The 57,671-nt window shown below is 72.0% G+C and carries 47 protein-coding genes and 3 pseudogenes (1 of these 50 running past the window's edge); 28 read left to right on the plus strand and 22 right to left on the minus strand.

Features of this window, described 5'->3' with window-relative positions:
* A protein-coding gene (locus STBA_RS29565) for a hypothetical protein (RefSeq protein WP_077062115.1) crosses the window boundary here: on the minus strand, positions 1–64 show its 5' end (the start). The gene continues 173 nt to the left of window position 1, outside the view; only the first 64 of its 237 coding nucleotides appear in the window; it begins with the start codon at positions 62–64; the stop codon falls past the left edge of the window.
* Between the two features lie 141 nt (positions 65–205).
* On the opposite strand from STBA_RS29565, the gene STBA_RS29570 reads away from it, so the two are divergent.
* From STBA_RS29570 to STBA_RS29585, 4 genes are read left to right on the plus strand one after another with little or no spacing between them, the layout of a single operon-like run.
* Positions 206–529, plus strand: coding sequence for a multidrug efflux SMR transporter (locus STBA_RS29570; protein ID WP_077062116.1), 324 nt, complete (start codon positions 206–208; stop codon positions 527–529).
* Positions 529–1,101, plus strand: a complete 573-nt coding sequence (locus STBA_RS29575) for a TetR family transcriptional regulator (protein WP_077062117.1) — start codon at positions 529–531, stop codon at positions 1,099–1,101. The genes STBA_RS29570 and STBA_RS29575 overlap by 1 nt, the downstream gene beginning before the upstream one ends.
* A gap of 10 nt (positions 1,102–1,111) precedes the next feature.
* Entirely contained in the window at positions 1,112–2,098 is a 987-nt protein-coding gene (gene dapD, locus STBA_RS29580; protein WP_077062118.1) for a 2,3,4,5-tetrahydropyridine-2,6-dicarboxylate N-succinyltransferase, read from the plus strand.
* A 42-nt stretch (positions 2,099–2,140) separates the two neighbouring features.
* Entirely contained in the window at positions 2,141–2,896 is a 756-nt protein-coding gene (locus STBA_RS29585) for an EI24 domain-containing protein (RefSeq protein WP_077062119.1), read from the plus strand.
* Positions 2,897–2,914: 18 nt separating this feature from the next.
* On the opposite strand, the gene STBA_RS29590 is transcribed toward STBA_RS29585, so the two are convergent.
* From STBA_RS29590 to STBA_RS29615, 6 genes are all read right to left on the minus strand, one after another.
* On the minus strand, positions 2,915–4,447 hold the full coding sequence (locus tag STBA_RS29590) for a serine/threonine-protein kinase (RefSeq protein ID WP_077062120.1): 1,533 nt from the start codon (positions 4,445–4,447) through the stop codon (positions 2,915–2,917).
* Between the two features lie 68 nt (positions 4,448–4,515).
* Entirely contained in the window at positions 4,516–5,454 is a 939-nt protein-coding gene (gene dapA, locus STBA_RS29595; protein WP_077062121.1) for a 4-hydroxy-tetrahydrodipicolinate synthase, read from the minus strand.
* Between the two features lie 41 nt (positions 5,455–5,495).
* A complete protein-coding gene (locus STBA_RS29600; protein ID WP_253195087.1) occupies positions 5,496–6,698 on the minus strand; it encodes an ABC transporter substrate-binding protein in 1,203 nt (400 codons plus the stop codon).
* A 60-nt stretch (positions 6,699–6,758) separates the two neighbouring features.
* Positions 6,759–7,103 carry a hypothetical protein gene (locus STBA_RS29605; RefSeq protein ID WP_253195089.1) on the minus strand — a complete coding sequence of 115 codons (345 nt, stop codon included), beginning with the start codon at positions 7,101–7,103 and terminating at the stop codon, positions 6,759–6,761.
* Between the two features lie 220 nt (positions 7,104–7,323).
* On the minus strand, positions 7,324–9,093 hold the full coding sequence (locus STBA_RS29610) for an endonuclease/exonuclease/phosphatase family protein (RefSeq protein WP_253195297.1): 1,770 nt from the start codon (positions 9,091–9,093) through the stop codon (positions 7,324–7,326).
* 156 nt (positions 9,094–9,249) lie between these two features.
* Positions 9,250–10,260 (minus strand): TetR/AcrR family transcriptional regulator, encoded by a 1,011-nt coding sequence (locus STBA_RS29615; protein ID WP_077062124.1) that lies wholly within the window; start codon positions 10,258–10,260, stop codon positions 9,250–9,252.
* Between the two features lie 255 nt (positions 10,261–10,515).
* Here STBA_RS29615 and STBA_RS29620 point away from each other — a divergent pair, with 255 nt between their 5' ends.
* The 4 genes from STBA_RS29620 to STBA_RS29635 all read left to right on the plus strand — a co-directional run bounded on the left by STBA_RS29620 (position 10,516) and on the right by STBA_RS29635 (position 14,649).
* Entirely contained in the window at positions 10,516–11,709 is a 1,194-nt protein-coding gene (locus STBA_RS29620) for a cytochrome P450 (protein ID WP_077062125.1), read from the plus strand.
* Between the two features lie 15 nt (positions 11,710–11,724).
* Positions 11,725–11,934, plus strand: coding sequence for a ferredoxin (locus STBA_RS29625; RefSeq protein WP_077062126.1), 210 nt, complete (start codon positions 11,725–11,727; stop codon positions 11,932–11,934).
* Positions 11,935–12,111: 177 nt separating this feature from the next.
* Positions 12,112–13,620, plus strand: a complete 1,509-nt coding sequence (locus STBA_RS29630) for a hypothetical protein (protein WP_077063697.1) — start codon at positions 12,112–12,114, stop codon at positions 13,618–13,620.
* 108 nt (positions 13,621–13,728) lie between these two features.
* Positions 13,729–14,649 (plus strand): transglutaminase domain-containing protein, encoded by a 921-nt coding sequence (locus tag STBA_RS29635; RefSeq protein ID WP_077062127.1) that lies wholly within the window; start codon positions 13,729–13,731, stop codon positions 14,647–14,649.
* Positions 14,650–14,971: 322 nt separating this feature from the next.
* Here the strand turns inward: STBA_RS29635 and STBA_RS29640 are convergent, their stop codons facing one another.
* Both STBA_RS29640 and STBA_RS29645 read right to left on the minus strand, forming a co-directional pair.
* Positions 14,972–15,163, minus strand: coding sequence for a DUF397 domain-containing protein (locus STBA_RS29640; RefSeq protein WP_077062128.1), 192 nt, complete (start codon positions 15,161–15,163; stop codon positions 14,972–14,974).
* A complete protein-coding gene (locus tag STBA_RS29645) occupies positions 15,160–16,044 on the minus strand; it encodes a helix-turn-helix transcriptional regulator (protein WP_077062129.1) in 885 nt (294 codons plus the stop codon). Before STBA_RS29645 ends, STBA_RS29640 begins: the two co-directional genes overlap by 4 nt.
* A 193-nt stretch (positions 16,045–16,237) precedes the next feature.
* On the opposite strand from STBA_RS29645, the gene STBA_RS29650 reads away from it, so the two are divergent.
* From STBA_RS29650 to STBA_RS29660, 3 genes and pseudogenes are all read left to right on the plus strand, one after another.
* Positions 16,238–16,849: an ATP-binding protein gene (locus STBA_RS29650; protein ID WP_077062130.1), complete on the plus strand. Its 612-nt coding sequence runs from the start codon at positions 16,238–16,240 to the stop codon at positions 16,847–16,849.
* A 135-nt stretch (positions 16,850–16,984) separates the two neighbouring features.
* A pseudogene (locus STBA_RS29655) lies at positions 16,985–17,228 on the plus strand (type II toxin-antitoxin system Phd/YefM family antitoxin).
* Positions 17,228–17,602 carry a type II toxin-antitoxin system VapC family toxin gene (locus STBA_RS29660; RefSeq protein ID WP_077063698.1) on the plus strand — a complete coding sequence of 125 codons (375 nt, stop codon included), beginning with the start codon at positions 17,228–17,230 and terminating at the stop codon, positions 17,600–17,602. Before STBA_RS29655 ends, STBA_RS29660 begins: the two are co-directional and overlap by 1 nt.
* Positions 17,603–17,659: 57 nt before the next feature.
* Here the strand turns inward: STBA_RS29660 and STBA_RS29665 are convergent, their stop codons facing one another.
* Complete coding sequence (locus STBA_RS29665) at positions 17,660–19,888, minus strand: hypothetical protein (RefSeq protein ID WP_077062131.1); 2,229 nt, start codon at positions 19,886–19,888, stop codon at positions 17,660–17,662.
* Between the two features lie 202 nt (positions 19,889–20,090).
* A complete protein-coding gene (locus tag STBA_RS29670) occupies positions 20,091–20,639 on the minus strand; it encodes a hypothetical protein (RefSeq protein ID WP_077062132.1) in 549 nt (182 codons plus the stop codon).
* A 1,001-nt stretch (positions 20,640–21,640) separates the two neighbouring features.
* On the opposite strand from STBA_RS29670, the gene STBA_RS38090 reads away from it, so the two are divergent.
* The 3 genes from STBA_RS38090 to STBA_RS29680 all read left to right on the plus strand — a co-directional run bounded on the left by STBA_RS38090 (position 21,641) and on the right by STBA_RS29680 (position 30,419).
* Positions 21,641–21,778, plus strand: coding sequence for a hypothetical protein (locus tag STBA_RS38090; RefSeq protein ID WP_171987814.1), 138 nt, complete (start codon positions 21,641–21,643; stop codon positions 21,776–21,778).
* Positions 21,779–22,162: 384 nt separating this feature from the next.
* Complete coding sequence (locus tag STBA_RS29675; protein ID WP_077062133.1) at positions 22,163–25,447, plus strand: AAA domain-containing protein; 3,285 nt, start codon at positions 22,163–22,165, stop codon at positions 25,445–25,447.
* A gap of 112 nt (positions 25,448–25,559) precedes the next feature.
* Entirely contained in the window at positions 25,560–30,419 is a 4,860-nt protein-coding gene (locus STBA_RS29680; protein ID WP_077062134.1) for a DUF3320 domain-containing protein, read from the plus strand.
* A 95-nt stretch (positions 30,420–30,514) separates the two neighbouring features.
* On the opposite strand, the gene STBA_RS29685 is transcribed toward STBA_RS29680, so the two are convergent.
* Positions 30,515–31,108: a TetR family transcriptional regulator gene (locus STBA_RS29685; RefSeq protein WP_077062135.1), complete on the minus strand. Its 594-nt coding sequence runs from the start codon at positions 31,106–31,108 to the stop codon at positions 30,515–30,517.
* 156 nt (positions 31,109–31,264) lie between these two features.
* Between STBA_RS29685 and STBA_RS29690 the strand changes: the two genes are divergently transcribed.
* Positions 31,265–31,951, plus strand: a complete 687-nt coding sequence (locus STBA_RS29690) for a nitroreductase family protein (RefSeq protein ID WP_077063699.1) — start codon at positions 31,265–31,267, stop codon at positions 31,949–31,951.
* A 21-nt stretch (positions 31,952–31,972) separates the two neighbouring features.
* Here the strand turns inward: STBA_RS29690 and STBA_RS36030 are convergent, their stop codons facing one another.
* The 3 genes from STBA_RS36030 to STBA_RS29705 all read right to left on the minus strand — a co-directional run bounded on the left by STBA_RS36030 (position 31,973) and on the right by STBA_RS29705 (position 33,445).
* Positions 31,973–32,542, minus strand: a complete 570-nt coding sequence (locus tag STBA_RS36030) for an IS5 family transposase (RefSeq protein ID WP_253195093.1) — start codon at positions 32,540–32,542, stop codon at positions 31,973–31,975.
* Positions 32,505–32,750 (minus strand): transposase, encoded by a 246-nt coding sequence (locus tag STBA_RS39080; protein WP_253195095.1) that lies wholly within the window; start codon positions 32,748–32,750, stop codon positions 32,505–32,507. Before STBA_RS39080 ends, STBA_RS36030 begins: the two co-directional genes overlap by 38 nt.
* Before the next feature lie 149 nt (positions 32,751–32,899).
* Complete coding sequence (locus STBA_RS29705; RefSeq protein WP_253195097.1) at positions 32,900–33,445, minus strand: TetR/AcrR family transcriptional regulator; 546 nt, start codon at positions 33,443–33,445, stop codon at positions 32,900–32,902.
* A 240-nt stretch (positions 33,446–33,685) separates the two neighbouring features.
* On the opposite strand from STBA_RS29705, the gene STBA_RS29710 reads away from it, so the two are divergent.
* The 6 genes and pseudogenes from STBA_RS29710 to STBA_RS29735 all read left to right on the plus strand — a co-directional run bounded on the left by STBA_RS29710 (position 33,686) and on the right by STBA_RS29735 (position 40,407).
* Positions 33,686–34,807, plus strand: a complete 1,122-nt coding sequence (locus STBA_RS29710) for an FAD-dependent monooxygenase (protein ID WP_077062138.1) — start codon at positions 33,686–33,688, stop codon at positions 34,805–34,807.
* Between the two features lie 110 nt (positions 34,808–34,917).
* Positions 34,918–36,402: an MFS transporter gene (locus STBA_RS29715; RefSeq protein ID WP_253195099.1), complete on the plus strand. Its 1,485-nt coding sequence runs from the start codon at positions 34,918–34,920 to the stop codon at positions 36,400–36,402.
* Between the two features lie 808 nt (positions 36,403–37,210).
* Complete coding sequence (locus tag STBA_RS29720; protein ID WP_077062140.1) at positions 37,211–38,242, plus strand: hypothetical protein; 1,032 nt, start codon at positions 37,211–37,213, stop codon at positions 38,240–38,242.
* Between the two features lie 4 nt (positions 38,243–38,246).
* Positions 38,247–38,447 (plus strand): annotated as a pseudogene (locus STBA_RS39085) (FCD domain-containing protein); the annotation flags it as partial.
* A pseudogene (locus STBA_RS39090) lies at positions 38,438–39,211 on the plus strand (pectate lyase); the annotation flags it as partial. The pseudogenes STBA_RS39085 and STBA_RS39090, both read left to right, overlap by 10 nt.
* 53 nt (positions 39,212–39,264) lie before the next feature.
* The gene (locus STBA_RS29735) at positions 39,265–40,407 is read left to right on the plus strand and encodes a serine hydrolase domain-containing protein (protein ID WP_253195101.1); all 1,143 of its coding nucleotides are present in this window, start codon (positions 39,265–39,267) and stop codon (positions 40,405–40,407) included.
* Between the two features lie 51 nt (positions 40,408–40,458).
* On the opposite strand, the gene STBA_RS29740 is transcribed toward STBA_RS29735, so the two are convergent.
* Positions 40,459–41,283, minus strand: a complete 825-nt coding sequence (locus STBA_RS29740) for an NAD(P)-dependent oxidoreductase (RefSeq protein WP_077062142.1) — start codon at positions 41,281–41,283, stop codon at positions 40,459–40,461.
* Positions 41,284–41,447: 164 nt separating this feature from the next.
* On the opposite strand from STBA_RS29740, the gene STBA_RS29745 reads away from it, so the two are divergent.
* From STBA_RS29745 to STBA_RS29755, 3 genes are all read left to right on the plus strand, one after another.
* A complete protein-coding gene (locus STBA_RS29745; protein ID WP_077062143.1) occupies positions 41,448–42,377 on the plus strand; it encodes a 5-dehydro-4-deoxyglucarate dehydratase in 930 nt (309 codons plus the stop codon).
* Positions 42,377–43,594, plus strand: coding sequence for a hypothetical protein (locus STBA_RS38450; protein ID WP_077062144.1), 1,218 nt, complete (start codon positions 42,377–42,379; stop codon positions 43,592–43,594). Before STBA_RS29745 ends, STBA_RS38450 begins: the two co-directional genes overlap by 1 nt.
* Positions 43,595–43,689: 95 nt before the next feature.
* Positions 43,690–45,123, plus strand: a complete 1,434-nt coding sequence (locus STBA_RS29755; protein WP_077062145.1) for an NCS2 family permease — start codon at positions 43,690–43,692, stop codon at positions 45,121–45,123.
* 41 nt (positions 45,124–45,164) lie between these two features.
* Here the strand turns inward: STBA_RS29755 and pknB are convergent, their stop codons facing one another.
* Positions 45,165–47,117 (minus strand): Stk1 family PASTA domain-containing Ser/Thr kinase, encoded by a 1,953-nt coding sequence (gene pknB, locus STBA_RS29760; protein WP_077062146.1) that lies wholly within the window; start codon positions 47,115–47,117, stop codon positions 45,165–45,167.
* Between the two features lie 270 nt (positions 47,118–47,387).
* Between pknB and STBA_RS29765 the strand changes: the two genes are divergently transcribed.
* Positions 47,388–48,044, plus strand: a complete 657-nt coding sequence (locus tag STBA_RS29765; RefSeq protein ID WP_079252226.1) for a TetR/AcrR family transcriptional regulator — start codon at positions 47,388–47,390, stop codon at positions 48,042–48,044.
* A 22-nt stretch (positions 48,045–48,066) separates the two neighbouring features.
* On the opposite strand, the gene STBA_RS29770 is transcribed toward STBA_RS29765, so the two are convergent.
* The 4 genes from STBA_RS29770 to STBA_RS29785 form a co-directional block, all read right to left on the minus strand.
* Complete coding sequence (locus tag STBA_RS29770) at positions 48,067–48,708, minus strand: response regulator transcription factor (protein WP_077063701.1); 642 nt, start codon at positions 48,706–48,708, stop codon at positions 48,067–48,069.
* Between the two features lie 2 nt (positions 48,709–48,710).
* Positions 48,711–49,871, minus strand: coding sequence for a histidine kinase (locus STBA_RS29775; RefSeq protein ID WP_077063702.1), 1,161 nt, complete (start codon positions 49,869–49,871; stop codon positions 48,711–48,713).
* Positions 49,872–49,939: 68 nt separating this feature from the next.
* The gene (locus STBA_RS29780; protein WP_077062148.1) at positions 49,940–50,998 is read right to left on the minus strand and encodes a hypothetical protein; all 1,059 of its coding nucleotides are present in this window, start codon (positions 50,996–50,998) and stop codon (positions 49,940–49,942) included.
* Positions 50,999–51,080: 82 nt separating this feature from the next.
* The gene (locus STBA_RS29785) at positions 51,081–51,851 is read right to left on the minus strand and encodes an IclR family transcriptional regulator (protein ID WP_077062149.1); all 771 of its coding nucleotides are present in this window, start codon (positions 51,849–51,851) and stop codon (positions 51,081–51,083) included.
* 148 nt (positions 51,852–51,999) lie between these two features.
* On the opposite strand from STBA_RS29785, the gene STBA_RS29790 reads away from it, so the two are divergent.
* Together STBA_RS29790 and STBA_RS29795 are read left to right on the plus strand one after the other, a co-directional pair.
* Positions 52,000–53,517 (plus strand): aldehyde dehydrogenase (NADP(+)), encoded by a 1,518-nt coding sequence (locus STBA_RS29790; protein WP_079252227.1) that lies wholly within the window; start codon positions 52,000–52,002, stop codon positions 53,515–53,517.
* Between the two features lie 154 nt (positions 53,518–53,671).
* Entirely contained in the window at positions 53,672–55,633 is a 1,962-nt protein-coding gene (locus tag STBA_RS29795) for a PhoX family phosphatase (RefSeq protein WP_077062151.1), read from the plus strand.
* Between the two features lie 56 nt (positions 55,634–55,689).
* Here STBA_RS29795 and STBA_RS29800 read toward each other — a convergent pair whose 3' ends face one another.
* A complete protein-coding gene (locus tag STBA_RS29800) occupies positions 55,690–56,865 on the minus strand; it encodes a PP2C family protein-serine/threonine phosphatase (RefSeq protein WP_253195103.1) in 1,176 nt (391 codons plus the stop codon).
* 178 nt (positions 56,866–57,043) lie between these two features.
* On the opposite strand from STBA_RS29800, the gene STBA_RS29805 reads away from it, so the two are divergent.
* Complete coding sequence (locus STBA_RS29805; protein ID WP_253195298.1) at positions 57,044–57,487, plus strand: MarR family transcriptional regulator; 444 nt, start codon at positions 57,044–57,046, stop codon at positions 57,485–57,487.
* The last annotated feature ends 184 nt before the right edge of the window (positions 57,488–57,671 follow it).

Here is a 57,671-nt window from a genome sequence, read left to right on the forward strand (position 1 = left end):
CACCCGCGGCGCGCACTTCGAAGGCCATTCGGTAGTCGTTGCCGCAGACCTCGCACTCGGCCATGGCTGTCTCTCCTTCGGCAGGAACGGCGAATTCGCCGCAAGGATGGCCGGAAGCCGCAGGAAGCCGCCGGAGGCGGCAGCGGACGCGCAGGAGCAGTCACTCCACCGAGGGAGCGGAAAGGCGATGTGTACGATCGTACGCATGGCCTATCTGACGCTGGCCGCCGCGATCGTGGCGGAGATCTTCGGAACGATGATGCTGCGCGCGAGCGACGGCTTCTCGAAGCTGTGGCCGAGCCTCGGCTCCCTCGGCTGTTACGCCGTCGCCTTCGCGCTGCTGGCGCAGACCCTGAAGTCGATGGAGGTCGGCGTGGCCTACGCCATCTGGTCCGGCGCCGGCACGGCCGTCGTCGCGGTCATCGGTGCGCTGTTCCTGGGCGAGGGCGCCTCCCCGGCCAAGGTGTGCGGCGTCGGCCTCGTCATCGGCGGAGTCGTCCTGCTCAACCTCGGCGGGGCGGCCCACTGATGCCCCGCCGTTATGACCCGGACCGCCGCGAGCGCATCGTGGCCGCAGCCGTGACCGTCGTCGGGGAGCGCGGTATCGCCGGGCTCAGCCACCGGGCGGTGGCCGCCGCCGCCGATGTGCCGCTCGGTTCGACCACCTACCACTTCGCGGACCGCGAGGAGCTGCTGACCGCCGCCCTGCAACGCATCAACGACGCGTGGCTCGACCGGTTCGAGGGCTGGCTGGCCGCCGTGGACCCCGCCGCGCGGCCCGCCGAGGAGCTGGCCCGTTACGTCGCAGACTGCCTCGGGCCGCAGCGCCCGGCCACCGAGCTGGCGTACGAGCTGTACTTCGCGGGCCTGCGCCTGCCCGCCGTCCGGCCGCTCGCCGCGGGCTGCCTGGAGCGGATGGCCGACCTGCTGCGCCCCTACGTCGCCGACGACACGACCGCCCGCACGCTGATCGCGGCCGCCGACGGGCTGATCATCCAGCTGCTGCTGACCGGGCGGGAGTGCGACGCGGGGCAGGCCGCGGCCATGTTCGCGCGGCTGCTGCCGGGGACCGGTTCGCCCCCGGACGTTCCCACCGGTTAGCGTCTGATCCATGACCGACACCACCGCCACCGCCACCGGCGCCGTCGCCGCCGGGCTCGCCACGATCACCGCAGAAGGCACCGTCCTCGACACCTGGTACCCAGCGCCCGTGCTGACCGCCGACGCCGGTGCATGCGGCACCGAACGGCTGGGCGCGGGGCGGGCCGTGGAGCTGCTCGGCGAGGACGTCACCGGCGCGACCGGCCGGGACGCCGGGCGCGGCGTCGAGGTGGTGGCGGTGCGCACGGTCATCTCCGACCTCGCGGCCAAGCCGGTCGACGCGCACGACGTCTACCTGCGCCTCCACCTCCTCAGCCACCGGCTGGTGCGCCCGCACGGCCTCAGTCTGGAGGGCATCTTCGGCCTGCTCGCCAATGTGGCCTGGACCAACGCGGGGCCGGTGCCCGTGGAGCGCGTCGAGCAGGCCAGGCTCGCGGTCCGCGCCGCGGGCGGGCACCTCGCGGTCACCAGTGTCGACAAGTTTCCCCGCATGACGGACTACGTCACGCCGCCCGGCGTCCGCATCGGCGACGCCGACCGCGTCCGGCTCGGTGCCCACCTGGCCACCGGCACCACGGTCATGCACGAAGGCTTCGTCAACTTCAACGCCGGGACGCTCGGCGTCTCGATGGTCGAGGGCCGCATCAGCGCGGGCGTCGTGGTCGGGGACGGCTCCGACGTCGGCGGCGGCGCCTCCATCATGGGCACGCTCTCCGGCGGCGGCAAGGAGATCATCGCCCTCGGCCAGCGCTGCCTCCTCGGCGCGCAGGCGGGCATCGGTATCTCCCTCGGAGACGACTGCGTCGTCGAGGCGGGCCTCTACGTCACGGCCGGCACCCGCGTGAGCCTCCCCGACGGCTCGGTGGTCAAGGCGCGCGAGCTGTCCGGCGCGCACAACCTTCTCTTCCGCCGCAACTCCACCACGGGCGTCGTCGAGGCCTTGCAGCGCACCGGCACCTGGGGCGGCCTCAACGAGGCGCTGCACCGGCACAACTGACCGGTGCGAGGCGGCGTTCCCCGAGCCGCTAGCCTGGCCGCCGTGAGAGATTTCGCGGCGGGCATCCGGTACGTGGTGCGGGGTCAGGCATGGGTGTTCACCCACCGGCGGTGGCTCGCGTGGGGTCTGATCCCCGCCCTGATCACCCTGGTCGTCTACGCGGCGGCCCTGGTCGTACTCGCCCTGTACACCGGGGACCTGGCCTCCTGGGCCACCCCGTTCGCCGACGACTGGGGCGACACCTGGCGGACGGTGCTGCGCACCACGTTCGCCTTCCTGCTGTTCGCCTTCGGCCTGCTGCTCGCCGTCCTCACGTTCACAGCCGTGACGCTGCTGGTGGGGGACCCGTTCTACGAGTCGCTTTCCGAACATGTCGAGCGCGGCGAGGGCAACGTGCCGACCGGGCCCGAGCGTTCGCTGCCGGTGGAGTTGTGGATCTCCCTGCGCGACAGCGTGCGGGTGCTGCTGCGGGTCCTGGCGTTCACCGTGCCGCTGTTCGTGCTGGGTTTCGTCCCGGTCCTCGGGCAGACGGTCGTGCCGGCCTTCGGCTTCTGCGTCTCCGGCTTCTTCCTCGCCGTCGAGCTGACGTCGGTGGCCATGGAACGGCGCGGCATCCCGCTGCGGCAGCGGATGCGGCTGCTGCGCGGGCGGCTCGGCGTGGCCGTCGGGTTCGGCCTGCCGCTCATCCTGCTCTTCCTCGTGCCGCTGGCCGCCGTCGTGCTGATGCCGGGCGCGGTCGCCGGAGCGACCCTCCTGGTCAGGGACCTGGCCGGGGGCGCCCCGCCCCCGCGCGATTGACCCGCGCGAAAGACCGGGTCAGCCGAGCGCGTCGCGCCACACGGTGGCGTCCACGGTGAGGTAGTCGCTCGGCTCGTCCGCGGCGGAACGGCCGGTCACCGTCACCAGGGCCAGGTGACCGGCGCCGGTGCGCACGCAGACCTGCGTGCCGGAAGCGACCGTTCCGGCGTCGATCTGCCGCGTGAACCGCGTCTCCGCGGCGCATGTCGCGAACGAGCCCTCCTGGTCCTCGCCGAGCAGCACCAGGCTGTTGCCCTGCCCGGTCCGCAGCTGCGCCGGGTCGCTGTTGGTGAAGTAACGGAAGTCGATCTCCGCCGCGGTGTCGGCGTCGGACAGCGAGGGCGCGGGCGGGTCGTCGCCGAAGAACAGGTGATGATTGCCCGGCAGGTCGATGCCGGTGTACTCGGCCGGCTCCGGCTCCCCATCCGGCTGCGCGGGCCCGCCGTCCGGGCTACGCTCCGGCGCCTCGCCGCCCGCGTCCCCCGTCCGGTCCCCGCCGTCCGCGCCGCCGTCCCACAGGACCGCGGCGGTGACGCCGGTGGCCAGCAGCGCCCCGGCCGCCGCCGCGGCGGCCACGAGCACGCCGCGCCGCGGACCGCCCCGCCCGCCGAGCCCGTCCGTACCGCGCGTTGCCGTCGGTGGTGCGGGCGGCGTCGCGTGCGCCGTCAGCTCCGCGGCCACGCGCGCGGGCAGCCACTGGCCGGGCGCGGGCGGCGCGCCGTGCGGCGCGACCCGGCAGGCGGCCATCACGGCGCTCACGGTGGGCCGGGCATCCGGGTCCTTCGTCAGGCAGTGGGCGATCAGATTCCGCAACGGCTCGGGCAGCCCGGACAGATCGGGGTGCTCGTGCACGATCCGGTAGAGCACCGCGTGCGAGGTGCCCTCGCCGAACGCGGGCGCGCCGGTGAGCGCGTACGCGGCGAGCTGGCCCAGCGCGAAGACGTCGGTGGCCGGCCCGGTCCGCCCGCCCGCGGCCTGCTCGGGGGCCATGAACGACGGGGTGCCGACCACCAGTCCACTGCTGGTCAGCGAGGTCGCGTCGATCGCGTGCGCGATGCCGAAGTCGATGACGCGCGGGCCGTCCGCGGCGAGCAGCACGTTCGACGGCTTGAGGTCGCGGTGCACCAGGCGGGCGTCGTGGATGGCCTGGAGGGCCTCGGCGATCCCCGCGAGCAGCGGCAGCACCGTGGGCACCGGCAGCGGGCCGTGCCGCCCCACGGCCTCGGCCAGCGACGGCCCCGGGATGTAGGCGGTGGCCAGCCAGGGGCGCGTCCCCTCGGTGTCGCTGTCGAGGACCGGCGCCGTGTACAGCCCCTGCACCCGCTGCGCGGCCTGTACTTCGCGCCGGAAGCGGCGCCGGAACTCGGGGTCCGCGCCGAACTCCTCGCGGATCACCTTGACGGCCAGCGCCCGCCCGCCGGGCGTGTGCGACAGGTACACCCGCCCCATGCCGCCCGCCCCGAGCCGTGCGGCGAGCCGGTAACCGCCCACCGTCCGCGGGTCGTCCGGTTCGAGCGGCTCGAAGACCCCGGTCGGCGAAGTACCGTTCATGACTGCGTTCCCCCGAGCCCAGACGTCGCATGTGCCGCTGCACCGGGGCCGGATCGCCCGCCGCCCCGTCAGCCTGGGCCGACACTATAGGAACGCAGCGCGTCCTTGAGCGCGTCGGCGAGCCGCGCGGTCAGCGGCTCGCCGGCCGGCAGCAGCGGGCCGCGGACCGGGCCGCCGGGCAGCCCGGCGACGCGGAACAGCGCCTTGACCGCGACCGTGCCCGGCACTTCGTGCATCAGCGCGTCCACCAGCGGCAGCAGCGCACGGTGCCTGCGGGCCGCGCCCTCGGTGTCGCCCGCGGCGAACGCGTCGAGCACGCCGCGCACCTGCGGCCCTGCGACGTTGGCCAGCGTGCTGACGCAGCCGGCGGCGCCGAGGGCGAGCAGCGGCAGGTTCAGCTCCTCGCTGCCCGCGTAGTAGGCCAGGTCGGTGGCGCCCATCACCAGCCCCGCCTTCAGCAGGTCGAACGAGCAGTCCTTGACCGCCACGATCCGCGGGTGCTCCGCGAGGGCCCGCAGGGAATCCGCCGTCAGTGCCGTTCCCGTGCCCGTCCTGGCCGGGATGTCGTAGAGCATCACCGGGAGTTCGGCGGCGTCCGCCACGTTGCGCAGATGCTGGACGGACGCCTCCTGGGTGGGGCGCGAATAGTACGGCGTCACGACCAGCAGGCCGTCCGCGCCCGCGGCCTGCGCCGCGCGGGCCAGAGCGGCGGAGTGCCGGGTGTCGGCCGTGCCGACCCCGGCCACCACGGTGGCGCGGTCGCCGACGGCCTGCGCGACGGCCCGGACCAGCGCGGTCTTCTCCGCGTCCGTCGTGGTGGGTGACTCGCCCGTGGTGCCGTTGAGGACCAGGGCGTCACAGCCGCCCCGGTCCACCAGATGCGTGGCCAGCCGCCTGGCGCCGTCGAGGTCGAGCGCGCCGCCGTCCTCGGTGAACGGAGTGATCATGGCCGCGGCGCAGCGGCCGAAGGGCCCGGCAGGCGCGGGCGTCGTCGTGGATTCGTGCATGCCACGCAGTCTGGAACCCCGGCGCCCGCCGGTCCACTCTGTTACCGCGACTGCGGCGCTCGCTCCCCTCGGAGAGGTTCACCGGGCGCGGTGGAGTTGGCGACCACGGCCAGCCGGGGACCGCGGGGACCGGGCTGCCACTGCCCGCCCGCCAGGGGCAGCAGGGCGATGTTCGGGGTGGGGCCGGCGGCCCAGTCCAGGACCCCGGCGATGGTCGGCACTCGGCTGCCTGCGACAGCGTCGGCCACGGCCGCACGGTCGGTGGGATCGGCCGCGGTGGACAGCGCGTGCGCGGCGACTTCGACGAGGGCGTGGGCCAGCCCGAGCGGCTGGAGCCAGGGCCCGCCGGTCTCCTCCTCGTAGGCGCGGGCGAGGTCGGCGCACGTCGTGCCGTCGAAGCCGGAACGGTGGGGATGGTCCGGGCTCCAGTAGACCAGCGTGGCCACACGCGCATCGGCGAGCTCCTCGTGGACCTGCCGGGACACGGAGGTCTGCGTATAGGGGTACGTCAGCCAGCGCGAGCAGGTGAGGAGCCGCGGTCGCAGACCGGACTGGCGGGCTTCCCGGAGGAACAGCGCCAGGTCCTCGGCGGTGGCGGCGCTGGTGATGAGTTCGGTGCCGTGTGCGAGCAGCGTGTCCAGGTGCGGGCGGAAACCGGCCGCGGGTTCGCGGTAGGCGCCCGGGTCGACCAGGGAGTGGCCGCGGGCGGCGGCCGCGGACGCGAAGTCGCGGCGCAGCAGGTGACCCTGGAGGTCGTCGTTCCACAGGCAGCCGACCGTGCCGCCGCCCGCGCTTTCCCACAACTCGGCGAACACCGCGGCGATGTCGTCCAGGCCCCACGCGAAGTGATAGGTCCACCGGAACGGGGGCCGGCCCTCCGCGCCGCGCGCGTGGACGTACGCCTGCCAGGGGAACGTCGTCGACACGCAGGGCACGCCCAGTGCCTCGCAGGTCTCGGTGACGGCGGGCAGCACGTGCGTGCCCGCCATAGTGAGCACGATCTGCGCCCGTTCCTCGACGGCGAGTTGCCGGACGGCCAGGCGGGCCGCCGCCGGGTCGGAGCGGCTGTCGCGGACCGCGATACGCACGCGGCGGCGCCCCCCGCCGTGGAGCCGTGCCAGCCGGGGCGCCAGCGCGCGCAGTACGAACGACAGGGGAGTCCCGAGGGGGGCCAACCGACCCGTCAGCGGTACCACCGCACCGATGCACAGTGATGTCGGCGGCGTCTTCTCCCGGTGCATCATCCGCTTCCTTCCTTGTCTTTCCCTGTCGTTCCTTGTCGTGCTTGCGGGGCGCGGTCGCCGTCAGCGGTCGACGGTGACGCAGGTGGTCCTGCTCAGCACGGAAACCGTCTCGTTGCCGCAGTTGTTGCTGTGTCCCGAGGCATTGCGGGCGAAAAGCAGGTTGGAGAGGATGCCCCCGCTGGGGCCGGCGGCGTCACCGGTCGGTCCGCCGCTGCCGTAGGTGAAGCAAGTGCGTTCCTTGAGGATCGACAGCTTTCCGGTGCCGCACAGATTGGCGTGGCCGGACGAGTTCCGTCCTGAAAGGTTCGACAGCAGGCCGCCGGAACCTGCGTCGGCATCGGCGGCCTGGGCTGCGGCCAGGCCGAGCGGGCCGCCGACCACCACGGACACGATCCCGGTCACCATGGCGAAGCGCCGTGCAATACGCATGTCTTCTCAGTCCTTTCACTCGTGCGGGATGCGATCAGCACATCCCCGCCAGTAAGAACGACGCACCAGGCGAAAAGACGACAAAGCTCACCGGTAGGACATGGATGTGACCCGGCGGCACCACACGACACGACACGACCCGCGCCGTGCGGCACGGGTCGTGGGTCGTGGGTCGCGTGTCGTGGGGCGCGTCCGTTCAGGGCCGGAAGCGCAGCACCTGCGGGTCGTGGTCGCTGGCCTGGTCGGCGAACTCCGCGTTGATGTGCACGATGTCGTAGTCGTATCGGCGGATCGCGGGCGAGACGAGCGTCTGGTCGAGCACCTGCGAGTTGCCCTGGAAGACGTACGTGTAGCGCTCCCTCGGCGGCAGCGAGGTGACCGCGCTCTCCAGCGCGCCGCCCGCGGTCAGGGCACGGGTGGTGGGCGAGAACTCGAAGTCGTTGATGTCGCCGAGGACGACCACCTGCGCGTTCCGCTGCACCCGCAGAAGCTCCCGGACGAACGCGTTCACCTCCCGCGCCTGGGCCACGCGCTGCTCCTCGGACACGCGCGCGGGCGGCTGGCTGCGTGCGTACAGCGGCTGGTCGCCGCCCTTCGAGGCGAAGTGGTTGGCGACGACGACGACCGTTTCGCCGCGGAAGGTGAACTCGCCCGCCAGCGGCTTGCGGCTGTCCTGCCACGCCTCGCTCCCGGGGGCGACGCGGCCGGGGGAGAGGCTGAGGGCGGCCCGGCCGTCGCGGCGGACCGCCTCGGTCCCGGTGGTGGCGTCCCCGCCGGGCCGGTCGGTGAACGACACGCGCGCGGGGTCGAAGAGGAAGACGTTGCGGATGTTGCCGCCCGGCTGGCCGCCGTCGTGACCGTCCGCCGGGTCGATGCCGCGCCACTCGTACCGCGGACCGCCCGCGGCGACGATGGCGTCCGTGAAGCGCCGCAGGGTCTCTCCAGCGGTGACCGTGCCGTCGTCCGTGGGTCCGCTGTCGTCCTGGATCTCCTCGAGCGCGAGGATGTCGGGCGAGGCGAGCGAGGTCACCACCCCTTCGGCGAGCCGGTCGAACTTCTCCTGCTCGTCGCCCGGGTGCAGGTTCTCCACGTTGTACGCGGCAACGGCCAGCTCGTCGGCCCGCTGGGGGCGCGTGGTCTCCGGCACCAGGCCGCCGCCGGCGATCTCCCCCAGCTCGCGGGCGGCCAGCGTGTAGCCGCCGAACTCGTCGTAGTCCAGCGGCCCCGTGCTCGGCCCGGCCAGCACGTCGCCGACGTTCGCGGCCGGGAAGGGCTGTTCGGCGACCGGTACGAGCGACTCCACCTTCAGGCGGCCCGGGTTGGGCGCGTGGTAGGAGGCGTAGCGGGTGCCGCCGCCGGCCGTGCGGTTGCGGTGCGGTTCGAGGGTCACCCACAGCTCGTGGTAAGCGGTGCTCGGCCCGACGACGGCCGCGTCCGCGATCGATACGTTCATGCCTTCGAGGGATTCGTAGCGGTCGAGGGCGTACGTGCCGGGGCGCAGCCGCAGGTGCTCGATGCCGCCGCCCGCGGCCGGGTCGCCCCCGGGGGCGTAGCGGCGCGGGAGGGAACGGGCGTCCAGTTCGACAGGCGCGGGCAGTTCGTTGCCCGACGAGCGCACGGTCACCCGCGGCTGCGTCAGCTGCGTGACCGACTGGCCGCCGGACTCCTCACCGCCGTAGTAGTACTCGCCGACCCGGCCGGAGACCAGCACCTCGTCGCCCACGGCGACCTCGGGTGCCGAGCCGGTGAAGACGAAGATGCCCTCGCTGGTGGCGGCGGACCGGTCGGGCCGCGGGTCCTGTATCCAGAAGCCGCGCGAGCCGTAGGTGCGCACGCCCGTGACGATCCCCGGTATGTCCGTCACCTCGTCTCCGGCGTACGGGGAGAGGCGGGTGCTGCCCTGGAGGTCGTGGATACGCAGCCCGCCCGCCTCGTCCGCGGCGGCGGGTGCGGGCTGGGAGAGCAGCGTTCCGCAGAGCCCGGCGACGAGGAGGGCGCCGAGCGCGGCCGTTCGGCGCGTCCTGGCGGGGGAGGCGGCGGTGTGTGCAGCGGTCAAGGGACCCTCCGGGGTCGGTAGGACATGCTCTACGCGCGTCAAAGTCCCGCAGGGCGCCGGGCGCTGTCAACGGCCGCGGGCCGTCGGGTCCGCGACGTTCCGGTGAACGGCCGGGCCGCCGCCACCGGCGCGCGGCTCCTGTGCCGCGGGCCGGGCGGCGCCCTCGTGCGCCGTGCCCGCCGTGCCCCCTGAGTGGTCCGTGTGTTCCGGAAGTCCGTCGAGGAACAGGGCGACACCGTCCAGGATGCGGGCCAGGCCGAACTCGAAGAGCGCGTCGAGGTCCGCGGCGGCCTCGGCGTCCCGCGCCGTGGACGCGAGCCGCGGATACGGAGTGTCCCGGTCGGGCATCAGCACCGCCGGAGCGGTGACGGTGCGCCAGTGCGCCAGCGACGGGCCCGCCCGGCGCGCCGCCTCGATCTCGCTGACCCGCAGCAGGCCGAGGCCCTGCACCTGGCCGAGCACGCTCTGCGTGAGCCGGTGGACCGTCAACGCGTCGACGCCCGTGCCGTCGAGGGCCGCCATCGCGCGCTCGGCCCCGGCGAGGACGCTCGGCGCGAGCGGCGGGCGCACGGTCGCCAGCACCCGGAGCGTCCAGGGGTGAGCGGTGTACAGCGCCCATTCGGCGCGTGCCACGTGCTCCAGCGCGGCCCGCCAGCCGCCAGGTCCCGGCGGCGCGGCGGCGCCGCTGTCGGCGTAGACCTGTCCGACCATCAACTCGATCAGCTCGTCCTTGCCGGTCACGTAGTGGTAGAGGGCCATCGCCCCGGCCCCGAGGCTGTCCGCCACCCGCCGCATCGACAGCGCGTCCAGCCCCTCGGAGTCGGCGATGCGTACGGCGGCCCGCACGATGGCGGGCACGGACAGCGTCCCCGAGGATCTGCCCGGGCCGGCGGCCGGCCGGCCCGTCCGCGGTGGTGCCGCCGCGGTCGGCTGCCCGCGGCGCGCGGGCGGCGCGTTCTGCGGCTCGGCCTTCCTGGCCCGGTAGGCGCGGGCCTGGCAGGCGCGGGAGCAGTACCGGGGCGCACGTCCCCGGGACAGGCGCGTGAACTCGCGCGCGCACTGTGCGCAGATCGGCATGGCCGGCCCTTCATTTCGTCACGGACCAAAGATGCTGCGGCGTCACCGTACCACGCGTGAGGTGTGACGAAATGGCGGCTTCGCTCGTGTGGAAACGAGGGTGCGGCTAGCCAGTCCAGCCGGATATCTGGCCTATTTGTGTGCGCAGCGGCCGGGTAGGGGCCGGAGGCTGCGGGCGGGTGGTGGCTGTCGGGGCCGTGATGTCTTATGGTGTACGAGTCTTCCCGCAGCCCGTTCCGGAAGAGGAATCACGCGATGACCGAAGCCCCCTCTCGGCGGCCCGCACCGCTGCCCACCGAGCGCGCGACGCCGCTCGACCCGCCCACCGGCCTGGCCCCGCTGCGCGAGCACCAGCCGGTCAGCCCGCTCGCCCACCCCGACGGCACCGCCGGCTGGCTGGTGACCTCGAACGCCCTGGTCCGCGAGGTGCTGGCCGACCCCAGGTTCAGCTCCCGCAGCGAGCTCATCCACTCCCCGATGCGCACCGACCCGCCGACCCCGGCGCCCCGCGGCGTATTCATCGGCATGGACGCCCCGGAGCACCCCCGGTACCGGAAGCTGCTGACCGGACAGTTCACCGTGCGCCGCATCCGGCAACTGACCGACCGCATCGAGCAGATCGTCGAGCAGGCCCTGGACGCCACCGAGGCCGCGGGGCAGCCCGCCGACCTGATACAGACCTTCGCGCTGCCCGTACCGTCCCTGCTCATCTGCGAACTGCTCGGCGTGCCCTACGAGTCCCACGAGGACTTCGAGCGCTGGACCAACGTCATGTCCAGCGCCGGCAGCGCCCTGGCGGACGCGCAGGCCGCCGAGGCGGCGCTGACCGCGTTCCTGGCGGGCATCGTGGCCGACAAGCGCGCCCGGCCGACGGACGACGTGCTCAGCGGCGTGATCCACGAGGGCAGCCTCGACGACGAGGAAGCCCTCGGTATCGCCCTGATGCTCCTGGTCGCCGGGCACGAGACCACCTCGGGCATGCTCGGTCTCGGCACCCTCGCCCTGCTCACCCACCCCGGCCAGCTGGCGCTGCTGCGCGAGGACCCGGCGCTGATCGACGGCGCCGTGGAGGAACTGCTGCGCTACGTGACCATCGCCCAGTTCGACGTCGGGGTCCGCGCCGCGCTCGAAGATGTGGAACTCGGCGGCCGGCTGATCAGGGCCGGCGATTCCGTCAGCGTCTCCTTCATCGCCGCCAACCGCGACCCGGACGTCTTCGACGATCCCGACACCCTCGACATCACGCGACCGCCCGGCCGGCACGTGGCCTTCGGGCACGGCGCGCACGCCTGCCTCGGACAGCAACTGGCGCGCATGGAACTGCGCATCGCCTTCCCCGCCCTGCTGCGCCGGTTCCCCGGACTGCGGCTCGCCGTGCCCTTGGCGGAAATCCCTATCCGTTCCGAGATGCCCGTCTACGGCGCCTACCGGCTGCCCGTCGCCTGGTAGGGAGGGGCCACCACCATGACCCGGCTCCGTGTGGAGACCGACCCCGTTCTGTGCGCGGGCAGCGGCATGTGCGCGCTGCTCGCCCCCGAAGTCTTCGACCAGGACGAGAAGGAGGGGACCGTCGTCCTGATCGACGATCGCCCGGCCGAGGAGCGCAGGGCCGCCGTGCTGGCCGCCGCCGAACGCTGCCCGGCCGGTGCCATCCGCGTTGCCGGCGCGGACTGAACAATGCCTCCTCCCGCCGCCGTCGGCCAGGTGCCGAAGCGGCGGGCGGACCGGCCGAGTTGCCCACGGCCGGGCGGCTGCCGTCGCGCATGGGGGGCTCGGCTGATCTAGGCTGGTGACCAGCCCAGCTCGCCGCTTTGAGGAGCGTTCGTGAACCCCGGTGACGACCGTCCCACCATGCCGCCCGTGCGGCTGCCCGCCGAGGTGGAGCTGGCCCGTGCGGCGCTGGCCTCGCCGCTGCTCGCCCGGGCCGTCCGGCTCGCGCAGTGGGCCGCGCCCGGCACGCACGTCGGCGCGGGCGGCGAGCTGCCCGCGGCCGAACTGCGGTCCGCCGTCGCGCACCTCGGCCTCGACGCCGTGGAGGGCGGCGAGGAGTTCGCCGCCGACGCCTGGCATTTCGCCGTCGACACCGGCCTGATCGAGATCGCCGAGGCCCCGGCGGACGACGGGTCCGAGGCGATGGGCACCGCGTCGCCCGGCGAGGACCTCGACCTGATGTCGGAGGACGACCCCGGCGGGGTCCTCGACCTGTGGTCCGCGGGTGTGGACGCGGTGCTCGCCGACGCCGCGACCCCGACCTTCGAGGAGCTGATCGGCGGACTCGGCGGACTCGGCGGCGTGTTCGGCGCCGACGGTGAGATCGACCCGGGCGCCATCGACGTGGACGCGCTGGAGTTCGATCAGGAGGAGGCGGCCGGTCACCTCGATGCCGCGCTGGGCAGCCTCTACCTGTTTGCGGTCACGGACGAGGCCGGGCAGGCCGCGTCGATGGTGCCGTTGCCGATGGTCGCCGCCGCCTCGATCGTTCCCGAGGACATGGACGAGCTGTCCCCCGAGGCGCTGGACGAGCTGTCGGCCGCCGTGCTGAAGCTGGACGGGCAGTTCGGCGCGCTGGCGGGGACCGGGCTGCTGGAGTACCAGCCGGTCGACGACTCCGTGCTCGAGGAGGCGGAGGCCGGTTCCGATGCCGCGGTGCCGGAGCGTGACGAGCACGAGGAGGAGGACGAGGACGAGGAGGACCTGGCCCGCTACGGGCTCGCGCGTCTCACGCCCCTGGGTCTCTACGGCGTGCGCCGCCGGATGCTCGACGCCGGTCTTGATGCCCCCCTCATCGGCGAGCTGGCGGTGCGCGACGCGGCGACGCTGCTCGCCGTACTGCCGTACCGGCCGGAGGCCGCGGCCCGCGAGGAGGCGGAGCTGTGGCTCGCCGGGCGCACCCCGCGGGACGCGGCGCGCGACCTGCTGGCGGCGGCCCGCGGCGGCGATCCGGGCGGCCCGGGGCGCCGCCTCGGCTGCCAGCTGGTGCTCTCCTTCCTCGACGAGCGGGCCGAGCCCGCGCTCCGTGAGGTGCTGGACGACGGTGAGCTGGGCGGCCTGGCCCGCGTCTGGCTGGCCGAACGGGGGGCGGCCGATGTGCCGCCGCCGGGCGAGGCACTGGTCTTCTGGCTGACCATCGACACGCTGGCCGCCCAGCTCGCGACGGTCGCCGTCGAGGACGACGCGGCGGAGCTGCGGGAGCTGGTGTCCGATCTCGCCGGCCGGCACAGCGAGTTCTTCGAGCGGGCCTGGCGCACCGACCATCCCGCGACGGCGGACGTGCTGGAGGCGGTGGGCCGGCTGCACCCCGACAAGCGGCTGGCCAAGCAGGCGAGGAAGGCGGCGTTCAAGTCGAGGTCACTGCGCTGAGGACCGCCGCCGGGCGGCGGATATGTGGACAGGTGTCCGCGGAATTTGGCACGGTGTGAGCACCGGCCCATTTTCGAACGTGCGGCCGATAGCTGCCTGGGGTCCGCCATGCCAACCGACCGTCTCGCGCCCGAAGCCGCCGCCTTCTACCGTGCGCACAGCACTTTCTCCGACCCGGGAGCGCTCGGCGCGCACTACGTGGGCCTGCCCGCGGACCCCGAGCGCCTGGCCGGTGTCGCGCGGGGCTTGGCGATCCACCGGACCGAGGGCGGCATCTACTCCTACGACATCCCCGCCGACCGCCTCCACGACGACGCGGAGACGCGGTACATCGACGACATCCTGCGCATCGTCACCGGGCGGAACGACGCGCCGCTGACCCTGCAACGCGAGCCCGAGGACCGTTTCGTCGGCGTCTGCCGCGACTTCTCGCTGCTGCACTGCTCGTTCCTGCGCCACGCGGGCGTTCCGGCGCGGCTGCGTGTCGGCTTCGCCGACTACTTCCACGACGACGGTTTCCACGTGGACCACGTGGTCACCGAGTACTGGGACGAGGAACGCGGCTGGCTGCTCGCCGACGCACAGCTGACCGATCCGGTGGTCGGCGACGTGTTCAAGCCGGGCTTCGACCCGCTGGACGTGCCGCGCGACCGCTTCCTGGTCGCCGGTGCCGCCTGGCAGGCGATCCGCGCGGGGGAGGCCGACCCCGCGTCGTTCGGCTTCGCGCCCGGCAGCCCGCTGGCGGGGGAGTGGTTCGTCGGGGGGTATGTCCGGCTTGACCTGGCCGCGCTCAACAAGTCGGAAACGTTGCTGTGGGACGTCTGGGGCGCGGGTGCGGACAGCGATGCCGCCGTGACGGACGAGATCCGCGCACTCTACGACGAGGTCGCGGCCCTGACCGCGGGCCCCGACGTCCCCTTCGACGCGGCGCGCACCCTGTTCACCGGCCACGACGGCCTGCGTACCCCGCACACGGTGCGGTCCCTCGCCCCGTTCAACGGCCCACGGGAGGTCACACTGCGGGGGTAGGGCGACGGCGCCCCGCGGGGCATAGCGGCGCCCATCCCGGGTCCGGGTGAACGACTGGCCGCTCTGCTGCCGAGATCGCGCTGCGCGACCTCGGGCTCGGGCTGCCCGATCAGCCGGCACCGTATCGGGCCGCGGGAGAGCCGCCGCGCCGGTCGAGTGGCGGCCGCCTGTGGCCTTGGGCAGCCTATGAGGTGGTAATGCGGGAAGCGGAGCACGCGGAAGCGTTCGAGGAGTGGGACGCGAGCGATGATGGTCGACTCCGGACCGTCCCGCGGTAGCGAAGCGCCCAGCCGCGCCCGGCTGTCGTCCGGGGCGTCAGCCGTCAGCGCAGTGAGGCGACGAACGCACCCCACGCACCCGTGCCGAATACGACGACGGGCCCCTCGGGCTGCTTGCTGTCCCGGACAGGTATGCAGTTTCTCACCGGCGTCGCTACCTCGACGCATTCGTTGTTCCCACCGCTGTAGGTGCTTCGGCGCCATGCGCCGTGCGGTGACTGCGATGCGCGGCTCATACCTCGTACTCCTTTGCCCTGCGGTGGATGAGTGCCCGGGATGCCGTCGGCGACAGGGCCGACGTACGTGCCGCGTCGAACAGCTCATGGTAGCGACTGACTTGGGAAGGCTGCTCCAGCCACATCGAACCAGTCGGGTTGTCCGCGAGCACGACATCGAGTGCTTCCACCTCTGGAAACCCGAGCAGCACATAGGGCCCGAACATGCTGGCGTGTGCGCCATAGGAGAACGGCAGCACCTGGACGGTGACGTTCGGCCTTTCCGCCGTCTCGATCAAGTGCCTCAACTGATCCCGCATGACCTCTGCCCCACCGACCTGTTGAAGCAGCACTGCTTCCGAAAGGACAGCCCAGAGACGCAGCGGTGGCTCACCAGTGAGACGTTGTTGCCGGGCGATCCGCACCTGCACGAACTGCTCGATCTCGTCGGCGGTCTGCCACTGCCGGGAGGCCACAGTCACAGCCCTGATGTACTCCGGGGTCTGGAGCAGGCCGGGTGCCAACTGCGCTTGGAAAGTCCGGATGGAGGATGCCACGGCTTCAAGAGCGATGTAGTCGCGGTAGGTGTCTGCGAGGACGGAACCGTACTGACTCCACCAGCCCTGTCTGCGGCGACGGTTGGCCTTCCGGGCCAGGGCGGCCAGCCGTTCGAGCGTCTCCGGTGCCGTCACGCCGTAGGCGCGCAGCATCGCCGTCAGGTCCGGGAGCCGCACTGCGACGCGCCCGTTCTCCATTCGGCTGATCTTGCCTTTCGTGCAGTCCAGAGCGACGGCGGCCTGGGCCGTGGTCAGCTTGGCCGACTCGCGGAAGCGTCGCAGCTCGTCTCCGAGTTGACGTCCCAGGACAGTGGACGGCGTGGGGCTGGTGTTCTTGGGGCGCATACCCACACCAGTAGCAGAGCCGGGCCCTTTCGCGGACGGTGGTTCACTCACAGGAGGGAAGTTTGCGCTCATCCTGATTGGCAACGTTGCAGGACGGCATGATCCGTGGGCAAGCTGCTCCTGCGGTTTCGACGCCACAGGGCAACCGCCCTTTGCGCCGAGGGCCGTCGAATGCCGACCGGCGGGAGCTGCAATGGCCGCACTGGAAGAAGTCAGCTTCAGGTTGTCCTCTGGCCACCGCAACGCGGGGCGAGCGCGCGCCCTGCTGCGCGCCTTACTCGCTGAGCCCGGGGTGGATCACGAGAGTGTCGACAATGCGGAGTTGGTGCTCGCCGAGTTGGTCACGAACGCGCTGCGCGCGGGCGACGCGCTCGGGAGCTGCGTCGAGATCCGGATCTCCCTCTCGGTGGAAGAGGGGATGCTGGTGCTCGAGGTGAGCGACACAGGCCCCGGGATGCCGGAGATCCGTGCTCCCGCGGAGGAGGACACCGGCGGACGCGGACTGCTTCTGGTGGAGGCCGTTGCCCATGCCTGGGGCTTCGAAGGCTTTCCCAACGGCACGGGCAAGCGGGTGTGGGCCGAGCTGAAAGTCCCCGGCCTCGCGCCGCCTGCGACGACGACCAACATCGCCGCTGCGGCCGTCAGCGCCGGACAACGTGTGCAGGTCCGGGGTGAGTGGTACACAATTCATACCGTTCGCGGCGAGCCCTATGCCACGGGTGGTCTCGCCGTCCTTCTCGGCCTGGAAGACGGCACCCTGCTCAGACTCCCCGCAACCGAGCCCCTCACCGTTCGAATCTCTTGACGAGAAGACGCCCCGCTCGGCGGCGAGCCGGAGCAGTGGCGCCTGGACTGGGGATGGCCCTGCACCGGGTCGCCCCAGCGCATCCGCTCACCGTTTGTGGGCCTGCCGAGGGGCGATGAGCAGAGAGGAGCAGGTATGGAAGCAGTTCGGCAGTACAACGTGCACGAAGCGAAGACGCATTTCTCCCGCGTTCTGGAGCAGGTGGCCGCCGACGAGGAGGTGGTGATCAGCAAGGCCGGCGAGCCCGTCGCCAAGCTGGTGCCCCTTGCGCCCCAAGGTGAGACGGACCGGCCGCGGCTCGCTGCCAGGGTCCTTCCATATCCCGGCTGACTTCGACGACCTGCCCGACGACATCGCCGACGCTTTCGGGGCGTGCTGATGCGCCTCCTGCTCGATACGCATGTCGTCCTGTGGTGGCCGTCCGACTCTCCCTTGCTGTCGGGAGAGGTGAAGGAATTGCTCGACACCGAGCCAGCCGTGTACGTCAGTACGGTGACTCCGTGGGAGATTGCCACCAAGCAGCGGCTGGGCAGGCTGGACGGGCCCGAGGACCTGGCCGAGCGGGTGCGCGACAGCCAGTTCACCGGCCTGCCCGTCACCGCCGGGCACGGGGTGCGGGCGGGTCGGCTTCCGGACCACCACCGAGACCCGTTCGACCGGGTCCTTGTCGCCCAGGCGCAGATCGAAGGGCTGACGCTCGTGACCCGCGACAAGCGAATCCCGCAGTACGACGTGCCGATCATGCCGGTCTGAGCCGGGACGCGGTCCCCACTGGTGGCCCGCCGCCCGATGGTGGGGCGCCATCGACCGTCAGTCGGTCAGCGGCTCTTCCGCCTCCTCGTCGTCATCCGTGGCGGCGTCCGGTGTGCTGCGGTGCACCATGATCGTGCCGGCGAGGCGGCGCACTTCGTCGATCAGCCTGTTCACCTCGTCGTCGGAGCCGAAGGGGTCCTGGGTGGTGGCCAGGGCCTCCGGGGTTTCGGCGAGGCCGAGCAACCGCTCGACGGCCTCTCGGGCCTCCCGTACCGCGGTGCGCAGCGCGCGCCGTTCGCCGGCGAGCCGGTCGCCTATCGGCCTTTCCGGCCCGGAAGTATCCGACTGCCGGGCTTCTTCCTTGGCCCTGAGCGCCATTTCCGGGTTGGATGCCTCGACAACGCGCCACGGGTCGAGCGGCTCCTCGGCGACCCCGCCCCGGTCCCGGAGTCTTTTGTCCGCAGCCGTGAGATCCACGGCCGGGACGGTGTACATCCGCGCGACCTTCCGGCCCATCAGCTGTGCCTTGGTGAAGGAGTTGAGGCACTCCCGGGCTGCGTCGAACGACTGGGCGGCGAAGGCCAGAATCCACAGTCCCTCTTCGGACTCGCTCAGCCCTGCGATCACCTTGTCCACGTTGGCGCGGAACGGCACGGTCCGGCCCACGGCCGAACCGACGTTTCGGGTGAGGAGTTTGTCCGCGATCAACGCCGTTCCGCCGGCGACCGCGAGCGTCTGCCGGGCGTCCTGATTTCCCCGCAGGGCGGGGCCGACCAGCTCCGTGAAGTCCCCGCACGGCATCGGCTCCCACTCGCCCAGCACCGCCTTGGTCAGCACCCCTCCGTTGGCCCAGGCGTTGCGGGCCTGCTTGAGCGAACCGGTCTTCGCTGGCCGCCAGGGCAGGTCCACGACCGGGCCGAGCAGCTCCGCGTAGCCGGAGTCCGACATTTTCTTCGTGCCCTTGATGGCCTTCGCGTACCGCTTCACCTGCTCGTACACGTCCGGCCTGGTCAGGAAGTGAACGAGCAGCACGGCCCGCCACAGTGGCGTGGGCGGGAAACCTTTGTCCTGGAAGATCTCCGGCAGGCCCTCGGGCTGCCGCCGGCCGAGGGCCAGGCCGGTGTAGCCGTCGATCAGATTGTCCGAGGGCAGGTCGGGCAGAACTACCCGGCTGATGGCGCGCGAGCCGACCTCCACGTTCTGCGCCGCGGGCTCCCAGGCACGGAACTCGACGTGCACGGAGGCGAGGATGGACCGCACGGCATCGTCGAACGCGTCCCGGGCCGCGAGTGCGGCCGAGCCGTGCCTGCGGAAACCGACCATGATCTGCGCCGGAACGACCAGGGTCTGCCTGAGCCGTACCGAGCGGTCGGCGGGCTGGACGGAGCCGAGCCCCTGGTGGAACTCGGCCTGAAGCCCGGAGAGCGCGTCCTGCCTGCCAAGGGCCATACGCTGACTGAGCGCCTTCTCGGCGGCACCACGGCGCTGCGGCTTTTCGGCGAGAAGAATGCCGACGGCGGTCTCGGCGATGTCGTCCGCGTGAGGTGGCTGGTCCTCGGTGAGGAGCGCCCAGGCACTGGTCAGGCGGGTGATGCCGTCGCGGACGAGCAGGACGTCGACGGGCTCCGTGCCGTCGGCGAAGGTGAGCCGCGCCGGATGGGCGATGACCGCCCGGGTGATGCGCCGGGCCAGGATGGAACGGTCGTACGGCTCCGGATTGGCATTCCGGGTGGCCACGATCGTTTCCTTGAGGTGGGCATGCAGGTGTGCACGGTCGCGATAGTGGTAGCGAACGGCTGCGCGCGGGTGGCCCGCCTCGTCGACCTCGCCGTATACCTCGGGATCGAACTTCGAAAAGTTGCCCTGGCCGGTGCGCGGCTGAAGCCCGGGGAACAGCTCGGTCAGCCACGCGCGGGTGTGCAGCGAGCGCAGCGTGGCGCCCTCGACATGCTCCTCGACGAGGGCCGAGGGCTCCCCTTTCTGGGCGCGCAACTGTGCCGCGGCGGCGTCCGGGGTGACGACGGCCCGTGCCACCGCGTGCCAGGCGTCCTCGTCCAGCGAGGTGCCTTCGGCAGTCAGACCGGCGCGGACGAGCTGGGCGCGCGCACCGGCCGAGGACATGCCCGGAAGCGAACGCTCGAAGCCGGAGACGGTGAACTGCTCGCCATCAAGGGTGAACGAGATCGTCTCCGGCCCGGCGGCTGCCGCGTTCCTCCCGTCCGTGATTTCGGTTTCTTTTCCGTGGTCGTCTGTTCCTGGCTCCTGGAATCCAGTGGGGATGCTCACGACGTTCCTTTCTTTCTCTGTTCTGCCTGGTATGGATCGATCCGGCACCTCACTGGCTCGGCGTCGGTTCCGTGGCTAGACTGGACAGCGCAGTCCGGGCCGCGCGAGGCGCGTGCCAGGTCTGCTTTCACGAAGCCTCGGCCCACGGGTCGGGGTTTCGTCATAGGTGAGGCCGGCTTCCCGCCGGGCTCACCGGCCGCGGTCAGCATCGTTCGGGTGCGGGGGCTTTGGGGAAATACCTGCTGTACCAGCCCCACAGAGCCCGGCGGCTCTCCTGCCGGGCGATGGCCTGGAATGCCGTGTGGGCGACGAGGTCCGCCATCTGGAGCCAGTCCGACACGTGGGCCGGGACTTGCACCGCCGGGCGCGGGACGCGGGCCGGGCGGACCTCCGTGTGCGCCTCCTCGTACATCGCGTCGGAGCCGTCCCCGTCGACGATCAGCGCGCCGTGCTCGCCGGATCGGTCGAGCAGCCTGTCGAGCGAGCGCAGCAGCCCTCGGTACGCGGCTCCCTTCGCTGCCCGCCAGCCCGCGGGATGCACGGTCCAGGCTGTCGTGATCGTGAGCGCCGATTGCGCGCCGAGCAGTTCGAGGGCGCTCTGGGCCATCCGATAGCGCTCGATCTTGAGCGGGTTGCGCCCGCCGGGGCGGCCACGTCCCGCCAGAAAGTCACGGGCGTGCAGCTCGAAGTCAACGGGGACGCCGTGTTCGGCGAACCATCTGCGGCGCTCCGCACGCCAGTCACCCAGCACGGTCGCGGAATCCGCGGCTGCGACGCCGACGGCGGTGAACAGAGCGAGGTTGCGTTTGGGGACGCCGGACTCGTCACAGTGGAAAGTGCGGTCGGCAGGAAGGTGATTGTTGATCGTGCTAGCCGTTTCTTCGCTCGGACCCGATCAGGACTCAGGACATCGTGCGGCTGCACCGCTGCGACCTGCCGACCCGGCCGACGCGCACGGGCGTCGCTACCGAGCGTCGGACCCATGCGATACGCGCTGCGTCACTCCGGCGGCTCTCTTGACGGTCTCTCACTCGCCCGAGTCACCAGGACGGATTCAAGCGCTGAGCTGAAATACCGTTCTGTGACTCGCCAGTTCGAGGCGCTCCCGGGGGAGAGCATCCGACCGCTGCCGGACACCGCGCCGATCCTCGCCGAATGGCTCGTAGGCATCGAGATTAAACATGGGGGGTGCGCGTGTCAATTCGCCCTCCATAAGGGCGATTTGCTGCTCATGCCTGTTGAAGTCCGGGCGTGAATGAGGGCTCTTCCGTCGTTTGTCCGGCCGCGGGAGACATGCCGTTCCGCGGCCCGTGTGAGCCACAAGCGGGAGGCCTCGCAGGGAGCTTGATACGTGCGGGGAAGCCCCTGTGGTTCCCCCGGGACCGCAAGCGCGTGAGCACGGGTGGCGTGGCGAAGGGAGGGGGTCGGTGGGCACACCGCCACCCGTGCTCCGCACGAAGAGGGGACCATGAACACACCCGAGCAGCGCGTCCGGCGGCTCCGCCGGGTCCACCCACGTGCGGAGGACCGCTGTAGCCGCTCGCGCGCCATGTTGGGCCGGACTTCGCGGGAATCACGGTGTGTGATCCTTGGCAATGCGACGGATCAGGTCGAGCGAGTCCTCGGGCGGCTTCGGACTTCCGTTCGATCCAGATGTTCCCAGTCGGTGTCTCCGGCAACACGAGGTCGAGGACCACCACGTGCGGAGAAGTCAGCAGCAGGTACGGCCGAATATCCCCGAGCGAGCACCGCGTGAGAACGGCAGCACTCGGCGTCCACGCGTCCCCGGGTATGGCGGTGATGGACAGCTTGATCGACGGGCTCATTCCCGTCGTGATCGAGAAGTGGGTGCCCGCGCGGCGGCACGCGGCCACCACGTTTGCGCTGTAGAACTGGCTGTCCGCCCGCAGGACGCGGACGCCGGTGCGGCCGGCTTCGCGGGCGGTGGCCAAGGCCTCGGTGACGAACCGCAGCACGCCGCGGAGTCGGCCGACGTGCCCCGCCGCGGCCGCACCGCGGCGATCACCGTGGCCAGAGACTGTTACCCGCCGACCGTTCCGCCTCGTCCTGTCGCCGTTGATGCCGCACGTGTCCGTTGGATTTCCCAGCCAGGTCGCAGCGAGTACGGACGACAGGTGAAGGCTGTACCAAGCCGGGAGGACCGGCCGGAGACTTCCGCGGCCACATGTGCCGATCCGCCTGCGCCACGACCGCCCAGATGGTAGGACTGGAAGGCTTCGCACCGGGCTGCACACCACAAGGACTGGGGGGTCAGTGGGCTGGCGGGAAGAGATCGTCACGGCGCTCGACACTCAGATCGCGCACGAGGACTCGCCCCGTCGTCGGCGATGGCGCCGCGTCGGGCGGGCCGTACCCGAGGAGGAGGCCGGGCGCTATCTGGTCGACATCCGCGGATCGGATCTGTCCCCCGACCAGCTGGCCGGTGACGGCGTCCGGCTCGCGGGCCCCGACGAGGCACACGTCGAGGCCGGTTATCCGGTCATGGACATCTATCAGGACGGCACGGCGCTGCGGGTACGCGTCGCCGAGTTCGCCGATCTGCCCGAGCCGCACCTGTGGATCAAGCCCCAGCCGCCGGCGTTCCTGCTCAAGGCGCTGCGCGAGGGCATTGCCACGTTGAGCGACGCGCCGCTGGCCGAGCAGGCGGCGCGAGGGAGGGCCGGTGGCCGCCTCGCCCCGGTCGGATTGCCCGAGAACCTCCTGCTGCCTGCTCAGGACCTCGCCTACCGCGCCTGCGCGGGCGAGGGGTTGTGGCTGGTCTGGGGGCCGCCGGGCACCGGCAAGACCACCGTGCTGCGGCGGGCGATCAGCGACCTCATCGCGTCCGGGAAGCGGGTCCTGCTGGTGTCCGCGACCAATATCGCCGTGGACAACGCCTTGCTCGGCGTCGTCAAGGAGGGGCGGCACGGTGAAGGGCACGTGGTGCGCGTCGGTCCGCCCCACCTCCGCGACATCGCGGAGAACTCCGCTGTATGCCTGTCTCTCATGGTCCGGGAGCGTCTGGCCGGTATCGAGGCGCAGCGCCGGGCCGTCGCCGGTCAACTGGCCGAGTTCCGCGCCCGCGCCGCGGAGCTGGCGGCCCTCGACTCGCTGCTCGTGGGATTCGATGCCGAAGCCCACACCCGGGACCGCGAGTTGCTGGTGGGCCTCGGAGGAAGCCCGGAGCGGGTACGAGCGGAACTGGCGGAGGCCGAGCAGGCCGCCGAACGCGCCGCGGCACGGGCCGCCGAGGCACAGGCCCGCAGCGAAAGGGCCCGGCAGGCGCTGCGGGACGCCGAGCCGGCGCGGCGGGACTGGGCCAGGCACGATGAAGCCGTCGAGCGGCTGCGGGAGACCGATGAGTCCGTGGCGCACCTGGAGGCCAGGGCACTGGTGGCGGTACGGGAGCGGGACAGTGCCCAAGCTCACCTGGCCGAACTGGAGTCACGCTCCGGCTTCGCGAGGCTCCGGGCGCGCAGCGCTCTGGCGGACGCCCGGGAAGCGGTCAGGCAGGCGGAGGCGGCGGCCGTGGCGGCGGAGGCGAATGCCGACCGGGCTCGTGCCGTGCTGGCCCGGTCCCGCCCCAAGCTCGCCGCGGGTATCGAACGGGCGCGGGCCGGTATTGCATTGTCCCGGGAGGCCATCGTGCGCCGGGAGCAGGCTGCCCGGACAGCTCTCGCCGACGACCGCACCCGGGCCGGGGAGGCAGATTTCGCAGCATCCCGCGTCGCAGGGCTCCGTTCGGCTCTCCCGGAGGCCGAAGCCGCGTGGGCTCGGGTGAGCGAGGCTGAGCGGCGGGGCCACCCGCGCCATGCCGCCCGGGCGGAGCGGTTGCGTCTCCGGACGGCCGCAGACGCGGCCCACCGGGACGAGCTGGAGCGACAGCACACCGAGTTGCAGGAACAGTACGAGAAACTGGCTCGCGACGCCCAAGGGGAGATCATCCGCGCGGCGCGGCTCGTCGCAACGACGCTGGCCCGTTTCCGCACCAATAGGGCGGTCTTCGAGGGAGAGTACGATCTCGTGCTCGTCGACGAGGCCGGGACGGCGATGCTGCCGGAAATCTTGCTCGCCGTCGGCAAGGCCAAGCGGACCGCCGTGCTGCTCGGGGACTTCATGCAGCTTGGGCCGGTCAAGCCCCGCCTCGACGACAGGGGCCGGCCGGACATCGCGCGCTGGCTGCTGACAGAGGTCTTCGAACACTTCGGCATCGCGTCGGCGGCGGAAGCCGGCCGCCACGACGGGTGCATCGTGCTGGACGTGCAGCACCGTTTCGGTGCGGACGTAATGGCGCTCGCCAACTCCCTGGCCTACGACGGCACGCTGAAGGCGGGGCCCGGAGTGGAACGGCGGGCACAGACCCTGGCCGAGGACGATCCGGAGATCGTGCTGCTGGACACTGATGGCCTCGGGGAGTTGGCCTCGGTCAACTTGGTGAGTCGCAGCAGCGGCTGGTGGCCGGCCGGCGCGCTGCTGGCGCGTGCGTTGGTGGAGCTCCACCAGGAGGATGGCGAACCGGCCGGCATCGTCACCCCCTACAAAGCGCAGGCCGAAACGACGCTTGAGGCGTTGCGCGACATGGAAAGTGGCGACAGGCTGCCCGCCGAAGTGGGCACCGCACACCGGTTCCAGGGGCGGGAATTCCCCGTCGTCATCTTCGACATGGTCGAGGACGATTACAACGACGGACTGTGGATGGCGAAAGCCACCCGGCGGGCACCGGCCGACGCATGGGCACGCAACGGAGTGCGCCTGTTCAACGTGGCCGTGACCCGCGTACAGACCCGGCTGTACATCATCGGCAGCCGGTGGCGCGTCCGGAACGCAGGCGCAGAAGGCGCACTCGGCCAACTCGGCGCACTGATCGACGGCCGACGCGTCCGGAGCGTACCGGCGACACGACTCGTCGCGCCCACCGCTGTACCCGGGCCGGAACTCGGCCCGTTCGGCAGCCGCTTGGCCGAGGTACTGAGCCGGCATGTGGAAGTCGCCGCCGTCGATGACGAGATCTCCTTCTACCGCACGTTCACCGACAGGATCGCCGAGGCGCGTACATCGCTGTGGATCTGGTCGCCGTGGACGGCGACGCGTCTGACCGGTCTGCTGCCCGCGCTGTCGGATGCGGTGGGCCGCGGCGTGCGCGTGACCGTCTTCGTCCGGGACCCCAGCGACCGAGGACAGAGGGACCGAACAAAGTTGGTGCGTGAGCTCCGCTCCGTTGTGCACACCGTCGTGCCGGTCAACGTGATGCACCAGAAAATCGTCGTCATCGACGAGCACACCGTGCTGCTCGGCAGCCTCAACGCGCTGTCCCAAAGTAGGTCACGCGAGATCATGCTGACCATCCGCGGGGCCCATTTCGCGAGGAAGATACTCGCTCACGAACACGCCGAGAGTTTCGCCGCCCCGCCGCGCTGCGGAGCCTGTGGCGGCGACGAGGTGGACCTCCGTCGCTACGGCAAAGGCGAGTGGTACTGGCGCTGCTACGCGGGCAGCTGTCCCGCACGGAGTGGCAGAACTGCGTGGAAGACGCCGGTCCGGCTGTCCGGCAGGCGCTGAGTTCCGTTCGCGCGGCGCCGACCTTGCGGTGTCGCGCACAGCGGGCGGGCAGCTACGGTATGTGGTTCATCAGCGGACATCTCTACGGCACGTGTGGACTCCGGAGGTTTTCGTGAGCACGAGCGGCAGGTACGCAGAAAACCGGGCGACAACCGGCGCGGGGGATGCGGGACTTGGCAACCTGCGGGTCGTACTGGACAGCTGGCGAAGCTCGCTGCTCGACATGGGCGGGCGCAACCGGCTGCTGAACTTCCGGCACACGAGAAGCGGCACGCTGGAGTTGACGACGCCCGACGCGCATGCGCTGCTCTCCGAACTTGGCCAGGGCTGGGCGTTCGCGCCGGTCGGCGATGACGCGTCCGTCGCTTCGAACGGCAAGCGCCCGGGACTTGTCACCCAGAAGCGCACCCAGGCGGCCCTGGACGCGTCTCTCCACCGCCTTCGGCGCAAGGCCGGGCAGATGTTCAACGACTACGGGCTGTGGGTGCTGTGGCTCGGGGTCGGCATGCTCGATTGGCGGGAGGGCGGAAGCGAGGAGACCGCTGCGGCACCGCTGCTTCTCGTTCCCGTCGAACTTCGCCGGAGCCGCGACGGACGCCACCGGCTGCACGCGGCCGAAGGCCAGGAACGCGTGCTCAACCCGGCGCTGACCGTGAAACTGGGGCACCTCGGTATCGCGTGTGACGCACTGGCCGAAGCCGACCCGGCGAATGCGGAGCAGGTATTCGCCGCAGCCCGTGCGGAATTGGCGGCGCAGCCCGGGTGGTCGGTGGAGGAGCGGGTCGTGCTCGGGCTCTTCGCCTCCCATAAGGAGGCCATGTACCAGGACCTGCTGCAGAACGAGAAGCGCATACTCGGCCACCCCCTGATCCGGGCCGTGGCTCTCGGTGCGGAGGCCGGACCCCCGGGGGACAGCATCGACTTCGAGCCGCCCGACCCGGAGCGCATCGACGAGGTTCAGGCGCCGGAGCGGACGCCGCTGGTACTGGACGCTGATGCCTCGCAGCGGCAGTGCATCGCTGCCGCGCTGGCCGGGCGCTCGTTCGTGATGAACGGCCCGCCGGGGACCGGGAAGAGCCAGACGATCACGAACATGATTGCTGCCCTGATGCACGCCGGTCGCCGCGTCCTTTTCGTCAGCGAGAAGGCGGCAGCGCTCGACGTGGTGCGGAATCGCCTGCGTAGCGTCGGCCTCGACGATTTCGTCCTCGCGCTGCACAGTGGCGACACCACGAAGAAGGCCGTCGCCACGGAACTGGCACGGGTGCTCACCAGCGAGATCAGGATAGGCGGCGCGGCCGAGCACGAGCTCGACCGGGCTCGGCAGCTCCGCGAGGAGCTTTCGGCGTACGCGGTGGCCATGAACGAGGTCAGACAGCCTCTGGGGCGCACCGTGCACGACGTCCTGGGACGTCTGGTGCTTCTCGAACAGGACGGCACGGCGCAGCTGGCCCTTCCCGCGGCTCACCGGCTCGCTGCCCGTGGACTCAGCGCGAGCGGCCTGCAGGAGATGCTCGATGCCGCTGGGGCGATCGGGCGCGCCTGGCGGCCTGCCGCCCAGGGGCCCGCCTTCGTCTGGCACGGGCTCATCGGTTCGGGTGAGACCTCCGTACTCGCCGAGGCGGAGGACGCGCTGACCACCGTGCGTGCCGTGGCGGAACGCAGGCCGTTCGCCGGCACGATGCCGGAGCCGCGCACCTCGCCGGAACTGCGCGCGACCGCGGAGAGGCTCCGGCCAGGTTCGCGGACGGGGACGGAACAAGGCCCGGCAGGAATCGGCGGGGACGCCGCGGCGCCGCTCGCCCGACTTGCCGAGGTACTGGGCGCGCGTGAGCCCGCCACGCCAGAAGAGGCCTTCGCACTCCTCGAACTGGCCGATCTCGCCGGGGCCGATCACCGTCCGCCGCGTCAGTGGTTCGATGCCGAAACACTCCGCGCCGCGAAAGGGATGGCGGACGGGCTTCGGAAGGCGCTGGCCTCGGAGAAGGAAGCTGCCGCGGCGGCCGAGGACACATTCGACGAGCGAGTGCGCACAACCGCGGAACTGCCAGAGCTTGTACAGCGATTCACCCAGCAGCACCGAGAGATCTTCGCCCGGTGGTTCTCCGACCAGTTCAAGGTCGACCGGGAGACGGTCACCGCGTTGACCAGGGATCGCGTGTGGCACAGGAAGCTCATCGGCCGGCTCGGGGATGCCTTGGCCTGGCACGAGGCAGCCCAGGAGGTTGAGCGCCTGGCCGATCAGGCACAGTCGGTGCTCGGCCGTTACACCCCCCGCGACACGGACGGCCTGGCGGTACTTGACCAGGCCCTTGCGGCGGCCGAGCGCATTGCCGCACTCTCCGGGGCAGTTGAACGGCGTGACCTGCTCAGCGCATCTCTGGCCGACGGTGCGGCATCCGATCCGCTCCCCGGCCTGCACGCCGAGAGCGCACGCAGTGCGCTGGCCGAATGGTGCGACGCGGCGGTTCGGTGCGCCGAACGCTGGACGGCTTCCGCGACCGCTTTGATCCAGTTGTTCGGGGAAGGGCGGCGGGCCCAGTTGGTCGCAGAACTGCTCGGTCCGTTCGACCAGGCCGTTCTGTCCGTCGCGGAACTGCGGGACGACCCCGCGGGGCCCTCGGAATGGCGGGCCTACCGGAGCGGGCGCGATGTGCTTGCCGCACACCAGGTCGACCAGCTCGTCGACAGCGCGGTAGCGCGGAAACTCACCGGTGAAACCCTGCCGACAGCGGTGGAATACGCCGTTCTGAAGTCCTGGGCGGATGACGTCCTGGACGAGGACCCCAGACTGCAAAGAGCCCGCTCGGCAGACCTCGACGCCCGGGTCGCGCAGTTCCGGCAGGCGGATGAGCGGCTGGTCGAAACAGCGAGTGGGGCGGTCATCGAAGCCTGCAACGGCCGTCGCCCCCGGAATGTGCGCGGAGGTGCCGCGGGCCTGATCATCAAGCAGTCCGAGATGAAACGTCGCCACATGCCGGTGCGCGACCTCCTCGGTCGTACCAGGGACGTGGTCAAAACGGTCAAACCGTGTTTCATGATGAGCCCGCTGACAGTCAGCAAGCTGTTGCCATCGGACTTCTCCTTCGATGTCGTCATTTTCGACGAGGCATCACAGGTGCGCCCCGCGGACGCCGTGAACTGCATCTACCGGGCCGGTTCGCTGGTCGTCGCCGGCGATGAGAAGCAATTGCCGCCGACCTCGTTCTTCGACTCCGCCGTGGAGGACGACGGCGACGAGTACGACGAGGACCTGCCGGATACGTTCCAGTCACTGCTCGATGCCTGCAAGGCGGCTGCCATGAGGGTGCTGCCTCTTCGCTGGCACTATCGCAGTCGTCATGAGAGCCTGATCGCTTTCTCCAACCACGAGTTCTACGACAACGCCATGATCACTTTTCCTGGGGCCGTGGGAGAGGGCAACGACACAGGCGTTGCCTTCTTTCACGTTGCCGACGGGCGGTACGACCGTGGGGGGCGCCGGGACAATCTCCGGGAAGCCGAGTACGTCGCCCAGCGGGTGGTGCACCACTTCGACACCCGGCGGAACCGCAGTCTCGGTGTCGTCGCGCTGTCGCAGGCGCAGGCATCGGCCATCGACCTCGCCGTGCAGCAGGCTCGGATCAACCGTCCCGATCTGGACGAGCACTTCACCGAGGACCGCCTGGACGGCTTCTTCGTCAAGAACCTCGAATCGGTCCAGGGCGACGAGCGGGACGTCATGATTCTGTCCGTAGGGTATGGGCCGGACGAACACGCACGGCTGAGACACCATTTCGGCCCCATCAACAAGGACGGCGGCTGGAAGCGGCTCAACGTGGCCGTCACCAGAGCCCGTTACCGTACAGAAGTGGTGGCCTCCTTCCTGGGCAGCGAGCTCGGCGACAGCACCAACGAGAGCGTACGAACGCTGAAGCGTTATCTTGAGTACGCCCGCAATGGGCTGGCCACCCTCGCGCGCGATACGGTCCAGGACTCCGATGCCGAGCCGGAAAGCCCATTCGAGGAATCGGTGTACAAGGTGCTACGCGCCTGGGGGTACGCGGTGCAGCCGCAGGTGGGTGTCGCGGGTTATCGGATCGACCTCGGCCTACGGCACCCGGCGGGGCTTGGCGGCTTCGCGCTGGGTATCGAATGTGATGGCGCGATGTATCACTCGTCCCGGGCCGCGCGGGACCGCGACCGGCTGCGAGAGCAGGTTCTCACGGGGCTTGGTTGGAAGCTGTACCGGATCTGGGGCACTGATTGGTACCGGGCCAGAGCTTCGGCTGAAACGCGGCTGCGAGACGCAGTGGAGGCCGCCATGGCGGAGGCATCCGCCGCGCAGGACGTGGATGATCGGGCGGACACGACGGTCAACGCATTCGATCGGAGCCCGTCCACGGCCGTGGTACATCAGCGGGTGCCTGTCGCGGAGGAGCCGGAACGGCCTTGGGTCGTTGATTACACGATGCTTCCAGTGGCACTATCACCCGCGGGCGAACTACACACGCCGGAGGCACGGCCACAGCTCGGACGGCTGTTAATGCGAGTCATAGAAGCGGAAGGCCCGATCCATGAGGAACTCCTGGTGCAGCGAGCGAGAGAAGCCTGGGGTCTGAGCCGCGCCGGCGCCAGGATCCGCGGCAACGTGCACCACGTTCTTCAAGTGCACATCCGGGCGGGCAGAAGTATCCGAGAGGGGGATTTTTACGATGTCGCCGGCAGGAATCTTTCGGTGGCGCGCCGCCCGTCAGGTGACATCGTCCGTCGGGTGGGTCATGTCGCACCGGGAGAACGCCAACTGGCGCTACTGGCGCTTGCGGCTGAAAGCCCCGGGATCTCCGGCGAGGAACTGATGGCTCACGCATGTGAACTCTTCGGTTGGCGACGAATGGGCCCAGATATTCGCGCCGCACTCCTTGCGGACATCGCGACATTGTATGCCTTGGGTAAGGTCGAGGGGCCTCCGGATTCTATTTCGGTCGCCTGACCTGGGCCTGTTGTGAAAGTCCCGCCTTCCTCTCGGTCGAGCGGCGGGAACTTCGCATCAGGCACTAGGCATACCGAGCAACCCGGTGGGGCCTGTCAGATCGTGGTCGGCAGCGCGTTCTCCAGGAGGATCTCCGCCGCTGTCCGCGCGTGCCGGCCGTAGTTCGCCTCGTCCAGCACCATGGCGCGGCTGGCGGCGCCGTCCGCGAGGGTCACGAGTTGCTCGGCAAGGACGGCGGGCTCACGGCAACCCAGTTCCGCTACCAGGTCGGTCACCAGCCGCACCATCAGCAGTTTCTGTTCGCGGGCGTAGGAGTGGACCGCGTTCTGCGGGTCGGGGAACTCCACGGCGGCGTCGATGAACGGGCATCCGCGCACGGGATCCGTGCCGGCTGGGGGTGGGTCGAACAGTGCGAGGATTCGCTCCTTGGCGGGGATGTCCTCGCGTGCCAGCGCGCCCTCCAGGGTGCGCCCCGTCGAGGAGAGGTCCTTGAGGTGGGCGAGGACCAGCTCGTCTTTGGTCCTGAAGTGTGCGTAGAGGGTGCGCTTGGACACTGGCGCCCGCTCCGCGATCTGCTCCATGCCGGTCGCGTTGATTCCCTGGGCCGCGAACAGTCCGGCCGCGGCGGCCAGGATGCGCTCCCGCCCTCCGCGACCCTGCCGTCGGGACGCCGTCGTCATCGTGGGCATGACGTAAGTATACGTTCTCGTTTACTTCGGAGGGGGTGGCTGACTATAGTGCGACTTCAGGTAAACGATACTGTTTACTTCAGTGATCCCGAGGAGAGTTCCATGAGCGGACCGGTCTTCCCCCGGACACGCACGAGCGAGGCGCCCACCGGCGGGATGCAGACGGGCGGGACCCGCACGAGGGAGTACGCCGAGCAGCTGATCCGCGGGCGCCGCGCGACCCGCGCATTCCGTCCCGACCCGGTGCCCGAGGACGTTTTGCGCGTGGTGTTCTCCCTGGCCGGCGCCGCGCCGTCCAATTCCAACGCGCAGCCGTGGCGTGTCGAGGTGGTCGGTGGCGCACGGCGACGCCGTCTGGCCGACGCCCTGCGGACGGCCCACAGTGAGCGACGTGTCACGGCCGACTACCCGTACTCCGAGAACATGTACGCCCCCGTCCACCAGGAACGGCGGGCCGCCTTCGGCGCCGGTCTGTACGGAGCTCTGGGCATCGGCCCCGACGACCACCCGGCCCGCGCCGCCTACGACGTGGAGAGCATGGGCTTCTACGGGGCGCCCCATGCCGCGTTCCTGTTCGTCACCGGCGACGGCGGGCCGCGACTGGCCGCCGACGTCGGCGCCTACCTGCAGACGCTGCTGCTGGCCATGACCGGCTACGGCGTAGCCAGTTGCCCGCAGGGCATGCTCAGCTTTTACGCCGACACCGTCCGCGACCAACTTGGAGTGGACGAGGGGAAGCTGCTCGTGGGTATCTCCTTCGGCTACGCCGACGAGAATGCGGCGGCAAACCGGGTCGCGACCGGCCGGGCGGCCCTGGAGGCAACCACAACCTTCCACCCCTAGAGTCGATCCCGAAAGCGCTGGTCACAGCCACTCGTTGAGGGCTGCGACCAGCACGGTCGCCTCGTATCGGACGGCGAGTTTGTCGTATCTCGTGGCCACAGCGCGGTTCCGTTTCAGCCGGTTGATCCCGCACTCCACCGTGTGGCGTTCCTTGTAGTCGTCCTTGTCGAAGGCTGGTGGCCGGCCGCCTCGGGAGCCGAGCTTCTTGCGGTTGCGTACCTGGTCGGCCTTCTCCGGGATGGTGCATCCGATCCTGCGTCTGCGCAGGTAGGAGCGGTTCGCGCGGAATCCGTAGGCTTTGTCGGCACGGACCCTGTCCGGCGTGGTGCGCGGGCCTCCGGGACCGGTGCGAGGCACGCGGATGCGTTCGAGGACGGGCTGGAACTGCGGGCTGTCGTGACGGTGGCCCGCAGTGATCAGCAGGGACAGCGACTTCTGCCCCTGCTCGGCCACAAGGCGGATCTTCGTCGTCAGGCCACCACGGGAACGTCCGAGCCCGTGATCGTCCGGCTCGGTGTCGACCCCACCAGACGGCTCGCGCTGCAGATCCCCGTTACCTTTTCGCCGCCCCGGCGGCGTGCTGGTGGGCACGGCAGACGGTCGAGTCCACACTCACGTCCCAGGTGATCAGGCCCTGCGCATCGGCTTGAACCTGCAGTTGTTCCAGGATCCGCTTCCATGTGCCGTCGCGCTGCCAGCGGCGGAACAGGTCGTAGACCCGGTCCCATGGGCCGTATTGCTCGGGGACGTCCCGCCAGGGCGTGCCAGCCTGGGTCCGCCACCGTATCCCGTCGATCAACTGCCGACGCGTCCACGTCCGTGGCCGCCCCCGGGTGTTGGCCAGGGCCGGACCGGCATCATCCGACTGCTCGGCCGAGCGGCTTCTCGGCGCCCCCGGACTTTCGCGCGCGGAGGCGTCCTCGAGAAGTGAGCCGAACGAGCCGCGAGTCAGGCGTGCGAAGCCGTGGCCCGGATGCCGGCGAGTACCACGCCGACGATGCGCTCCGCGTCCGTGCGGGTGAACGGGCGCATGCCGCGGTTGACGATGAGGTGCACCGGGCCGGAGATCATCTCGCCGAGGAAGGAGCTGTCGACCGGGGGGAGCTCGCCCCGGTCGACGGCGGTGTCCACCCGCCGCCGCATGGCGGCCACGCGCTGGTCGAGGATTTTGGTCAGCGCCTGGACGGTGGGGCTTTGGCGGGCCGGCTGGATGGCCTGTTCGAGCGTCCGGCCGAACGGCGTTTCCAGGCCACCGGCGAGGGCCAGCAGGAAGTTTACCAGGTCCCGGTGGATGTCGCCGGTGTCGGCGACCGAGGCGAGATCCTCGGCGTACCGCAACAGGGCCTCGACCACCAGCTCCTCGCGGTCGGGCCAGTTGCGGTAGACGCTGGTCTTGTGCACGCCGGCGAACTCGGCGACCTCCTCGTAGCGGAAGCCCGCGATGCCGTCGCGCGCCACGAGCTCGACGGTCGCGGCGAGGATCTGCGCTCTCACCCGCGCGTTGCGGCCTCCGGGGCGACGTGCGGGCGGCCGGTCGGCGGTCCCGTGGGCCATCGCCGCGCTCACCTCCACCTCTCTGCTCGGGTGCCGATTGTCGCCAGGTGCGGCGTTGCGGTGCAAGCCGGTGGTAAGTAAGCTCGCTAAAAGCAACTGTTTGTTTCTTTAGTCGTCGGATCGGCCGCGCCCGCGGCCGATCCGATCGCCACCCACCTCAGCGAAACCTGGAGCGCACACGTGCACATCCTTGTCTCCGGAGCCGGTATCGCCGGGCTCGCCTGCGCGCTCGAGCTCGGCACCCGCGGCCACGACGTCACCGTCGTCGAGTACGCCCGCCACCTCCGGCTCACAGGCACACCCATCGACATCCGCGGTGATGCCATCGAGACCGCGGACAGGATGGGACTGCTCACGAAGATCCAGAAGCAACGGGTCCGGATGTCCGAGCTCACCCAGTTCGTCGACAGCGGGGGCGAGCCGGTGGCCCGAATCCCGATGGCGGAGATCAGCGACTCCGACGACGACATCGAGCTTCTCCGCGAGGACCTCGTGCGTATCCTCGCCGATGCGCTCCCGGACAGCGCGGCGATCCGCTTCGGCGACTCGATCGAGACACTGACCGACGGCGGCGGCGACGGCCGCGTCGACGTGCGTTTCACATCGGGCCGCACCGGTCGGTACGACCTGGTGCTCGGCACCGACGGCCAGCACTCCGCGGTACGCAGGCTGGTGTTCGGGCCCGAGGAGGACTATCTCCGGCACCTCGGTGTCTACTTCGCCCTCGCCGACCACCCCGGCGAGGCGCGGTCCGAGGGCACCAACTCGATATACAACGTCCCGGGCCGGATGGCCGGCATCTTCCGGTACAACGGCAAGGCTGTTGCGGTCTTCCAGTTCCGCTCGGAACCGATCGACTACGACCACCACGACCTGGACGCCCAGAAGAAGATCCTCATCGACGCCTTCGAGGGCTACCGGTCGTGGCGTATCCCGGAGCTGCTCGACGCGGCCCGCGCCGATCCTGGTTTCTTCTTCACCTCCGCGAGCCAGATCCACCTGCCCTCCTGGCACCGCGGCCGCGTCGCCCTCGTCGGGGACGCCGGGTACTGCCCGGCCTTCCTGTCCGGCCGGGGCACCTCACTCGCGCTCACCGGCGCCCGCTTTCTCGCCGAGGAACTCGAACGGTGCGGCAATGACCACACCGCCGCATTCGCACGGTACGAGGCCCGGCAGCGCCCCTATGTCACTTTCGCCCAGGACCGTGTCTACAGCGGTCGCGATCGCATATTGCCGGCCACCTGGGCCGCCATTGCCGCCCGCAACAAGGCGCTGCAAGCACCCGGCGCCGGCGCGCCCTGAACTCCGCGTCATGCGGGCAACGCCCAACGGCCTTCAGCAGACCACCCGGTGACCCACAGGGCGTGCCGTTCGCCGGGACCTCACCCTCAATGCGCTGGAGAGAATGCATAGTGAAAGACACGCTGGAAAGGCCCGCCCCCGGCGCCCTGGAGGACAGCTGGAGCAAGCGGCTCATCCTCTGGGCGGCCGTTCTCACCCTCGCCAACGTCCTGGCCGACGTGGCCGTCGGCTCGCCCATGATGGTCCTGCCCCAGTTGCTGGCGCATTTCGACACCGACCAGACCGCGTGGCTGAACGCAAGCGCGATGCTGGCCGGGGCCATCTGGTCGCCGCTGCTCGCGAAGAGTTCCGACATCTTCGGCAAGCGCCGGGTACTCATCGGCACGCTGCTCCTCGCATGCACGGGAGCACTGGTCTGCCTCGCCGCGCCCAACGTCTGGATCTTCCTGGTGGGGCGCTTCCTCCAGGGCGCCGCCTTCGCCGCGATCTTCATCACGGTGGCCCTCGCGCGCCAGATCTGCACCCCGGGGGTGGCGATGGCCGTGGTCGGGCTCGTGACGTCCGGCTCGTCGATCGTCGGAGTCATCGAGCCGTACCTGATGGAGCCGGTCATCGACGTGTTCGGCTACCGGAGCGTCTTCATCGTGGCGGCGCTGCTCGCCGCGGCGGCCGCGCTCAGCGTGCGTTCCTTCATCCCGGAATCGCCGATCCGCAGCACCGGCCGGATCGACGTGGGCGGGGCGCTCCTGCTCGGCGGCGGCCTCGGCGCGGTGCTCGCCTACATCAGCCTCGGAAGAGACCTCGGCTGGCTGTCCTGGGGCATGATCGCCCTGCTGGTGGCCGGTGCCGCCGCGTTGGCCGGTTGGGCGTTCCTCGCGCTGCGGGTCGACGAACCCATCATCGACATCCGGGCCCTCAGCCGCCCGATCCTGCTGACGCTGCTCGCCCTGGTGCTGGCGGCAGGCTCCTTCCGGAGCATGCTGCAACTGACGGGTATCGTCGCCCAGGTGCCCCCCGACCTGGGGCTCGGTTACGGTCTCGGCGACGGAGAGGCGGTCGCGACGCTGCTCGCCACGTCCAACCTCGGCATCGTCGTCGGCGGCACGTGTGCCGGATGGATCGCGGGGCGGTTCGGTCCCGCGCTGCCCCTCCTCGGTGGCATCGCCCTCGGGACAGCGGCGACGTTCGCAATGCTGGCGGGCGTATCGAGCCTCCCGCTGGCGATCGCCTGCGGCGCCATGGTCGGCATGGCCGCCGGCGCGATCGGCGCCTCCGGCTACAACCTGGCGACCAGCATCGAAGCGCCCGAACGGCAGGGCACGACCACCGGCCTGGTGTCGGTCGTGCTCGCCCTCGGCTCGGTCGTCTTCAGCTTCGCCGGGGGCGAGGTGCTCAAAGCGACCCTGATTCCCGGCACCTTTGCCGACGGTGCCCCGGTGAGCACGGCGACCGGCGTGTACCTCTACGTCGTGATGGCGGGAGTGCTCTTCGCCCTCGCCGCGGTGCCCGCGATCATGCTGGCCCGCAACCGGTCTGCCGCGCCGGCCGTGCCCGGGGCACCACAGGACCCGGGTTCGCCTGCGATCGACCGGTAGCCGGGCAGCCCGCCCGGCCGCCCGGCCTTGGCGGAACGGTTCCCCGTCGTCTCCGTCGCCGCTGCCACTGGGCGGACTTTCGTGGCGTACGGCCCAACTTCCGTCGTCAGCGGAGCTCACCGGCCCGCCTGCGGCGGGCCGCCCCTGCCCGGCAACGTCGTCGAGCTCACCGGCAGCCACGGCGACGACGCAGTCGTACGCCTCGTCGCCGGAAAGCCGGCCGCTTCCCGTTGGCACGGAGACACGGAGACACGGAGACACGGAGACACGCGAGCGTCGCGGCCGACGCCAGACGAATGCGGCAGTGCGGCCGCCTTCTCCCCCAGGGTGGCGCAGGCGCAGGCGCAGGCGTCGGCGCCGAGAACCGCGGCGCGGGGCCGTGCCGGCAGCAGCCTCGTCATCGACGGTTGACCGGCATCAGGCCCCGGCCGACGCGCATCGGCGTCGCTGCCGAGCGTCGGACCCATGCGATACGCACTGGGCGCTCTCGCACCAGGCCCGCTGCCGGACAGCGTGCCGATCGTCACCGGATGGCTCGAACGCGTTGAGGCTGATTCGGGTGGGCGAGCGTCGGCCCGCGCGGAGCGCGACCGGGCGGCTTCGCGCGACTCTTGACGCCCACCGGAGGCGTTGCGATACTCCCCGTGATCGCAAGCGCTTTCCCCTCGCGCACCGCCACCGCGTCCTTGCGAGTGCCCCACGCTGCTCGTCGCCTCCGGTGAAGGACGCTCCGGCAGTGAATCGATTCATCAGGGTGGTTCGGCGTGTGATCGGCATTCCCCCCACATCCCCCCACCAGGAGTGAACGATGGGACGCAGAGCCGCATTTCTCTCCGGAATCGTCTCGCTGGTCACCGCCACGACGCTGACAGGTTCGGTCGGTGCCGCGGCGGGCACGGCCGTCGGTGCCATGGCCTGCGGCGGCGGTACCTACCAGGCAGAGGCGGTGCGCAACGGCAACACCTGGACGGCGCCCGGCTATTCGGGGACCGACATGCTCTCGGCCATGCGCGCGGCGGTCGGCAGTCTGCCCCCGGGCCGCACGGCCATGGCGGGGGTCCTGGTCCGCGGCTCCGGGGACGTGCCCGGCAACCAGTCGCTCGACCTGCCCAGTCACACCATGATCGATCTCTGCGGCACGATCAACGTCACCGGGCCCGCCCGCGCCGATCACGCCCCCCTGCGCACCAGGAACACCACGGACGTCGAGATCCGCAACGCGTCCCTCACCGGCGCGCCCCACTTCGGCATCCTCGTGCGCAACGGCACCGACATCACCATGGGCCAGATCGACATGGACCTGTCGGGCGGTCTCGGCATCCGCATCGACAACCACGACGACCGCGACGTCCGCACCCGCAACGTTCGCATCGGCGATGTCCGGGTCTCGGGAAGCGGCAGCCACGCCGTGGAGACCTACGGGGTCGACGGGCTGACGATCGGCACCGTCACGGCCCGCGACACCGGCGAATCGGGGCTGCTGCTGAACGACACCATCAACGCCCGGATCGCGCGCGTGGACGGCGAGGGCACCGGCGCGGGCACCGGGTACGCGGCGTTCCGCATGGCCAACCGCAACGGTCGCATCGGCGACGGGTATCCGGTCAACATCCGCGTCGGCGAGGTGATCGCACGGGGCGGCGGGCACGGCATCCTCTGCGTGTCGGGGAGCGGCGGCGCGGTGATCGACCGCATCACCATCTCCCGCGCCGGCAGGAACGCCATCCTCATCGAGGACTGCCACAACGTGCACCTCGCGGCCCGGAGCGGCACCGTCGACGGGCCGGGAGACGTCCGTATCGGGGCCGGGCCGGAGTCCGCCCCCAGCCTTTCGCGGTGACCAACGCGGCGTCTACGACGTGCGCTTGCTGCCGGAGCCGGAGGCGGTGCGCCGCACGGTGGCCTGCGGTGCGGTCCTGTCGGCCGCGTATGAGGCGCTGCGGCGGGCTGATCCCGCGGGTGACACGGCGGAGCGTTCGCCGGCGAACCGGGACTTCCACCGTGCGCTGTATCTGCCGTGTGGGAATCCGCTGCCGGCGCGGAGAACGTCATCGTCCGCAACCGCACGTTCGAGGACACCTTCGACTGCTTCCCGCAGTGGGACCCGACGGACGGCGAGTTCGGCGAGTGGCACTCGGAGTACAACAGCCTCGTGCCGTACGGCTCCCGCCGCGTGTGGGGGGACCACGACACGTTCACCGACGGCCGCCGCCCCGACGACGCGCAGCCGCGGTACTTCGGTCGGCTGCTCCGGCAGCACGACGGCCAGCTGGACATCGTGCGCGGCACGGACCTGGTCACCGTCAGCTGGAACGCGTTCACCGAGCACGACAAGACGATCGTGCTCGGCAACAGCGACGGAGCCGCGGCCGACGACCGCGGCAAGCCGCGGACCACGTTCCACCACAACCTGTTCCACGACGTGAACGAGCGCGCGCCGCGCGTGCGTTACGGGCAGGCCGACGTCTACAACAACCACTTCCGGCAGGACGCCGGGGCCCGTTACGGCTAAAGCTGGGGCATCGGCATCGAGTCCGCCCTGGTCGCCGAGTGCAACGCGTTCACGCTGCCCGCGGACATCGGACCGGCGCAGGTGCTGTACCGGTGGACGGCCGGTACCTCGGTCACCGAGCACGGCAACTGGGTGGGCGGCAGGCCCGTGGACCTGCTCGGCGCCTGCCACGAGGCCAACCCGGAAGCGCCGCTCGGCGACGACGCCGGCTGGACCCCACAGCTGCGGGACCGGGTCGACCACCCGCGCGCGGTGCCGCGCGTCGTCGACCGCGGGGCGGGGGCCGGGCGCCTGCGCCGAGGGCTGCGGGGGACAATGCGCCGGGCGGCGCACGCCCCGCGGAGAACACGGTGGAGGATACGGTGCGGCACGAGGACACGGTGGCGGTACGGGGGGAGGTCGCGCCCGGATACGAGCCGCTGCGCGCGGAGTTCGCCGGAGTGGCGGGCGAGGGCGCGCAGCTCTCCGTCCGGGTGGCGGGGCGGCAGGTCGCCGACCTGTGGGCCGGGGACGGCGTCACCGGCGACTCCCTGACCGGCGTCTTCTCCTCCACGAAAGGGGCCGCGTTCCTCGTGCTCGCGCTGCTGGCCCAGGAGGGCGCCCTCGACCCGGACCGGCGGGTGGCGGCCTACTGGCCGCAGTTCGCCGCCGAGGGCAAGGGCGAGGTGACCGTGCGGGACCTGGCCGGGCATCGGGCGGGAGCCATCGGCACCGCGGACGGCTTCACGCCGGCCGAGGTGGCGGACGACGCCGCGCTGGCCGCCCGGCTGGCCCCGCACCGGCCGTACTGGCGGCCCGGCGCCGCCTTCGGCTACCACACGCTGACGGTCGGCGCCCTGGTCGGCGAGGTGGTGCGCCGGGCCACCGGCAGCACGCTCCAGCAGGTGTACGAGGAGCGCATCCGCCGCCCCCACGGCGTGGATCTGTGGCTCGGCCTGCCCGCGGCCGAGGAGCCCCGGGTGCTGCCGGTGCTGCCACCGCGCCCCGCGGCGCAGGACCCGGCGGCGGTGCCCGAGGCGCCCGACAGCATCGGCGGGATCGCGGGGAACCTGCACCACCCCGAGCCGACCGTGCTGTCCGCATTGCCGGACGACCGCGCGGTCCGGGCCGGCGGGCAGTCATCCGTGGCGGGCATCGGCTCGGCCCGCGGTCTCGCGGGGCTGTACGCGGCGGCCGTCACGGGCAGCGGCGGCGCGCCGCCGCTGCTGACGCCCGCGACGGCCGCGGAGTGCGCCCGCCCGTATTCGACGGGCCTCGACGTGGTGCTCGGCCTGCCGCGCACCTACGGTCTCGGCTTCATGACGGGCCGCCCGTTCCTCGGTGCCGACGCGTTCGGGCACGACGGCGCGGGCGGCTCGATGGCGTTCGCCGACCCGTCCTGCGGACTGGCGTTCGGCTTCGTCCGCCGCCGCTTTCCCGTGCCGGGCGGCGCGGGGCCAGCAACCGAGCGCCTTGCCGCGCTGGCGCGCGCCTGCGCGCGGCGTGCGGGCTGACCTCGCTCCCGCCCGCCCGGGCCGCGGCGGCGCACCGGGCGGGCGGGGCGCTCAACGGGGCCAGATCGGCGGGTCGGTGATGAACGCACCGCCCAGATGGGCCTGATCCGGCCTGGTGGTGTCCAGCTCCCCCTGCTCGGCGATCAGCTTGGCGGCGAACGTCTCGGAGTCGTCCCGCGGATCGAAGCCGAGCGCCCGCGTCGGCTCAAGATCCCACACCGCGCGGGTGTTGGCGGACGAGCCGTACACGATGGCGTGGCCGACGCCTTCGGCCCGCAGCGCCCGGTCGAAGAGGTGGGCGCCGTCGGCGGGGCTCAGCCAGACGGCCAGCATCCGGACGGAGGTCGGCTCGGGGAAGCAGGAACCGATGCGGACCGACACGGTCTCGATGCCGTACTTGTCCCAGTAGAACTGCGCCAGATCCTCGCCGAAGCACTTGGACAGCCCGTAGAACGTGTCCGGCCGGTGGGGCGCGTCCACCGGCAACGGCGGAGCGCCGGGCGCGGGCCAGGGCGTGTAACCCACCGCGTGGTTGCTCGACGCGAACACGATCCGGCGCACGCCCTCGGCGCGTGCCGCCTCGTAGAGGTTGTAGGTGCCCTCGATGTTCGCCCGCAGGATTTTCTCGAAGGTGGATTCCAGCGAGATGCCGGCGAGATGGAGAATCGCGTCGGTGCCGCGAACGGCCGCCCGCAGCGCGTCGCGGTCGGCCAGATCGGCGGTGATGGCGTCCGGCGCGCCGGGTACCGGCACGACGTCCAGGAGCCGGAGGTCGTGACCGTGCGACGGCAGCAGCTCGCGCATCAGGGTGCCGACGCCCCCGGAGGCGCCGGTGAGGAGCACGGTGCGTCGTTCAGCGGACTGACCAGCAGGCATCAGGTCTCCATCCGTAAATATCATTCATATATGAGGACACGCTAGAGGGTGGGCCGAGGAGCGTCAACGACGCCTTGACCGTTGATTCCGGGCTCAACTAGCGTGTCTGTTCAGCTATATGGACGCCAATCATAATCATGTACGGCGAGGGAGTAGAGGACGCGATGACCGAAGCCGCGCTCGTCAGCCGCCTTGAGGGCCTGCTGTTCTTTCCCGTGACCGCCTCCGCTCCCGATGGCTCGCTCGCCCTGGACGCCTATCGCACCCACGTGCGGTCCGGGGTCGACGCGGGCGCCGGCGCCGTGTTCGCCTGCTGCGGCACCGGAGAGTTCCACGCCCTGACCCGCGAGGAGTACCGCGCCTGCATCGCCGCCGCCGTCGAGGAGGCGGCCGGTGCGGTGCCCGTCGTCGCCGCCACCGGCTACGGCACCGCCACGGCCGTGGAGTTCGCCCGCATCGCCGAGGAAGAAGGCGCCGACGGCCTCCTCGCGATGCCGCCCTACCTCGTCAACGCGGGCCAGCGCGGCCTGCTGCGCCACTTCAGGGCGCTGGCCGCGGCCACCCCGCTGGAGATCATCGTCTACCAGCGCGACAACGTCGTCCTCACCCCCGCCACCGCCGTCGAGCTGGCCAGGACTCCCGGCATCGTCGGCCTCAAGGACGGCCTCGGCGACCTCGACCTGCTCCAGCGCATCATCTCCGCCGTCCGGGCCGAGCTGCCCGGCACCTCGTTCCGCTACTTCAACGGGCTGCCCACCGCCGAGCTGACCGGCCGTGCCTACCGCGGCCTCGGCGTGCGGCTCTACTCCTCCGCCGTCTTCTGCTTCGCCCCCGAAATCGCCCTCGCCTTCCACAGCGCCCTGGAGAAGGACGACGAGGCGACGGTGCGCCGCCTCCTCGACGGCTTCTACCGGCCCCTGGTCGAGCTGCGCAACCGCGGCAACGGATACGCCGTGTCCCTGGTCAAGGCCGGGGTCCGGCTGCGCGGCCTCGACGTCGGCGAGGTGCGCCCGCCGCTGGCGGAGCCCGAGCCCGAGCACCTCGCCGAGCTGGCCGCCCTGCTCGAACACGGCCTCGACCTGGTGGGCCGCTGATGCGCGCCTCGGCCTTCGTCTACCCCTGGGACGTCGTCGGCGACCCGGCCGCGGCCGGGCGCATCGCGGGGCTCGGCGTCCAGCAGGCCACCCTGGCCGCCGCCTACCACACCACCAGGGCCCTCACCCCGCGCCACCCGCGCCACCGCATCGTCACCGCCCGGCACTCCGCGGTGTACTACCCGCAGGACCCCGCCCGCTGGTCCGGCCGCGAGCTGCGCCCCTTCCGGCAGGACTGGGTGGCCGGCGCCGACCCGTACGGCGAGGCGGCCACCGCGCTGGCCGGGGCGGGCGTCGAGGTGCACTCCTGGGTGGTCCTGGCGCACAATTCCCGCCTCGGCGAGGAGCACCCGGCCGTCACCGTCCGCAACGCGTACGGCGACCGCTACCCCTGGGCGCCGTGCATCGCCCGCCCCGAGGTGCGCGCCTACGCCACCGCCCTGGCCGCCGAGGCCGCCGTGCGGCCCGGGACGGCCGGCACGGAGCTGGAGTCCTGCGGCTGGTACGGACTGGCGCACCTGCACGCGCACGACAAGATCGGCGGCGGCCCGCTCGGCGCCGTCGGCACCTATCTGATGTCGCTGTGCTTCTGCGAGGTGTGCCGCGGCGGGTACGCCGCCGCGGGCGCCGACCCCGAGGAGCTGCGCGCGGCCGTCCTGCGCGCCCTCGGACCGGTATGGCACGGGCGGCCCGCGCCCGCGGCGGGGGACCGCGAGGGGGAGTGGACCGAGATCGCCGGCCTGCTCGGCGACAAGCCGGCGCACGCCGTCGCCGACTGGCGCAACGGCGTGGCCGGCAGCTTCCAGCGCGAAGCCGTCGCCGCCGTGCGCGCCGCCGCGCCGCCCGGCTTCCGGGTGCTGCTGCACGCCGACCCGGCCCCGCACCGCTGCGGCGCCAACGTGGGCGTCGACCCGGCCGGTGTCCTGGCCCACGCGGACGGCGTCGTCGTGCCCAGCGGCGGCGGCGCGGCGGAGCGGGCCGCGGCGCTGGGGCCGTTCGCCGCGCACCGCGGCGCCGGTACGACGGTCGCGGCCAATCTCACGGTGGTCGGCGGCATGGGCGGGCAGCCGGGAGCGCTGGCCGCCGACGCGGCGCACGCCGCGTCGCTCGGCGCGACCGAGCTGCGGCTCTACCACGCGGGACTGGCCAACGACGCCGATCTGTCCGCGGTCGCCGGCGCCCTGCGCGACCTGGGCCGGGAGGGCGCAATTCCGTAACGGTGCGGCATCGTGTTACACGGCGAAAACCCGCGGGGGCGACCGAGCGGGGAGAATGCCCCGGTCCCCGAAGCCGTTCAGTCAAGGATTCAACGATGCCGTCACGCTCCGTCGCCCACGACCGTGCGTCCCCGCTCGGGCGCCTGGACTCCTTCTTCCAGGTCTCCGAGCGCGGTTCCACCTTCGGCCGCGAGGTGCGTGGCGGCTTCGCCACGTTCTTCACGATGGCCTACATCCTGGTGCTCAACCCGATCATCCTCAGCGGCGCCACGGACATCAACGGCGACCGGCTCTCCGTAGAGCAACTGCTCACCGTCACCGCGCTGGTCGCCGCGATCATGACGGCACTCATGGGCGTCACCGCCAACCTGCCGCTCGCCCTGGCCGCCGGGCTCGGCATCAACGCGATGGTCGCCTACCAGATCGCGCCGCGCATGACCTGGCCCGAGGCGATGGGCCTGGTGGTGATCGAGGGCATCATCCTGTGCGTGCTGTCCGCGACCGGGCTGCGCGAGGCCGTGATGAACGCGATCCCCATGGGGCTGAAGCAGGCCATCGGCGTGGGCATCGGCCTGTTCATCGCGCTGATCGGCTTCGTGGACGCCGGGTTCACGACGGGCCAGGAGATGTCGCCGCCGCTCGCGATGGGCGGCACGGGCGAACTGCACGGCTGGCCCATCCTGATCTTCTGCCTCGGCCTGCTGCTGACCCTCGCGCTGCTCGCCCGCCGGGTCAAGGGCGCCATCCTCATCAGCATCGTCACCATGACCGTTCTGGCCGTCGTGGTCAACGCCATCGCCGACATCGGCGACGCCGAATGGGGCCTGTCCGTGCCCAGCGTGCCGGACGACATCGTGGCCGCGCCCGACTTCGGGCTGCTCGGCCAGTTCAGCCTGTTCGGCGCGTTCGGCGAAATCAGCTTCATCACCGTCGTGCTGATCACCTTCACGCTGTTCCTGACCGACTTCTTCGACACCATGGGCACCGCCGTCGGCGTCACCAGCGAGGCCGGGCTGCTCGACGAGAACGGCCGCGTGCCGCGGCTCGGCCGGCTGCTGTTCGTCGACGGCCTTGCCGCCGTGGCGGGCGGCGCCGCCTCGGCCTCCTCCAACACCTCCTACGTCGAGTCGGCCGCCGGGGTCGGCGAGGGCGCGCGGACCGGCTTCGCGAACCTGGTCACCGGCGGCCTCTTCGCGCTCGCGCTCTTCTTCGCGCCCCTCGCGGCGGTGGTCCCCTCGCAGGCCGCGGCCCCCGCGCTGGTCGCCGTCGGCTTCCTGATGATGACGCAGGTCGGCCGCATCGACTGGGCCGATACCGGCCTCGCCATCCCGGCGTTCGTCACCATCGCCGTGATGCCCTTCACCTACTCCATCACCAACGGTATCGGTGCGGGCTTCGTGACCTACGTGCTGCTGAAGGTGGTGCTCGGCCGCACCCGCGAGATCACCTGGCTGCTGTGGATCACCGCGGCGCTGTTCGTGGTCTACTTCGCCATCAACCCCGTCGAGCAGCTGCTCGGAGTCGAGTGACGCGCCCGGTACGCCGCGCTGCCCTGGCACACTGAGGCGTGTCAGGGCCCCCGGTAGCAGTTGAGGTAGATCCGGCCGCCCGGCTCCAGGGTCTCGCCGGCCGCCGGGCTGGTGTAGCGGACGATGTCCTCGGGCACGCAGCCCTGGTCTTCGGCGGGGTAGCTGGTGCCCATGGTGTCCAGGCCGAGCGCCCGGAGTGCCGCGTCGGCATCCGCGTACGCCAGGCCGCTGACGTCGGGAATCCGCACCGGCTCCCCCGGGCCCGGCTGCTCCCCGTCCTGCGGTCCTGTCGACACGCTCACGGTGACCGTGCCGCCCGCCGGGTGCTGCGTGCCGGCGGCGGGGGAAGTACCGACGACCTCGCCGGCCGGTGCCTCGCCGGGCACGTCCTGCCGGGTGACCTCGAATCCGGCCTCGCGGAGGGCCGGTTCCGCCTCCTCGAACGGCAGGCCCGTGACCTCGGGCACGGGCACGGTGGCCGGCTCGTCCTCGGGCACCTCCCCCTGCACGGTCAGCGTGACGGTGCTGCCCGGGTCGGCGTCCGCGCCCCCCTCCGGGGCCTGGGTCAGGACCGTGCCGACCGGCGCCTGCGCCTCCGCGGTCTGCTGCTCCTCCGTGACGTCGAACCCCAGCTCATCGAGCAGCCGGCGCGCCTCGTCGGCCGTGCCGCCGGTGACGTCGGGCACCTCGACCGATTCGGCGCCCGAGGACATGATGAGGGTGACCAGGCCGCCGGGATCGATCTCCGTGCCCGCCGCCGGGCTGGTTTCGCAGACGGTGTCCTCCGCCGCCGCGCACGGCCTGCTGCCGCCCTCGGCGATCTCGAAGTCGTCCTCGGCCGCCCGTTCCCTGGCTTCGTCGAGGGACATACCGGCCAGCTCCGGAACGGTCAGCGTGGCCGACCCGCCGCTGCCGCCGTCCGTGCCGCCCTCCTCGTCCCCACCGCCGAGCAGGGCGAAGCCGAGGACGGCGGCGCCGACGAGAAGCAGCACGGAGAGGACGGCCAGCGGTATCTTCCCGTTCTTCGATGTGCGCCGCCGGTCGGCGGAGCCCTGGCGTGGGGCGCCGGGCACCGGCGGAAACGGCCTGGTCGCCGGGCCAGGACGGGGCCGCAGCTCCGCGGTCGGCGGGTCCGCCGCGGTCCGGGCGGTGGCGGCCGGCGGCCGGTGGGCGAGAACCGCCTCGATGTCGGCACGCATCTCCGCCGCGCTCTGGTAGCGGTGGTCGCGGTCCTTCGCCAGCGCCTTCAGCACCACGGCATCGGCGTCCCCGGTGATGCCGGGAACGAACTCACCCGGCGGCGCGGGCTCCTCGTTGACGTGCTGGTAGGCCACGGACACCGGGGAGTCGCCGGTGAACGGCGGCCGCTGCGTCAGCAGTTCGTAGAGCAGGCAGCCGGTGGAGTACAGGTCGGAACGGGTGTCGACCGGCTCGCCCCTGGCCTGCTCGGGGGACAGGTACTGGGCGGTGCCGATGACCGAATTGGTCTGCGTCATGCCCGCGTCGCCCATGGCCCTGGCGATGCCGAAGTCCATCACCTTCACCCGGCCGGAACCGGTGAGCATGACGTTGGCGGGCTTGATGTCGCGGTGGACGATGCCGGCCTGGTGGGCGTACTCCAGCGCGTCCAGCACGCCCGCGCACATCTCCAGCGCCCACTCGGGCGACCCGCGGCCACCGGACAGCAACTCGCGCAGGGTGGCGCCCTCGACGTACTCCATCACGATGAACGGCGTGGAGACGCCGTCCACCTCCTCCTCGCCGGTGTCGTAGACGGCGACGACCGCCGGGTGGTTCAGCGAGGCGGCGGACTGCGCCTCGCGGCGGAACCTGGCCTGGAAGACGGCGTCCCTGGCGAGGTCGGGCAGCAGGAGCTTGACGGCCACCGTCCGCGCCAGGCGCCGGTCGTGGGCCAGATGGACCTCCGCCATCCCCCCGCGGCCCACCACCTGCCGCAACTCGTACCGGTCAGCGACCGAACGCAGTGCGTCCATCAACGTCAGTTCTCCCCCACATGCCGCCCGCTGCGGACGGGTGCGACTCGGCCTTCCGCCCGTCCGGGCCAAACTACCGGAACGGACAGCGGTAGTTGATCCGGGCCTTGCGGCGGCCCGCGGGCGCGGGCGAGTGTACGGGGCGTCGGCGGGCACGGCGTCGGCGCCCCACCCCGGCGCCGCACCGGCGGAAGAACAGGGGCCCCAGAGCCGGGCACCGGCACCGGGTTACGGCGGCGCGGTGCCCCGCGCGGCGCATAGCCTGGCCCGATGGAAGGACAGCGGGCGCCCGGGGGCGCCGTGACCGGCAGGCGGCCGAGGCAGCGCCGGGTCAGCCGGGGCGACCTGCGGGAAGAGGCCCTGGTGGCCGCCGCGGAGGAGCTGCTGCGGGACCATCCGCCGGAACGGATCACCATGGAGACCATCGCCGCCGCGGCCGGGCTGTCCCGTTCCTCCGTCTACTTCTACTTCGACAACAAGAACACGGTCCTGGCCGCCGTGGTGCACCGCGGCATCAGCCGTCTCCTCGCGGGCCTCGAAGAGGCCCTGGCCGCGGAGGCCGAACCGCCTCTCGGCGCGGTGGTCGAACGGCTGATCGCCGTCATCCTCGACAACTGGCGCTCCTACGGCTTCGTCTTCGTCGCCGGCGCCGGCCTGCTGAGCCGGGAGTCCGCCGTGCGCGCCGTGTACGACTCGCTGTGCGGCCGCGCGGCGCGGCTGCTCGCCGAGGCCGTGCGCCGGGACCGGGCGCGCGGAGTCCCGGTGGAGGGAGCCGAGAACAGCGACGAGTTGCGGGCGCTCGCCCTGACCTGGATGACCGAACGCACCTTCCACCAGCTGTTTTCGCGCAAGCACACCGTGGCCGAGGAGGAGTCGGCGGCCGACGCGCTCGCCTTCCTCATCCGCCGCGGCCTCGGCTACCCGTAGGGCCGGCGCGCCCGCCGTCGCGTCAGCCGGGCGTGACGAAGCCGTGTTCGTAGGCGGCGATCACCGCCTGCGTGCGGTCGCGCGCGCCGAGTTTGGCGAGTACGGCCGCCACGTGCGACTTCACCGTTTGCGCGCCCACCGAGAGCCGGGCCGCGATCTCCGCGTTGTTCAGTCCCTGTGCCATCAGCCGCAGCACCTGTGCCTCCCGTTCGGTGAGCCGCGCCCGCAGTGCCCCGGCCCGTTCCCTGCGGGCGTGCCGCGCCGCCAGTGCCCGCACCGCGGCGGGGAACAGCAGCGAGTCGCTGTGCGCCACCAGCCGCACCGCCCGTACCAGGTCCTCGGCCGCCGAGCGCTTCAGCAGGAAGCCGCTGGCGCCCACGCGCAGCGCCTCGTAGACGTACGAGTCGTTCTCGAAGGTGGTGACGACGATGACGCGCGGCGGCTCGTCCATCGTGGCCAGCAGCGCCTCCGTGGCCCTGATGCCGTCCGTGCCCGGCATCCGGACGTCCATCAGCACGACGTCCGGCCGCAGTTCGCCGGCCCGCGTCACGGCCTCGTCGCCGTTCGCCGCCTCGCCCACCACGTCGAGGTCGGGTTCGGCGCCGAGGATGGCGCGCAGGGCGGTGCGCACCAGGCGTTCGTCGTCGGCCACCAGCACGCGCACGGTCACCGGGCCGCCCCCAGCGGGAGCCGGACCTCAAGGCGCCAGGTCCCCTCGTGCGCGCCCCAGCGCGCGCTGCCGCCCAGCAGCGCGGCGCGCTCCTCGATGCCGCGCAGTCCGCGCCCGCCCCCGCGGGCCGCGTCGTCGCGCCCGGCCGTCAGCGGGTTCTCCATGGTCAGCGTCAACTCCTCCTCGTCGGCGGTCAGGCACAGCGCGACCCGGACCGCTCCCGCGTGCCGCAGGGCGTTGGCCAGCCCCTCCTGAACGATGCGGTACGCCTCGCGCGACACCAGCCGCGGCAGGCCCCCGGGCGGTCCGCCGCGGGGGAGCACGACCGTGACCCCGGCGGCGCGGGTCCTGCTCAGCAGCCCGTCGAGGTCGGCGAGGGTCGGCGCGGGCGCCGTGCCCGCGGCCTCGTCCTCGCGCAGCAGGCCGAGCACCGTGTCCAGTTCGGCGACGGCGCCCCTGGCCGTGTCCTCGATCGCGGCCAGTGCCTCGCGGGCGAACTCCGGGTCGGCGTCCAGCACCTTGCCGGCGGCGGCGGCCTGGAGCGTGACGGCGCTGAGCGCGTGCCCCACGGAGTCGTGCAGTTCGCGGGCCAGCCGGTTGCGGGCGGCGAGGTCGGCGGCCCTCGCCTCCGCCGCCGCGAGCCGGTCGGCCGGGGTCGGGCCGAGCAGGGCGGGGGCCAGCCGCACCAGCAGCGCGCCCGCGCCCGCCGCGGCCGCGGTCAGGGCGGCGAGCAGCGCGAGCCCGGCAGGCGGGCCCAGCCACGGAGCGTCGCCCGGCAGCGGCAGCTGCGCGCCGAACCTGCTGCCGCGCAGCGCGGCGGAGAACGGCGCGGCCAGCAGCACGCAGGCCAGCGGCGGAACGGCGAGCGTGGCGCCGCTGACCAGGCCGCCGAGGCCGAGGTGTGCGGTGAACCACGCAGCGGCGCGCCGCCGCGCGGCCCAGCTCCCGGCCGGTGCGGCGGCCAGGGCCGCCCCCGGCACCCCGGCCAGCGTCCGGGCCGCACCCGCTTCGAGCAGCCGCACCGGGGCGAGGAGGCCGGTGGCGGCGACCAGCGGCAGGGACAGGGCGAAGGCCAGGAACTGCCAGCCGGGACCGTTCGTCGCGTCCACCCGGAAGGCCACCCCCAGGGCGACGGCCGTCAGCAGGAAGTACGGCATGAGCAGCGCGCCGCCGAGCAGCAGGTGCACCCACCGCCGCCCCGGGCCGCGCCACCGCGCGCCGCGGTTCACGGCGCCTGCCGCGGGGCGGGGGCGTGCGCCGCCCGTTCGGCGAAGAGGTGGGCGCCCACGGCGAGGACCAGGACGCCGGCGATCACCGCCGCCGTGTGGACGAGGGTCACCAGGGGGGTCGCGCGCTCGGCGCCGGACACGGCACCCGAGTTGAACACCTCGGCCGTCAGCAGCCACCCGCCCCAGTTGGCGGTCGCGGCGCCGCCGACCCAGGCCGCCGCGACCGCGGTGAACACCCGGACGCCGCCGAGGCGCCGCGGGCGGAAGGCCAGCAGCAGCACCCCGGCCGCCGCGGCGAGGGCGAACAGGACGCTGGTGGCGCTGGTGAGGTGGAAGAGCGCGTCCCGCTCCCCGCGTTCGGCCTCGGAAAGACCGGCCGTGCCGCCCGCGAGCCACAGCGCGTTCATCCCCGCGGGGAAGGTCAGCACCAGCACCGCCGCACCGGCCCCGGCGCGCTGCGCCGCGGCGGTCGCCGCGGGGGCGAGTGCGGCCAGCCGCCCGGACAGCAGATGCCCGAAGCGGTCGCGCACGTAGAGCGTGAACAGGCCGCCGAGCGCCAGCGCCTGCACGCCGAAGCCGGTGTAGACGGCGGTGAAGACCCACGGGTCGAGGAAGATCTCGTCCTGGCCTGAGCTGGCAGGGGAGCCGGAGAACGCCTCGATCAGGGTCATCGAGGGGAAGCCGACGAGGATGGGGGCGAGCAGGCCGGTCGCGACCCACAGCGGGGTGATGACCAGCCAGGCGGGCAGCCGCCTGCCCCAGGCCCGGGTGAGGGCCAGGACCAGCACGATGACGAGGGCGTCCATGACCGCCGTCATGGCGTTGGCGGCGAACAGGCCGTCCTCGCCCTCCGGCGTGCGCAGCTCGCTGCCCTCCGGAATGCCGACGTGGCTGCCCGCCAGCCAGGCGATCTTGAGGGTGAGGTAGGGAACGCAGGCGGCGATGGCGAGGCTGCCGAGGAAGGGCCGCGCGTCGCGCCGGCGGCGGGCCCGCGGGTCCGCCGGGTCCGCCGGGTCCGCCGTGGTGGCCGCGGGGGAGTGGGTCGTCGTGGTCATGCCCCCAACCTGCCGCGTCGCCGGCCTTGGCACGTCCTGCCACGTGCCGAACCGCCTCCCCCGCGCGGGGGAGGCGGGCCGGTCAGAGGTGGCGGGTGGCCAGGGTGAGCCGGTCACGGGCGTCGACCAGGGCGTCCCTGATCAGCTGTTCGTGCGCCGGGGTCAGCCGGGCGACCGGTACGGAGCAGCTGATGGCGTCCCTGGCGGGCGTGCGGTAGGGGATGGCGATGCCGAAGCAGCTCAGGCCGAGCGTGTTCTCCTCGCGGTCGGTGGCGTAGCCGCGTTCCCTGATCTGGGCCAGCTCCGCTATCAGCCGCTCGCGGTCGGTGATGGTGTGCTCGGTGAGCCGGTCCAGGGTCTCCGGGAGCAGCTTGCGGACCTGCTCGTCGCTGTAGGTGGCGAGCAGCGCCTTGCCCAGCGAGGTGGAGTGGGCGGGCAGCCGGCGGCCGACCCGGGTGAACGGGCGCAGGTAGTGCTCGGACTGCCGGGTCGCGAGGTAGACGACGTTCGTGCCGTCGAGGCGCGCGAGGTGGATGGTCTCGGTGGTGTCGTCGGAGAGCCGGTCCAGCGTCGGCCGGGCCGCGGCCACGACCTCGTCACCGTCGATGTAGGAGGTGCCGACCAGCAGCGCCCGGACGCCGATGCCGTACCTGGTGCCGGTGGCGTCCGTCTCGACCCAGCCGAGCTCGACCAGCGTGCGCAGCAGCATGTACAGGCTGGACTTGGGGTACCCGACGGCCGTCTGGACATCGGCGAGGGAATGCATGCCGGGGCGCCCGGCGAAAAACTCCAGCAGTTCCACCGTGCGGACTGCCGATTTGACCTGGGAACCGCCCGTCTCACCGGCTGACATCGCCTTGCCCCTTTGTTCGAACCGCTATAGAGTCCCCAACGAAATTCACATACAGGGACGATGTTCAATATCTCGAACGGCACTATAGCGAACGTCGCCTTGTGGGAGCAGACGCTCGGCAGGAGGATCGATCCCGGTGGCAGTACCAGTGTGGAGTGTGGACCCCCGAACCGGAAAGCAGCGGGAGCAGGTGGGGGCCGAGGCCACCGCCGCGGACGTGGACGCCGCGGTCCGTGCCGCCCACGCCGCCCTCCCGGCCCTCGCCGACCGGGAGACCCGCATCGCGCTGCTGCGGGCCGCGGCCGACGAGCTGGAGGCGGACGGCACGCGCATCATCGCCTCCGCGGACGCGGAGACGGCCCTGGGCGGTACCCGCCTCACCGGCGAACTGGCCCGCACCACAGGCCAGTTGCGTGCCTTCGCCGATGAAGTGGCGGACGGTGCCTACCTCGGCGTCATCATTGATCACGCCGACACCTCCCTCACCCCGCCGCGCCCCGATCTGCGCCGTTACAAGATCCCGCTCGGCGTCGTCGCGGTGTACTCCGCCTCCAACTTCCCGCTCGCCTTCTCCGTGCCCGGCGGCGATACCGCCAGCGCCCTGGCCGCCGGCTGCCCGGTCGTCGTCAAGGCCCACCCGGACCACCCGGCCACCTCTGAGCGATGCGGCGCCGCCCTGCGCAGGGCCGCCGCCGCGGTCGGGGTCCCGCAGGACGTCGTCTCCGTCGTGCACGGCTTCGAGGCGGGCGTCGAGCTCGTCAAGCACCCGCTGGTGACGGCCGCCGGGTTCACCGGCTCCGTCCGCGGCGGGCGCGCCCTGTTCGACGCCGCCGCCGCCCGGCCGGTGCCGATTCCGTTCCACGGCGAGCTGGGCAGCCTCAACCCGGTCGTGATCACCGAGGACGCCGCCCGCGAGCGGGCCGAGCAGATCGGGGGCGGCCTGGCCGGCTCCATGACGCTGGGCACCGGCCAGTTCTGCACCAAGCCCGGCTTCGTCCTGGCCCCGGCGGGCGAGGCGGGCGACGCCCTCCTGGCCGCGCTCACCGCCAAGGTCGCCGAGGCGGCGCCAGGCGTGCTGCTCGACGGCAGGATGCGCGACGCGTTCACAGCCGGGGTGCGGGAGCGCGCGGCGCTCGACGGCGTCGGCGCCCCCGTGGCCGCGGGCGAGGCCGGGGAGAACGCGGTGACCGCCGGCATCCTCACGGTGGACGCGGCCCGGCTGGCCGCCGAGGGCCCGCACGATCTGCTCATCGAGGAGTGCTTCGGCCCGGTCACCGTTCTGGTCCGCTACGAGACGGCCGAACAGGCCGCCGCCGTGCTCTCCCGGCTGCCGGGCAACCTCACCGCCACCCTGCACCTGAGCGCCGCGGAGGGCGAGGAGGAGGACGGGACCGGGGCCCGGCTGCTGGCCCGGCTCACCCCGCTGGCCGGGCGGATTCTCGTGAACGGCTGGCCCACGGGCGTCGCCGTCACCGCCGCCCAGCAGCACGGCGGCCCCTACCCGGCGACCACCTCGACGTCGACCTCCGTCGGCGCCACCGCGATCGAACGCTGGCTGCGCCCGGTCGCCTACCAGGACGCCCCGGCGGCCCTGCTGCCGCCCGAGTTGCGCGACGACAACCCGCTCGGCCTGCCACGGCGGGTCGACGGGCGGCGCGAGGGCTGACGTTCCGTGGCCGCCGCCAAGTGAACAGTTACGGTGAATCGTCCGTATGTGCGGCGGTGGCCGCGTGTTCACCTTGGTGGCGGCTCGGCGCCACTGTCGGCTCCTAGCCTCACGGGAACATCACTTTCGTCACATCAGCTAGTGAGGACCCGCGATGGCAGCAAAGCGCCCGGTGTTTCCCGAGTACGACCCGGACGACGTGAGTTCGAACGCCTCGGGCAACCGGTCGTTCGGTGAGGTCGTCCAGCAGCGGATGTCCCGCCGCACCGCCCTCATGGGCGGCACCGCCGCGGCGGCGGGCTTCCTGACCGCGACCGGTCTCGGCACCGGCACAGCCGTGGCCAGGACCCCGGCGGCCGGCGGCGACGGCGGCTGGGAGGGCGGCGTCAGGCCCCGCAGGCTCCTGGGCTTCGACCCGGTGCCCACCAGCACCGCGGACGAGTTCACCGTCCCCGAGGGATACGAGACACAGGTCCTCATCCCCTGGGGCACGCCGATCCGCCCCGGCGGCCCCGCCTGGCACAAGGACGCCTCGGACTCCGCGGCCGACCAGGCCGAGCAGATCGGGATGAATCATGACGGCATGCACTTCTTCCCCCTCGGTAACGGCCGCGAGGGCAGCCGCCGCGGCCTGCTCGTGCTCAACCACGAGTACGTCGACCAGGAACTGCTGTTCCCCGACGGTGCCGAGGAGATCACCGCGGAGAAGGTCGAGAAGGCGCTCGCCGCGCACGGCGTGAGCGTCGTCGAGATCGAGCAGCGCCGCGGCGGCACCTGGCACGTCGTGAACTCCCGCCGCGCCCGCCGCGTGACCGGCACCACCCCCGTCGCGTTCTCGGGACCGGTCCGCGCCGACCACCCGGCGCTCGCCTCGGCGAACGAACCGATGGGCACGCTGAACAACTGCTCCAGTGGCGCCACCCCGTGGGGGACGTACCTCACCTGCGAGGAGAACTGGAACAACTACTTCGGCACCGAGGAGGCCGGCTGGGAGCCCACCCCGGCCCAGGAGCGCTACGGCGTCTCGGCTTCCGGCGGCGGCTTCCGCTGGCACGAGGCCGACTCGCGCTTCGACCTGGCCGCCAACCCGGGCGAGATCAACCGGTTCGGCTGGATCGTCGAGATCGACCCCAAGGACCCCGGCGCCAAGCCCGTCAAGCGCACCGCGCTCGGCCGCTTCAAGCACGAGGGCTGCACCGTCACCGAGTCGCGCGGCCGGGTCGTCGCCTACTCGGGGGACGACCAGGACGGCGACTACATCTACAAGTTCGTCGGGCAGGGCAGCTGGCGCGTGCAGCGGGCGCTCGGCCGCAGCCCGCTCGACCACGGCACGCTCTACGTGGCGCGTTTCGAGGACGACGGCTCCGGCAGCTGGCTGCCGCTCGAGCACGGCACCGGCGCGCTGACCGCGGAGAACGGCTTCGCGGACCAGGCGGACGTGCTGCTGCGCACCCGCGAGGCCGCCGACGCGCTCGGCGCCACCAAGATGGACCGGCCCGAGTGGATCGCCATCAACCCGCGCAACGGCGACGTCTACTGCACGCTCACCAACGGCAGCGGCTGGGACAGCGCCGTCCACCCGCGCACCCCGAACCCGTACGGCCACATCGTCCGCTGGACCGAGGAGGGCGGCAACCACGCCGCCACCTCCTTCGCCTGGGACATCTTCGTGCTGGCCGGCGACCCGGCCCACGACCCCCAGGTCGAGCTGGACGCGTCCAACATCTTCGGCTCGCCCGACGGCATCGCCTTCGACGGCGACGGGCGGCTGTGGATTCAGACGGACGTGTCCAACTCCTCGCAGAACCTGGCGGAGAAGGGCTACGAGAACATCGGCAACAACCAGATGCTGGCCGCCGACCCGCGCAGCGGTGAGATCCGCCGCTTCCTGACCGGGCCCCGCGGCGCCGAGATCACCGGGCTGACCTTCACCCCCGACCAGCGGACGATGTTCGTCAACGTCCAGCACCCCGGCGAGTCCACCACCGCCTGGGGCACCCCGACGCCCGAGGACCCGCGGGTGGTCAGCAACTGGCCCGACTTCGACCCCGAGGGCCGCCCCCGTTCCGCCACCGTCGTCATCCGGCGCACCGACGGCGGCGTCATCGGCGCCTGAGGCGACCGCTCTTCCCCGGCCGGGCGCGGCACCCCCGCGCCCGGCCGGGCCCGCGCTCAGCCGCGCCAGTCCAGGCACACCACCATCGCGTCGTCCTCGGGCGAGGGGCCGCCCCGGTAGCCCGCCAGCTCGCCGAGCACCGCCCGCGGCACCTGTGCGGGCGGCAGCAGGCCGCTGTTCGACAGGGCCCGCGCCAGCGCCTTCTCGCCGTACCGCTCGCCGGCCGGCGAGGCGGCGTCGTACACGCCGTCGCTGAGGAAGAACAGCCGGTCGCCCGGCTCGACCTGGAACTGCTCGGTCCTGTACTCGGTGTCCTCGAACATTCCCAGCGGCAACTGGGCCTCGAACGCCGGGATCTCCACGGTGCCCCGCCGCCGCAGCCACACGCGCGGCGACCCGGCGTCGATCACCGTCACGAGGCCCGTGGCCAGCTCGAATCGCAGCAGCAGCGCCGACACGTGGGCGGCACCCCGGTACTGGCCGTACAGGGCCTGGTCCGCCAGGTACGCCTGCTCCACCAGGCCGAGCCCGGCCCGCCGCGCGTTGCGCAGCGCGTTGACGGCGAGGTTCGTCAGCAGGGCGGCCGCTATCCCCTCGCCCATGCCGTTGATCACCGACAGCGTCAGGTGCTCGGCGGAGGTCGCCCAGTCGAAGTTGTCCCCGCGGATCGCGTAGGCCGGCTCCAGATGCCCGCCGAGGTCGAACTCCGGGCGGGAGCAGGACCGGCCGGGCAGCAGCTGCCACTGCATCTCGGCCGCCAGCGTCAGCCGTTCCGTCCGGCCCGCGCGCAGGTAGAGGTCCGTATCGCGGTCGGCGACCGTCAGCTCGTGCCCCAGCGCCTCGGCGATCTCGCCCAGTTCGGCGAGCACGTCCGCGGAGAACCGGTCCCGCGGCACCCGGACCGTCAGCACGCCCGTGGTGTTCCCGCGCACGCTCACCGGCAGATGCACGGTGAGCGGCCCCCCGCCGCCCCCGTCCGCCCGGCCGGACGGCTCGACGAACGGCCGCTGGGAGCCGAAGGCCCGTCCGGCGGGACCGGTACGCGCGGACACGGCGCCGGCCCCGTCCGGCCCGGTCTCCACCGGGCGCAGCGCGCTCATCGCGTAGTCGACGAGCCGGAGTTGCGCCTCGCCGATGGCGTAGTGCCGCAGCAGTACCGCCCGGAGGGAACCGAGCAGTTCATAGGGGGCCGCCGTACGCAGGGCGCGGTACGCGGCCACGAGTCTGTCCACTGGGTGGGATTCACCTTCTTCAGAAGTGTCGTTGTTCACCGGCCGGGCGACCGGCGGGAGATGGGGGCGGTGCCGGACATCCGGGATGACAAGCACGGGAGTGAGTGCCACAGTGAGATACGTGAATCCGCCTTCTCCGCATCGCTCCTCGGACGCCACCGCCTGCGCGGTCTCCGAAATGATCGAGCTGTTGGAGATCCTGTGGGAGCGCGGGCGGGACGCCGCGTCGCCCGCGCCCGTCTCGTCCTCGCAGCTGCGGGTGCTTTACATACTGGAGCGGGACGAGGGGATCAATCTCCGCAACCTGGGCCGGCTGCTGGGTGCGGCGCCCTCCTCGGTCAGCCGGCTCTGCGACCGGCTCCAGGCCGTGGGTTTCGTCGAGCGGACCACGAGCCAGACCAGCCGGCGCGAGCTGGAGCTGTGGCTCACGCCCAGTGGCCGCCGCTTCCTCGCCGAGCTGCGGGCCCGCCGCGAGGTGGCGCTGCGCTCCGCGATCGCGGCGATGCCGCCCGCGGCCCGTACGGCCCTCACCGAGGGGCTGGCCGGCTTCAGGACGGCGGTGCGCGGCACCACGGATCTCGGTGCCGACCGTCCGGACGACCGCCAGGCCCGCTCCGCGTAGGCAGGACAACGGGCTCATGCGGACTCCTCGCTGTTCGGACGGCTTATGAGGGGGCAGGTACCGGTCGGCGGACGGGGCTTCCTGGCCCGGCCGGATGAACGCTAACATTTGCCGGAGTGCAACTATGAGGCTCACGGTAACGGTGTTGGCGTCCGAGGACGTTGATGCGGCCGGATGCGCCGAC

The sequence above is a fragment of the Streptomyces sp. MP131-18 genome, from assembly GCF_001984575.1.
In the GTDB taxonomy this organism is placed as follows: Bacteria; Actinomycetota; Actinomycetes; order Streptomycetales; family Streptomycetaceae; genus Streptomyces; species Streptomyces johnsoniae.

Bases quoted from the DNA above. Each gene is read 5' to 3' on its own strand.
- STBA_RS29570 (WP_077062116.1), top strand. From the start codon at position 206: ATGGCCTATCTGACGCTGGCCGCCGCGATCGTGGCGGAGATCTTCGGA.
- STBA_RS29575 (WP_077062117.1), top strand. From the start codon at position 529: ATGCCCCGCCGTTATGACCCGGACCGCCGCGAGCGCATCGTGGCCGCA.
- dapD (WP_077062118.1), top strand. From the start codon at position 1,112: ATGACCGACACCACCGCCACCGCCACCGGCGCCGTCGCCGCCGGGCTC.
- STBA_RS29590 (WP_077062120.1), bottom strand. From the start codon at position 4,447: ATGAACGGTACTTCGCCGACCGGGGTCTTCGAGCCGCTCGAACCGGAC.
- dapA (WP_077062121.1), bottom strand. From the start codon at position 5,454: ATGCACGAATCCACGACGACGCCCGCGCCTGCCGGGCCCTTCGGCCGC.
- STBA_RS29600 (WP_253195087.1), bottom strand. From the start codon at position 6,698: ATGATGCACCGGGAGAAGACGCCGCCGACATCACTGTGCATCGGTGCG.
- STBA_RS29605 (WP_253195089.1), bottom strand. From the start codon at position 7,103: ATGGTGACCGGGATCGTGTCCGTGGTGGTCGGCGGCCCGCTCGGCCTG.
- STBA_RS29615 (WP_077062124.1), bottom strand. From the start codon at position 10,260: ATGCCGATCTGCGCACAGTGCGCGCGCGAGTTCACGCGCCTGTCCCGG.
- STBA_RS29620 (WP_077062125.1), top strand. From the start codon at position 10,516: ATGACCGAAGCCCCCTCTCGGCGGCCCGCACCGCTGCCCACCGAGCGC.
- STBA_RS29625 (WP_077062126.1), top strand. From the start codon at position 11,725: ATGACCCGGCTCCGTGTGGAGACCGACCCCGTTCTGTGCGCGGGCAGC.
- STBA_RS29630 (WP_077063697.1), top strand. From the start codon at position 12,112: ATGCCGCCCGTGCGGCTGCCCGCCGAGGTGGAGCTGGCCCGTGCGGCG.
- STBA_RS29635 (WP_077062127.1), top strand. From the start codon at position 13,729: ATGCCAACCGACCGTCTCGCGCCCGAAGCCGCCGCCTTCTACCGTGCG.
- STBA_RS29640 (WP_077062128.1), bottom strand. From the start codon at position 15,163: ATGAGCCGCGCATCGCAGTCACCGCACGGCGCATGGCGCCGAAGCACC.
- STBA_RS29645 (WP_077062129.1), bottom strand. From the start codon at position 16,044: ATGCGCCCCAAGAACACCAGCCCCACGCCGTCCACTGTCCTGGGACGT.
- STBA_RS29650 (WP_077062130.1), top strand. From the start codon at position 16,238: ATGGCCGCACTGGAAGAAGTCAGCTTCAGGTTGTCCTCTGGCCACCGC.
- STBA_RS29660 (WP_077063698.1), top strand. From the start codon at position 17,228: ATGCGCCTCCTGCTCGATACGCATGTCGTCCTGTGGTGGCCGTCCGAC.
- STBA_RS29685 (WP_077062135.1), bottom strand. From the start codon at position 31,108: ATGCCCACGATGACGACGGCGTCCCGACGGCAGGGTCGCGGAGGGCGG.
- STBA_RS29690 (WP_077063699.1), top strand. From the start codon at position 31,265: ATGCAGACGGGCGGGACCCGCACGAGGGAGTACGCCGAGCAGCTGATC.
- STBA_RS29720 (WP_077062140.1), top strand. From the start codon at position 37,211: ATGGGACGCAGAGCCGCATTTCTCTCCGGAATCGTCTCGCTGGTCACC.
- STBA_RS29740 (WP_077062142.1), bottom strand. From the start codon at position 41,283: ATGCCTGCTGGTCAGTCCGCTGAACGACGCACCGTGCTCCTCACCGGC.
- STBA_RS29745 (WP_077062143.1), top strand. From the start codon at position 41,448: ATGACCGAAGCCGCGCTCGTCAGCCGCCTTGAGGGCCTGCTGTTCTTT.
- STBA_RS38450 (WP_077062144.1), top strand. From the start codon at position 42,377: ATGCGCGCCTCGGCCTTCGTCTACCCCTGGGACGTCGTCGGCGACCCG.
- STBA_RS29755 (WP_077062145.1), top strand. From the start codon at position 43,690: ATGCCGTCACGCTCCGTCGCCCACGACCGTGCGTCCCCGCTCGGGCGC.
- pknB (WP_077062146.1), bottom strand. From the start codon at position 47,117: ATGGACGCACTGCGTTCGGTCGCTGACCGGTACGAGTTGCGGCAGGTG.
- STBA_RS29765 (WP_079252226.1), top strand. From the start codon at position 47,388: ATGGAAGGACAGCGGGCGCCCGGGGGCGCCGTGACCGGCAGGCGGCCG.
- STBA_RS29775 (WP_077063702.1), bottom strand. From the start codon at position 49,871: ATGCCGTACTTCCTGCTGACGGCCGTCGCCCTGGGGGTGGCCTTCCGG.
- STBA_RS29780 (WP_077062148.1), bottom strand. From the start codon at position 50,998: ATGACCACGACGACCCACTCCCCCGCGGCCACCACGGCGGACCCGGCG.
- STBA_RS29785 (WP_077062149.1), bottom strand. From the start codon at position 51,851: ATGTCAGCCGGTGAGACGGGCGGTTCCCAGGTCAAATCGGCAGTCCGC.
- STBA_RS29795 (WP_077062151.1), top strand. From the start codon at position 53,672: ATGGCAGCAAAGCGCCCGGTGTTTCCCGAGTACGACCCGGACGACGTG.
- STBA_RS29805 (WP_253195298.1), top strand. From the start codon at position 57,044: ATGATCGAGCTGTTGGAGATCCTGTGGGAGCGCGGGCGGGACGCCGCG.